General features: G+C 71.2%; 56 protein-coding genes and 2 pseudogenes (1 of these 58 cut by a window edge). 28 read left to right on the top strand and 30 right to left on the bottom strand.

What is annotated here, in order from left to right:
* Positions 1-93 precede the first annotated feature (93 nt).
* On the bottom strand, positions 94-276 hold the full coding sequence (locus tag KUM38_RS09770; RefSeq protein ID WP_217128905.1) for a DUF397 domain-containing protein: 183 nt from the start codon (positions 274-276) through the stop codon (positions 94-96).
* Positions 273-1,121, bottom strand: coding sequence for a helix-turn-helix transcriptional regulator (locus tag KUM38_RS09775; RefSeq protein ID WP_217128906.1), 849 nt, complete (start codon positions 1,119-1,121; stop codon positions 273-275). The genes KUM38_RS09770 and KUM38_RS09775 overlap by 4 nt, the downstream gene beginning before the upstream one ends.
* Before the next feature lie 130 nt (positions 1,122-1,251).
* On the opposite strand from KUM38_RS09775, the gene KUM38_RS09780 reads away from it, so the two are divergent.
* Entirely contained in the window at positions 1,252-1,713 is a 462-nt protein-coding gene (locus tag KUM38_RS09780) for an ATP-binding protein (protein WP_217128907.1), read from the top strand.
* A 51-nt stretch (positions 1,714-1,764) separates the two neighbouring features.
* Here KUM38_RS09780 and KUM38_RS09785 read toward each other — a convergent pair whose 3' ends face one another.
* The 4 genes from KUM38_RS09785 to KUM38_RS09800 form a co-directional block, all read right to left on the bottom strand.
* Entirely contained in the window at positions 1,765-2,976 is a 1,212-nt protein-coding gene (locus KUM38_RS09785) for a helix-turn-helix domain-containing protein (RefSeq protein ID WP_217128908.1), read from the bottom strand.
* 217 nt (positions 2,977-3,193) lie between these two features.
* A complete protein-coding gene (locus KUM38_RS09790; RefSeq protein WP_217128909.1) occupies positions 3,194-4,135 on the bottom strand; it encodes a hypothetical protein in 942 nt (313 codons plus the stop codon).
* Between the two features lie 40 nt (positions 4,136-4,175).
* On the bottom strand, positions 4,176-5,738 hold the full coding sequence (locus tag KUM38_RS09795) for a DUF6801 domain-containing protein (RefSeq protein ID WP_217128910.1): 1,563 nt from the start codon (positions 5,736-5,738) through the stop codon (positions 4,176-4,178).
* Positions 5,739-5,844: 106 nt separating this feature from the next.
* Positions 5,845-6,480 (bottom strand): hypothetical protein, encoded by a 636-nt coding sequence (locus tag KUM38_RS09800; protein ID WP_217128911.1) that lies wholly within the window; start codon positions 6,478-6,480, stop codon positions 5,845-5,847.
* Positions 6,481-7,198: 718 nt separating this feature from the next.
* Between KUM38_RS09800 and KUM38_RS09805 the strand changes: the two genes are divergently transcribed.
* The 17 genes and pseudogenes from KUM38_RS09805 to KUM38_RS09885 all read left to right on the top strand — a co-directional run bounded on the left by KUM38_RS09805 (position 7,199) and on the right by KUM38_RS09885 (position 23,873).
* Positions 7,199-8,209, top strand: coding sequence for an ABC transporter ATP-binding protein (locus KUM38_RS09805; protein ID WP_217128912.1), 1,011 nt, complete (start codon positions 7,199-7,201; stop codon positions 8,207-8,209).
* A gap of 11 nt (positions 8,210-8,220) precedes the next feature.
* Positions 8,221-8,970, top strand: a pseudogene (locus KUM38_RS09810) (MlaE family ABC transporter permease); the annotation flags it as partial.
* Between the two features lie 6 nt (positions 8,971-8,976).
* Positions 8,977-9,783, top strand: coding sequence for an ABC transporter permease (locus KUM38_RS09815; protein ID WP_217128914.1), 807 nt, complete (start codon positions 8,977-8,979; stop codon positions 9,781-9,783).
* Between the two features lies 1 nt (position 9,784).
* Positions 9,785-11,038, top strand: a complete 1,254-nt coding sequence (locus KUM38_RS09820) for an MCE family protein (RefSeq protein WP_217128915.1) — start codon at positions 9,785-9,787, stop codon at positions 11,036-11,038.
* Positions 11,035-12,093 (top strand): MCE family protein, encoded by a 1,059-nt coding sequence (locus KUM38_RS09825; RefSeq protein WP_217128916.1) that lies wholly within the window; start codon positions 11,035-11,037, stop codon positions 12,091-12,093. The genes KUM38_RS09820 and KUM38_RS09825 overlap by 4 nt, the downstream gene beginning before the upstream one ends.
* Entirely contained in the window at positions 12,090-13,166 is a 1,077-nt protein-coding gene (locus tag KUM38_RS09830) for an MCE family protein (RefSeq protein ID WP_217128917.1), read from the top strand. The genes KUM38_RS09825 and KUM38_RS09830 overlap by 4 nt, the downstream gene beginning before the upstream one ends.
* Positions 13,163-14,182 (top strand): MCE family protein, encoded by a 1,020-nt coding sequence (locus KUM38_RS09835; RefSeq protein ID WP_217128918.1) that lies wholly within the window; start codon positions 13,163-13,165, stop codon positions 14,180-14,182. The genes KUM38_RS09830 and KUM38_RS09835 overlap by 4 nt, the downstream gene beginning before the upstream one ends.
* A complete protein-coding gene (locus KUM38_RS09840) occupies positions 14,179-15,519 on the top strand; it encodes an MCE family protein (RefSeq protein ID WP_217128919.1) in 1,341 nt (446 codons plus the stop codon). The genes KUM38_RS09835 and KUM38_RS09840 overlap by 4 nt, the downstream gene beginning before the upstream one ends.
* Positions 15,516-16,793: an MCE family protein gene (locus KUM38_RS09845; RefSeq protein ID WP_217128920.1), complete on the top strand. Its 1,278-nt coding sequence runs from the start codon at positions 15,516-15,518 to the stop codon at positions 16,791-16,793. Before KUM38_RS09840 ends, KUM38_RS09845 begins: the two co-directional genes overlap by 4 nt.
* Positions 16,790-17,305 carry a hypothetical protein gene (locus KUM38_RS09850; protein WP_217128921.1) on the top strand — a complete coding sequence of 172 codons (516 nt, stop codon included), beginning with the start codon at positions 16,790-16,792 and terminating at the stop codon, positions 17,303-17,305. The genes KUM38_RS09845 and KUM38_RS09850 overlap by 4 nt, the downstream gene beginning before the upstream one ends.
* Complete coding sequence (locus KUM38_RS09855; protein WP_217128922.1) at positions 17,302-17,991, top strand: nuclear transport factor 2 family protein; 690 nt, start codon at positions 17,302-17,304, stop codon at positions 17,989-17,991. Before KUM38_RS09850 ends, KUM38_RS09855 begins: the two co-directional genes overlap by 4 nt.
* A 27-nt stretch (positions 17,992-18,018) precedes the next feature.
* The gene (locus tag KUM38_RS09860) at positions 18,019-18,567 is read left to right on the top strand and encodes a nuclear transport factor 2 family protein (protein WP_217128923.1); all 549 of its coding nucleotides are present in this window, start codon (positions 18,019-18,021) and stop codon (positions 18,565-18,567) included.
* 45 nt (positions 18,568-18,612) lie between these two features.
* On the top strand, positions 18,613-19,404 hold the full coding sequence (locus KUM38_RS09865) for a hypothetical protein (RefSeq protein WP_217128924.1): 792 nt from the start codon (positions 18,613-18,615) through the stop codon (positions 19,402-19,404).
* Positions 19,405-19,466: 62 nt separating this feature from the next.
* On the top strand, positions 19,467-20,708 hold the full coding sequence (locus tag KUM38_RS09870; protein ID WP_217128925.1) for a lytic transglycosylase domain-containing protein: 1,242 nt from the start codon (positions 19,467-19,469) through the stop codon (positions 20,706-20,708).
* Between the two features lie 78 nt (positions 20,709-20,786).
* The gene (locus tag KUM38_RS09875) at positions 20,787-21,248 is read left to right on the top strand and encodes an MmpS family transport accessory protein (RefSeq protein WP_217128926.1); all 462 of its coding nucleotides are present in this window, start codon (positions 20,787-20,789) and stop codon (positions 21,246-21,248) included.
* A 232-nt stretch (positions 21,249-21,480) separates the two neighbouring features.
* Positions 21,481-22,458, top strand: coding sequence for an arabinan endo-1,5-alpha-L-arabinosidase (locus tag KUM38_RS09880; protein WP_217128927.1), 978 nt, complete (start codon positions 21,481-21,483; stop codon positions 22,456-22,458).
* Positions 22,440-23,873: a family 43 glycosylhydrolase gene (locus KUM38_RS09885; RefSeq protein ID WP_217128928.1), complete on the top strand. Its 1,434-nt coding sequence runs from the start codon at positions 22,440-22,442 to the stop codon at positions 23,871-23,873. Before KUM38_RS09880 ends, KUM38_RS09885 begins: the two co-directional genes overlap by 19 nt.
* A gap of 12 nt (positions 23,874-23,885) precedes the next feature.
* Here the strand turns inward: KUM38_RS09885 and KUM38_RS09890 are convergent, their stop codons facing one another.
* The 8 genes from KUM38_RS09890 to KUM38_RS09925 all read right to left on the bottom strand — a co-directional run bounded on the left by KUM38_RS09890 (position 23,886) and on the right by KUM38_RS09925 (position 34,351).
* Complete coding sequence (locus KUM38_RS09890; protein WP_217128929.1) at positions 23,886-25,622, bottom strand: histidinol-phosphate transaminase; 1,737 nt, start codon at positions 25,620-25,622, stop codon at positions 23,886-23,888.
* A 158-nt stretch (positions 25,623-25,780) separates the two neighbouring features.
* On the bottom strand, positions 25,781-26,935 hold the full coding sequence (locus KUM38_RS09895; RefSeq protein WP_217128930.1) for an aldose epimerase family protein: 1,155 nt from the start codon (positions 26,933-26,935) through the stop codon (positions 25,781-25,783).
* A 55-nt stretch (positions 26,936-26,990) separates the two neighbouring features.
* On the bottom strand, positions 26,991-28,238 hold the full coding sequence (mmsB, locus tag KUM38_RS09900; protein WP_217128931.1) for a multiple monosaccharide ABC transporter permease: 1,248 nt from the start codon (positions 28,236-28,238) through the stop codon (positions 26,991-26,993).
* Positions 28,235-29,785 carry a multiple monosaccharide ABC transporter ATP-binding protein gene (gene mmsA / locus KUM38_RS09905; protein WP_217128932.1) on the bottom strand — a complete coding sequence of 517 codons (1,551 nt, stop codon included), beginning with the start codon at positions 29,783-29,785 and terminating at the stop codon, positions 28,235-28,237. Before mmsA ends, mmsB begins: the two co-directional genes overlap by 4 nt.
* A 32-nt stretch (positions 29,786-29,817) precedes the next feature.
* Entirely contained in the window at positions 29,818-30,927 is a 1,110-nt protein-coding gene (gene chvE, locus KUM38_RS09910) for a multiple monosaccharide ABC transporter substrate-binding protein (RefSeq protein WP_217128933.1), read from the bottom strand.
* Positions 30,928-31,066: 139 nt separating this feature from the next.
* Positions 31,067-32,035, bottom strand: coding sequence for a hypothetical protein (locus KUM38_RS09915; protein WP_217128934.1), 969 nt, complete (start codon positions 32,033-32,035; stop codon positions 31,067-31,069).
* A gap of 122 nt (positions 32,036-32,157) precedes the next feature.
* On the bottom strand, positions 32,158-33,162 hold the full coding sequence (locus KUM38_RS09920) for a zinc-binding dehydrogenase (RefSeq protein WP_217128935.1): 1,005 nt from the start codon (positions 33,160-33,162) through the stop codon (positions 32,158-32,160).
* A 25-nt stretch (positions 33,163-33,187) separates the two neighbouring features.
* Complete coding sequence (locus KUM38_RS09925; RefSeq protein WP_217128936.1) at positions 33,188-34,351, bottom strand: mandelate racemase/muconate lactonizing enzyme family protein; 1,164 nt, start codon at positions 34,349-34,351, stop codon at positions 33,188-33,190.
* A gap of 241 nt (positions 34,352-34,592) precedes the next feature.
* Here KUM38_RS09925 and KUM38_RS09930 point away from each other — a divergent pair, with 241 nt between their 5' ends.
* Positions 34,593-35,387, top strand: a complete 795-nt coding sequence (locus tag KUM38_RS09930) for a hypothetical protein (protein WP_217128937.1) — start codon at positions 34,593-34,595, stop codon at positions 35,385-35,387.
* A 95-nt stretch (positions 35,388-35,482) separates the two neighbouring features.
* Here the strand turns inward: KUM38_RS09930 and KUM38_RS09935 are convergent, their stop codons facing one another.
* Positions 35,483-35,926: a MarR family winged helix-turn-helix transcriptional regulator gene (locus KUM38_RS09935; protein WP_217128938.1), complete on the bottom strand. Its 444-nt coding sequence runs from the start codon at positions 35,924-35,926 to the stop codon at positions 35,483-35,485.
* Between the two features lie 93 nt (positions 35,927-36,019).
* Here KUM38_RS09935 and KUM38_RS09940 point away from each other — a divergent pair, with 93 nt between their 5' ends.
* On the top strand, positions 36,020-37,039 hold the full coding sequence (locus tag KUM38_RS09940; RefSeq protein ID WP_217128939.1) for an NADP-dependent oxidoreductase: 1,020 nt from the start codon (positions 36,020-36,022) through the stop codon (positions 37,037-37,039).
* Between the two features lie 95 nt (positions 37,040-37,134).
* Here the strand turns inward: KUM38_RS09940 and KUM38_RS09945 are convergent, their stop codons facing one another.
* Complete coding sequence (locus KUM38_RS09945) at positions 37,135-37,734, bottom strand: hypothetical protein (RefSeq protein WP_217128940.1); 600 nt, start codon at positions 37,732-37,734, stop codon at positions 37,135-37,137.
* A 62-nt stretch (positions 37,735-37,796) separates the two neighbouring features.
* Between KUM38_RS09945 and KUM38_RS09950 the strand changes: the two genes are divergently transcribed.
* Positions 37,797-38,591, top strand: a complete 795-nt coding sequence (locus tag KUM38_RS09950) for an EI24 domain-containing protein (protein ID WP_217128941.1) — start codon at positions 37,797-37,799, stop codon at positions 38,589-38,591.
* Positions 38,588-39,202 carry a LysE family translocator gene (locus KUM38_RS09955; RefSeq protein ID WP_217128942.1) on the top strand — a complete coding sequence of 205 codons (615 nt, stop codon included), beginning with the start codon at positions 38,588-38,590 and terminating at the stop codon, positions 39,200-39,202. Before KUM38_RS09950 ends, KUM38_RS09955 begins: the two co-directional genes overlap by 4 nt.
* On the opposite strand, the gene KUM38_RS09960 is transcribed toward KUM38_RS09955, so the two are convergent.
* The 3 genes from KUM38_RS09960 to KUM38_RS09970 form a co-directional block, all read right to left on the bottom strand.
* Entirely contained in the window at positions 39,174-40,424 is a 1,251-nt protein-coding gene (locus KUM38_RS09960) for a pyroglutamyl peptidase (protein WP_217128943.1), read from the bottom strand. The genes KUM38_RS09955 and KUM38_RS09960 overlap by 29 nt on opposite strands.
* Before the next feature lie 461 nt (positions 40,425-40,885).
* Positions 40,886-41,857 carry an aldose epimerase family protein gene (locus tag KUM38_RS09965; protein ID WP_217128944.1) on the bottom strand — a complete coding sequence of 324 codons (972 nt, stop codon included), beginning with the start codon at positions 41,855-41,857 and terminating at the stop codon, positions 40,886-40,888.
* 15 nt (positions 41,858-41,872) lie between these two features.
* On the bottom strand, positions 41,873-42,784 hold the full coding sequence (locus KUM38_RS09970; protein WP_217128945.1) for an SGNH/GDSL hydrolase family protein: 912 nt from the start codon (positions 42,782-42,784) through the stop codon (positions 41,873-41,875).
* A gap of 239 nt (positions 42,785-43,023) precedes the next feature.
* Here KUM38_RS09970 and KUM38_RS09975 point away from each other — a divergent pair, with 239 nt between their 5' ends.
* On the top strand, positions 43,024-43,518 hold the full coding sequence (locus KUM38_RS09975) for a DUF3145 domain-containing protein (protein ID WP_217128946.1): 495 nt from the start codon (positions 43,024-43,026) through the stop codon (positions 43,516-43,518).
* Between the two features lie 252 nt (positions 43,519-43,770).
* On the opposite strand, the gene fabF is transcribed toward KUM38_RS09975, so the two are convergent.
* The 5 genes from fabF to KUM38_RS10000 all read right to left on the bottom strand — a co-directional run bounded on the left by fabF (position 43,771) and on the right by KUM38_RS10000 (position 48,713).
* Positions 43,771-45,042 (bottom strand): beta-ketoacyl-ACP synthase II, encoded by a 1,272-nt coding sequence (gene fabF, locus KUM38_RS09980; RefSeq protein WP_217128947.1) that lies wholly within the window; start codon positions 45,040-45,042, stop codon positions 43,771-43,773.
* Between the two features lie 111 nt (positions 45,043-45,153).
* Positions 45,154-45,402 (bottom strand): acyl carrier protein, encoded by a 249-nt coding sequence (locus KUM38_RS09985; RefSeq protein ID WP_085571157.1) that lies wholly within the window; start codon positions 45,400-45,402, stop codon positions 45,154-45,156.
* Between the two features lie 80 nt (positions 45,403-45,482).
* The gene (locus KUM38_RS09990; RefSeq protein ID WP_217128948.1) at positions 45,483-46,484 is read right to left on the bottom strand and encodes a ketoacyl-ACP synthase III; all 1,002 of its coding nucleotides are present in this window, start codon (positions 46,482-46,484) and stop codon (positions 45,483-45,485) included.
* Between the two features lie 22 nt (positions 46,485-46,506).
* On the bottom strand, positions 46,507-47,418 hold the full coding sequence (locus KUM38_RS09995) for an ACP S-malonyltransferase (protein WP_217128949.1): 912 nt from the start codon (positions 47,416-47,418) through the stop codon (positions 46,507-46,509).
* 89 nt (positions 47,419-47,507) lie between these two features.
* Complete coding sequence (locus KUM38_RS10000) at positions 47,508-48,713, bottom strand: CdaR family transcriptional regulator (RefSeq protein WP_217128950.1); 1,206 nt, start codon at positions 48,711-48,713, stop codon at positions 47,508-47,510.
* A gap of 62 nt (positions 48,714-48,775) precedes the next feature.
* On the opposite strand from KUM38_RS10000, the gene KUM38_RS10005 reads away from it, so the two are divergent.
* Positions 48,776-49,435 (top strand): pirin family protein, encoded by a 660-nt coding sequence (locus KUM38_RS10005; protein ID WP_217128998.1) that lies wholly within the window; start codon positions 48,776-48,778, stop codon positions 49,433-49,435.
* A gap of 30 nt (positions 49,436-49,465) precedes the next feature.
* Here the strand turns inward: KUM38_RS10005 and KUM38_RS41700 are convergent, their stop codons facing one another.
* The 4 genes and pseudogenes from KUM38_RS41700 to KUM38_RS10025 form a co-directional block, all read right to left on the bottom strand.
* On the bottom strand, positions 49,466-49,765 hold the full coding sequence (locus tag KUM38_RS41700) for a hypothetical protein (RefSeq protein WP_254396956.1): 300 nt from the start codon (positions 49,763-49,765) through the stop codon (positions 49,466-49,468).
* Positions 49,766-49,809: 44 nt separating this feature from the next.
* A pseudogene (locus tag KUM38_RS43550) lies at positions 49,810-50,115 on the bottom strand (DUF262 domain-containing protein); the annotation flags it as partial.
* A gap of 91 nt (positions 50,116-50,206) precedes the next feature.
* A complete protein-coding gene (locus KUM38_RS10020) occupies positions 50,207-50,404 on the bottom strand; it encodes a DUF397 domain-containing protein (protein WP_217128953.1) in 198 nt (65 codons plus the stop codon).
* A complete protein-coding gene (locus tag KUM38_RS10025; protein ID WP_217128954.1) occupies positions 50,364-51,212 on the bottom strand; it encodes a helix-turn-helix transcriptional regulator in 849 nt (282 codons plus the stop codon). Before KUM38_RS10025 ends, KUM38_RS10020 begins: the two co-directional genes overlap by 41 nt.
* Positions 51,213-51,355: 143 nt before the next feature.
* On the opposite strand from KUM38_RS10025, the gene KUM38_RS10030 reads away from it, so the two are divergent.
* The gene (locus KUM38_RS10030; protein WP_217128999.1) at positions 51,356-51,712 is read left to right on the top strand and encodes an ATP-binding protein; all 357 of its coding nucleotides are present in this window, start codon (positions 51,356-51,358) and stop codon (positions 51,710-51,712) included.
* Positions 51,713-52,114: 402 nt separating this feature from the next.
* Positions 52,115-52,378, top strand: a complete 264-nt coding sequence (locus tag KUM38_RS10035; RefSeq protein WP_217128955.1) for a hypothetical protein — start codon at positions 52,115-52,117, stop codon at positions 52,376-52,378.
* A gap of 60 nt (positions 52,379-52,438) precedes the next feature.
* Here the strand turns inward: KUM38_RS10035 and KUM38_RS10040 are convergent, their stop codons facing one another.
* Both KUM38_RS10040 and KUM38_RS10045 read right to left on the bottom strand, forming a co-directional pair.
* Positions 52,439-53,260, bottom strand: coding sequence for a serine hydrolase (locus tag KUM38_RS10040; RefSeq protein ID WP_217128956.1), 822 nt, complete (start codon positions 53,258-53,260; stop codon positions 52,439-52,441).
* An 18-nt stretch (positions 53,261-53,278) separates the two neighbouring features.
* Positions 53,279-53,749, bottom strand: coding sequence for a GNAT family N-acetyltransferase (locus KUM38_RS10045; protein WP_217128957.1), 471 nt, complete (start codon positions 53,747-53,749; stop codon positions 53,279-53,281).
* A gap of 96 nt (positions 53,750-53,845) precedes the next feature.
* On the opposite strand from KUM38_RS10045, the gene KUM38_RS10050 reads away from it, so the two are divergent.
* The gene (locus tag KUM38_RS10050) at positions 53,846-54,313 is read left to right on the top strand and encodes a MerR family transcriptional regulator (protein WP_217128958.1); all 468 of its coding nucleotides are present in this window, start codon (positions 53,846-53,848) and stop codon (positions 54,311-54,313) included.
* Positions 54,313-55,279, top strand: the 5' portion of a protein-coding gene (locus tag KUM38_RS10055; RefSeq protein ID WP_217129000.1) for an aldo/keto reductase. It continues 53 nt past the right edge of the window; 967 of the gene's 1,020 nt are visible here — the first part of the coding sequence; it begins with the start codon at positions 54,313-54,315; its stop codon lies beyond the right edge, outside the window. Before KUM38_RS10050 ends, KUM38_RS10055 begins: the two co-directional genes overlap by 1 nt.

The raw sequence follows: 55,279 nt of genomic DNA on the forward strand, positions 1-55,279 counted from the left end.
CGAAGGCGACGCGGAGTGGAGCGCAGCGCAACGCAGCGCCCTTGACGCGGCTCGCGGAAGCACGACACTGACAAAGAAGCGAGTGGCCCCCGGTCACTTCGCGACGTGCGCGAGGAAGTCGGCCCAGGCGGTGGGGGAGAGGGCGAGCCGGGGGCCGGCCTTGTCCTTGGAGTCGCGTACGTGGACGGCGCCGGGGCGGTTGGCGACCTCGACGCAGTCGCCGTCGCCGCTGCTGCTGTAGGTCGATTTGAACCAGGTGAGTTCGACGGTGCTCATAGGTCTCCTCGCATCCGCTGCAACAGGCTCACGGAGTCCGGGAGGGTCAGAGCCTGCGCTCGCATACTGGCATACCGTCTCTGCAGCACGCTGGTTTCTTTCGGGTCGCTGACGAGCAGCCCGCCGCGCTGTCCCTCGTTGTAGGCGAACCAACGGTTCTCGGGCGTCTCCAGCAGTTGCATGGGGCCGGCCAATCCGGCATGCGCCCCACACGTCAGGGGCATGACCTGGAGCTCGACGTTCCTCAACCCGGCGATTTCCAGCAGGTGGTCGACAAGTTCCCCCGTCGCCTCCCGCCCGACCGTTCGTCGCATCAGCACGTGCTCTTCCACGATGAAGCTGAATGAGGTGTTCGGTCGTTCTCGAAGCAGCCTCTGCCGCTCCGCTCGCGCGGTCCACCGCTCCTCGATCTGAGTGTCGTCGAGTGGCGGTAACTGCTCGTTGAACAGGGCCCGCGCGTACGCCTCCGTCTGCAACAGCCCCGGCACCATCCGGCACTCGTACGTGTACAGCGTGATCGCCACCTGCTCCAGCCGCGCCCACCGCCGGAACCAGGCCGCCAGTCCCGGCTGCCGCGCCAGGCACCCCGCCGCCCTCCGCAGCGCGCCCGTGTTGCCGAGCGCCTCCTCCGCGCGCTCCACGAACGCGGCGTCCGGCATGCGCCTTCCCAACTCCACGGACGCCACCGTGTGCTTGGAGTACCGCACCAGTTCGCCGAACTGCTCCCTGCTCAGCCCCGCGTGCTCCCGGAGCCCTTGGACCACCGCCCCGAACGTCCGCAGGCTGTCCGACGACTCGGGCTCGCCGCCCGCACCCGTGCCCGCCCCCACCGCGCCATCGACCACTGTCGGTCACCTCCCGCCGCCATGGTCACGTTTGGTCACCGGTATTGTCCATTCCGTCACCGCGTACGCCGCCGCAGCGTACGCGGCCGCGACCTGGAGAACTGCTCCCTCGGGACGCCACATTGGGCGCATGACCGCACAACCCGCCCAGCAAGAACCGGTTACCGTACGTGTGTTCACCCGGCGCTTCGGCTCCACACCGCGAGGCGCCCGCCTCGCCCGGCACCTCGCCGTGGACCGACTGCACGCCTGGGGCGTCCCGTACGGCTCCGACCTCTCCGACGCCCTCGCGGTGATCGTCGCCGAGCTCGCCGCCAACGCCGTCACGCACGGCCGTGTGCCCGGCCGGGACTTCGAGTTGCGGCTCACGCATCTCGGCGCCGGCGTCCGCGTCGAGGTGACCGACACCCACAGCGGGCCGCCGTACCCCGGGGTGCGGTCCGCGCGGTCCCTCGACGAACACGGCAGGGGCCTGGTCCTCGTCGAGGCGCTCGCCGACCGATGGGAGGTGCTGGACGGAAGGCCGCCCGTCAAGACCGTCCGCGCCGAGGTCGACCTGCCCCGTGGGGGCGCGGGGTTCAGACCCCGCTGACAGGGACCTCTCGGCCGGCCCCCGGCTCCGTGCCACCAGGGAGGGGAGCAGTCATTCCCCGCCGTCATGACCGCGCAGGTGGAGCGAGCGCAGGGCCACCTCGAGGGCGAAGCGGTGGTCGGGGTCGGTGAGCCGGTCGCCCAGGTGGGCGTCCAGGTTCCGCAGGCGGTAGCGGACGGTCTGGGCGTGCACGCCCAGCATCTCGCCGACCTGCTCGGCGGGCGCCCGGGTGGAGACGTGGACCCGGAGCGTCTCGACGAGCCGATGGCGCCGGCCGGCGGGCAGCCCGTCGAGCGGGGCCAGTTCGCGGGCCGCGAGCTGGTCGACCAGGGCCGGGTCGGACAGCAGCCACAGCGTGACCAGGTGGTCCTCGCAGCGGACCAGCGGGGCGTCGGGCACCACGCCGTCGTCGACGAACTGGAGCACCCGGCGCGCCCAGCGGACGGAGTCGGCGGCCTGCGCGAGCGGCACGGTCAGGCCCGCCGCGGCGCGGGTGCCGGACAGGGCCGTGCCGAGCATCGCGAGGCGCTGCGGGGTGAGGTCCCCGGGGACGAGCAGGTGCGGCTGCGGGATGTCGAGGTCGGCGAGGACGTCACCGTCGAGAACCGCCTGGATGTGGTCCGGCACCGGAGGGCGGAGGGCGATGAGGGTGCAGGTGCGGGGGAGTTCCCAGGCGGCGGCCTCGCACAGTTCGGAGACGGTCGTCTGGGGCAGCGGCGACGAGGCCAGGATCAGGTGCAGTAACTGTCTTCGTAGCGCGGACACCTCGGACGCGGCCCGCTCCCGCACCTCCGCGTACCCCTCGCGGGTGACCGCCTCCAGCTCCTCGACGTACGCGAAGAGGGCGTCGGCGAAGGCGAGGATGAGGGCGGGGGAGAGGTTGTACTGCCGTCCCACCGACTTGGCCCGGCGCAGCGCGATGCGGGCGCCGAGCCGGTAGGCACCCTGCAGGGTCTCCAGGTCGCGGCCCTCGTAGGCCTCCACCCGGCCGAACCTGCGCAGCAGTTCGTCCCGCAGGTCCGGGCTCCTGTCCGGGTCGGCCACCCGGTCCACGAAGGCGACCAGCGCCTGTTCCACGCCCTGGCGGATCGCGTCTCCGTCCGGGCCGTTGAGCAGCCGCCCGTACACCGGGTAGGCGCGGGTGACCTCGGCCCGTATCTCGTTCAGCAGTCCCGGCAGTTCCGGCCGTATGAAGGCCGCGAACTGCCGGGGTAAGGGTTCGAGCGGTTCACCGACCTCCGGGGACCGTGTGGTCGCGGGCATCAGCCACCCCTTGCTCTCCGACGTGTCCGGCGGGGTGGCCGGGCGGGCGGCGTCCGGCCGGGTGGCGGACGGCGCCCGGACCGGTCCACCAGGTCATGCCGGTCCGAGAAGCTGAAAGTAAATCAACTTCCTTTTCATGTACACCATTTGGGCAGAACTGCTTCACTGTTGCGCGGGCCGGCCGCCGTGACGGCCGGGAACCGTCGCCGCGTGACCGTCACCTGACGGCGGAGTGCCAGTTCTCCGCGAGCACCCGGCCGGCCTCGGGGGCGGCGGTGCCGGGCGCGTTGAGGCCGGTGAGGTGGGTCTGCGTGTCGTTGAGGGTGAGGCTGTTGTTCCCGGAGGCGGAGGGCAGCCCGGTCTTCGCGTTGACCGCGGCGTTGATCAGGCCGACGTTCAGGCCGCAGCCGGTGGCTCCGGGGACCGCGAAGGTGCTGTCGTTCTGGGTGGCGCCGGTGAGGTCGATCCGGCTCATCTCGCCGGCCTCGTCGGGGGTGCCGTCGCCCTGGAAGAAGCTCATCCCGAACTCCGGGTAATTGCGGTTCTCCGGGCGCAGGAGGATGGGGTTGGCGGCCGTTCCGATGTAGCACTTGCTGCCCAGCAGCGGGTTCTCCAGGTGGATGCGGACCGGCAGGGCGACGATGGGCATGTCCGTGAGGACGCCCGCGGTCTGGTCGAAGGCGTAGGGGGCGCCGACGGACTCCATGGTGGCGGTGATCTTGTTGAGGCTGGAGTTCTCGAGCGTCTCGCAGATGCCCGTGATCACCGGGATGTTGCTCGGACACATCAGGCCGAGCAGGCCGCCGGGCACGGTGGCGGAGTCGGCGACGAGCGCGCCGGAGGGCGGGGCGACGACGCTGCTGGTGCCGTCCGCGTTCTGGACGACGCCGATCTGGAGGTTGGTCTTCCCCGTGACCACGGTGGTCTTGCCCAGCTTGATGGAGCCGCTGGCGGAGGTGGAGACCACGCACTGCGGGGTCTTGTCGAAGCCGTCGGCGGCCAGCATCGCCGGGGCGTCCACGGGGCAGCGGGTGAAGGGCGCCCACGCGCCGTTCAGCGTGGGCTCGGCGGCGGTCGCGGTGCCCAGGGACGCGAAGGCGCCGAGCGCGGTCAGGGCGGAGACGGTGGCGATCCTGGCACGGGTGGTGAGCAGAGGCATGGGTGGTGGCCTTCCGTGGAGGAGGGAGGGGAGGCGCGGCTCAGCGCTCGGGAACGGGGATCTTGAGGGGCTGGAGGTCCTCGGTGCACTCGGCGGGGTTGAAGACCTGCACCGCGCACGTCTGGCCCTGGATCTGCTTGATGTGGTTGCCCGGGCCGGAGACGGAGGCGGTGAGGAGGCGGTCGAGGTCCTCGCCGCCGGTCCCGCAGCCGGTGAAGGCGGGGACGGTCGCCTCTCCGGTCAGGGCACCGCCGGAACTGAGCAGGTAGCCGACGGGCATGGCGGGGGGCTGGTGCGTACTGCTCCCGGACAGCACCAGGTGGTCGCCCGGGTACTTCGAGGGCTCCGGTTCGGGGGAGCGCAGGGGACCTTCCGTCCTGCAGCCGGCCCCGACGTCCAGCGGGGTTCCGTTGACCTCGAGGGCGGTCACCCGGAGCACCAGGGGGATCCGTACGCGGGTTTCGAAGGAGGTCTGTCCGGTCGCGAACACGGTCTCGCCGGCGCCGTCCAGGGTGAGGGGGCCGGTCTGCTCCAGCACCATCGTGGCCTTCGTGGGAACGAATCCGAAGGTCAGGAAGGTGGCCTGGAACGGCGGGGTCTGCTCGCGCCCCTCGTACCAGAGCCTGCCCACCGAGTGCTGTGCCAGGTAGGCGCCGGAGAAGTCCGGGAAGAACTCGACGATGTCCGTGGGGCCCTGTTCGACGAGGACGCAGGACAGGGGGATGAGCGAGGCCCCCCGCAGCTTGCTCACGTTCGAGTAGCCGGTGATGTAGGCGTTCAGCGACGCCGAGGTGGACGGGTTCGCGTCGTCGTAGCGGCAGGGCGGCGCGTCGCGGTCCGCGGTTTTGGCGGACGGGTCCTCCGCCACCTTCGGCGCGCGGTTCCCCTGCTCGTCCTCCGGCGTCCCGGGGGACGGGTCAGGCGTTCCGGGGGAGGAACCGGGCGCGGACGGCGAACCGCTCGGCCCGGGCGTGTCCGTGCCGACCGGCACGGTGACCAGCGGTCCGTTCCCCGGCGCGTCCCCGGCAGGGGAGCAGTCGAGGGTCAGCGCGCCGGGGTCGGCGGCGGACCCGTCCGCCGTGCCGAGCTCCAGGTCGACGGCGAGGTTCCCGGCGGTGAACGTCAGGTCGCCGTCGCCCTGCCCGGTCACCGAGGGGACGTCGCCCGTCGTGGTCAGCGTCAGCGGTCCGGAACCGGGAACGGGGACCGGCTCCGCGGTGCCGCGCCAGGTCGCCTCGGCGGCGGCCTCGTCCTGGGTGACGCCGACGGTGAGGCGGGTGGCGGCCCGCGCGGTGGCGGCCTCGAGCGCGGTGAGGTCCGCGACCGCCTCCGCCGGGAGTTCCACCGTGGTGGTGACGTCGGTGGGCGAGAACGCCTCGCCCGGCTCCGCCCGGTCCGGGAACACCGCCGAGACCCGGACCGTCACGGGCTGTCGTCCGGACGGCAGCGCGCAGACGTAGGGGAGTGCGGTGTCCACCTCCTGGGTGCCCGCGGCGGACGCCGCGGCCGGGACCGTGGCGGCGAGCACGACGAACGCGCCGATCGCCGCGCTCCTGGCACGGACACGGGGCGGCCGCGACGTGGCGGCACGATGGCCTCTCATACAGCTCCACCAGGGTTCGTTCGAAAGCGGGTTCCGGGGGGTTCGGCAGGGCAGTCCGCGTCCGCCCGGCCGGGAACGCCGGCGGGCGGACGCGGGGGGTGGCGCCTTACGGGTTGGAGCCGACGATCTGCGGGATGGCGCCGTTCGACGCCTTGATGGCGTACTTGCCCTTGAAGATGGGCTTGGTGGCGGTCGTGACCACCGAACCGCAGTTGACGGGGGCGGGGTTGGAGCTGACGGCCAGGTCACCGGAGACGCTGTTGACGTCCAGGATGCCGGTGGAGTTGGTGTAGGTGGCCGAGGCCTTGCCCGTCACCGTGAACTTGCAGGCGCCGGCGGTCACGTTGGCCTTGACGTTGCCGACGTAGCCCTTGGTGACGCCGGTCGAGGCGGTGTAGTCCTGCGCGACGACGGTCCAGGGGGTGACCGCCACGGTGGTGACGTTGCCCAGGACGCTGGTGCACGGCGAGGCGGAGGTGCCGAAGTTGATGGCGTTGATGGTGGCGACCGTGGCCGGGTTGCCCGTGGCGCTCGACATGGTGCCCGAGGCGCCCGAGGTCGTGCACGTCATCGGGATGGTGGCGGTCAGCACGATGTTGCCGCTGTTCGTCGCCGTGTAGCTGCCCGTGGGGGTGACGGTCCACGTGGTGGAGGGCACCGCCGAGGCGGGACCGACGGTGAGACCGAAGGCGGCCGCGGCCGCACCCGCCACGACAGCGGTCCTTCTGAGGGTTTTCTTCATGGCTCGGGGAGTCTCCTTGTGGATTGACCGGCAGAGATGGGCCGTGGCCGAAGCGATCGAGGGGCGGCCGGGCGGCCCGCGGCTCGGTGTTCCCTGTCCGCGAACCATGACGTTACTTGCGGGAAACTTAGCCGAACAATGGCGCTGCTCATGATTCTTTGAAAATGCCAATCATCTGTTCCCGGGGTGAGTTGATCACGGACCGGATTAGTCACCGACTGTCAATGTGGAATTTTCGGCCAGTGGCGCGCGGGTTGCCTGCCGGCTGCTCGGCGCCGTTCCGTGATGCGCGTCCGGTGACAATTTCGCGGCCGTTTTTTGTCTCCGCCCTGACAGGTTCCGGATGGCCGAACAGGATGCCCTGGAAAACTCGGATTCCACTCTTGCCCGTCGAGGTTACTCGGCCGTAACGTGCCGGTGTGGTGCTCGGTTCCAGGTCGGTGGCCCCCGTCGGCCGGAACCATGACGGATGCTTTCCGGCCGCGCCCTTCCACCGGGTCGGACGTCCGTCGGCAGGGTCTCGCGGATCCACACCCCCCGGAGCCGCGGGACCCTGCCTGTCTCCCCGGAGACAAGTGCGGGCCGGCAGGTTGTCTGCACGGTGACAAAGTCCGGAAAGGCGGCGGGAAACCGGTGTCGCACCCGTTGTCAGTACGTTCCGCGTCGACTTAACGTGCGCCGGCGACGCGCGTGAGGACACACGTCCGCTGGAGGTGATATGGGAATCGAAGTCGTGGTCGAGGGCCTGACCAAGTCCTTCGGCAAGCAGAGCATCTGGCGGGACGTGACACTCACCCTTCCTGCCGGAGAGGTGAGCGTGATGCTGGGTCCGTCCGGCACCGGGAAGACCGTTTTCCTGAAGTCGCTCATAGGGTTGCTCAAACCCGAGAAGGGCCGTGTTCTCATCAACGGGGTGGACATGGTGAACAGTCCCGAAAGGGATATATACGAAACCCGGAAATTGTTCGGGCTCATGTTCCAGGACGGAGCCCTCTTCGGGTCCATGTCCCTCTTCGACAACATCGCCTTCCCGCTGCGCGAGCACACCCGCAAGAAGGAGTCCGAGATCCGCCGCATCGTCATGGAGCGGATCGAGGTCGTCGGGCTGCTGGGCGCGGAGGGCAAGCTCCCGGGGGAGATCAGCGGCGGTATGCGCAAGCGGGCCGGCCTGGCCCGCGCGCTCGTGCTGGACCCGCAGATCATCCTCTGCGACGAACCGGACTCCGGGCTCGACCCGGTCCGCACCGCCTACCTCTCCCAGCTGCTGATCGACCTGAACGCGCAGATCGACGCGACGATGCTGATCGTCACCCACAACCTCGACATCGCCGCGACCGTACCCGACAACATGGGAATGCTCTTCCGGCGCGAGCTCGTCACCTTCGGCCCGCGCGAGGTGCTGCTCACCAGCGAGGAGCCGGTCGTGGCCCAGTTCCTCGACGGCCGGCGCGAGGGCCCCATCGGGATGTCCGAGGAGAAGGACGCGGCCACCCTCGCCGCCGAGGCGGACGCCGCGGACGCCGCCGCGGCCCGGCCCCGGACCATCGTCCCGCAGCTCGAGCCGTCCCCCGGCCTCCCGCCGCGCCGGGCCGTCGCCCGGCGGCGCGACCGTGTCATGGGCATGATCGACCAGTTGCCGCCCGCCGCGCGCTCCGCCATCCGCAGGACCTACGCGGAGAGCGCCGGGGCGCCCACCCTGCCGATACCCGCCGCCGGGAGCGGCACATGATCACCGGCGCCCTGCGGCAGACCGGCCGGCTCTTCGCGCTCGCCGCCGAAGTGGGCCGCGCCGTCTTCCGAAGACCCTTCCAGTTCCGCGAGTTCGTCGAGCAGTTCTGGTTCATCGCGAGCGTCACCATCCTGCCCGCCGCCCTCGTCTCGATCCCCTTCGGCGCCGTCATCGCGCTCCAGGTCGGCTCCCTGACCCAGCAGCTGGGCGCCCAGTCGTTCACCGGAGGCGCCAGCGTCCTCGCCGTCGTCCAGCAGGCGAGCCCGCTCATCGTGGCCCTGCTGATCGCCGGCGCCGGCGGCTCCGCCATCTGCGCCGACCTCGGCTCCCGCAAGATCCGCGAGGAACTCGACGCCATGGAGGTCATGGGCGTCTCACCCGTGCAACGCCTCGTCGTGCCCCGGGTCCTGGCCACCATGGGCGTGGCGGTCCTGCTCAACGGACTGGTCTCCGTCGTCGGCACCCTCGGCGGCTACTTCTTCAACGTCATCCTGCAGGACGGCACCCCCGGCGCCTACCTGTCCAGCTTCTCCGCCCTCGCCCAGCCGGCCGACCTGTACATCAGCGAACTCAAGGCGCTGGTCTTCGGGTTCATCGCGGGCATCGTCGCCGCCCACCGGGGACTCAACCCGCGCGGCGGCCCCAAGGGCGTCGGCGACGCCGTCAACCAGTCCGTCGTCATCACCTTCCTCCTGCTCTTCTTCGTGAACATGGTGATGACGGGCGTCTACCTCCAGATCGTCCCGCCGAAGGGAGGCTGAGGCCCGATGGCCTCCCCGCTCGCCCTGCTCGACCGCTCCGGCGACCACCTGCTCTTCTACGCCCGGGCGCTGCTGTGGATCCCGCGGACCCTGCGCCGCTACCTCAAGGAGGTGCAGCGCCTCCTCGCCGAGGTCGCCTTCGGCTCCGGCGGCCTCGGCGTCATCGGCGGCACCATCGGCGTGATGATCGCGATGACGCTCTTCACCGGAACCGTCGTCGGACTCCAGGGCTACGCGGCCCTCGACCAGATCGGCACGGCCGCGTTCACCGGATTCGTCTCCGCCTACTTCAACACCCGCGAGATCGCCCCCCTCGTCGCCGGACTCGCCCTCTCGGCGACCGTCGGCGCCGGCTTCACCGCCCAGCTCGGCGCCATGCGCATCAACGAGGAGGTCGACGCCCTCGAGGGGATGGGCATCCGCTCCATGCCCTACCTGGTCACCACGCGCATCATCGCCGGGGTCGTCGCCATCGTCCCGCTCTACGCGATCGGGCTGCTCTCCTCCTACCTGGCGTCCCGCTACGTGACCGTCCTGTTCAACGGCCAGTCCCGGGGCACGTACGACCACTACTTCAACCTCTTCCTCTCCCCGACGGACGTTCTGCTCTCGGTGCTGAAGGTGCTGGTCTTCAGCGTGATGGTGATCCTCGCCCACTGCTACTACGGCTACCGCGCCACGGGCGGCCCCGCCGGCGTCGGCGTCGCCGTCGGCCGGTCGGTGCGCAACGCCATCGTGCTGATCAGCGTCACCGACTTCTTCCTGTCGCTCGCCCTGTGGGGCGCGACCACGACCGTGAAGGTGGCGGGGTGAGATGAGCGCGACCCGAGGCGAGACGCTGCGCCGCCGGTCCGCCGGGGTGGTGTTCCTGCTGGTGCCCGCCCTGCTGGTCTGGCTGGCCGTCGCCGTCTACGACAAGAGGTTCACCGACTCCGACCCGGTGGTCGTCGAGACCGACAGCGTCGGCAACGAGATGCACCTGGGCGCCGAGGTCAAACTGCGCGGCGTCGTCGTCGGCGAGGTACGCGCCGTCGACGCCACCGACGACGGGGCCCGGCTCACCCTCGCCATGAAGCCCGGCGCCCTCGACGACGTACCCTCCGACGTCCGCGCGCAGATGCTGCCGACCACCCTGTTCGGCGAGCGGTTCGTGGCCCTCGTACCGCCGGAGCGGCCGTCGGCCGAACCGCTGGCCGCCGGAGCCGTCATCCCCCAGGACCGCTCCGAGAACGCCGTCGAACTCCAGCAGGTCCTCGACGACGTCCTGCCGATGCTCACCGCGGTCCAGCCGCAGAAGCTGTCCGCGACCCTGTCGGCCGTCTCGCGGGCCCTGGAGGGACGCGGCGACCGGCTCGGCGACACGCTCGTCCGACTGGACGCCCACCTCGAGGAGTTCAACCCCCACCTGCCCACCCTCAACCGGGACCTCAAGCACCTCGTGAAGGTCGGCCACATCTACGCGGACGCCGCGCCCGACATCGTCACGGCGCTCACCGACTTCACCACCACCAGCGGCACCCTCGCCGAGCAGGAGGCCGCCTACGCCCGCACCCTCGGCGCCACCACCCGGACGGCCGAGGACATGACGGCCTTCCTGCGGAAGAACGAGGACAACATCATCCGGCTCAGCGCCACCGGCAGGCCCACCCTGGAACTGCTCGCCGAGTACTCCCCCTCCTTCCCCTGCACCCTGCGCACCCTCGCCGAGTTCGTGCCCGCCATGGACCGGGCGCTCGGCAAGGGCACCGACCGGCCCGGCATCCACGTCGACGTCACCACCGTCCCCTCGCGCGGCGCCTACCGCCCCGGCCGCGACACCCCGGTGTACGACTCCGGCGGCGGCCCCCGCTGTCCCACCGTGCCCTACCTCGGCACGCTCGCCCGGCCCGCCGCGCAGGCGTCCGCGGCGGCCGGCCAGGACCTCGGGCCCGCCAACTCCCCGCAGGAGAACGACCTGGTCAACGAACTGCTCGCACCCGCCGCCGGCCGGCACCCCGGTGATCTGCCCGACTGGAGCAGCCTGCTCGTCGGCCCGGCCTACCGCGGCACGGAGGTGACCCTCGGATGACCGCCCCCGACAACGCGCACACCCGGCGCCGCCCGCTGACCGGGCCGCTGCTCAAGTCCCTGGTCTTCGTGGTCGTCACCGGCCTCGCCACGACCGTCCTCGGCCTCAGCGTCGCCAACACCGGTGTCAGCACCGGCACCAGCACCTACCGGGCCCTGTTCACCGACGTCACCGGACTCGTCGACGGCGACAGCGTACGGATCTCCGGGGTGGAGGTCGGCGAGGTGACCGACGTCCGCGTCGTGCAACGGCGCACCGCCCAGGTCACCTTCACCGTCCGCGACGACCGCCGGCTGCCCCGGTCGGCCACCGCCGCCGTGAAGTACCTCAACATGGTCGGCCAGCGCTACGTCGCCCTCGACCGCGGCAGCGGCGACCTCACCGGCACGCTCGAAGCGGGCGACACCATCCCGCTCGACCGCACCACACCCGCCCTCGACCTGACCCTGCTCTTCAACGGGTTCAAGCCGCTGTTCGAAGGGCTGTCCCCGAAGGACGTCAACGAACTCGCCGGATCGATCGTGCAGGTGCTCCAGGGCGAGGGCGCCACCGTCGACAGCCTGATCCGCCACATCGGCTCGCTCAGCACGACCGTCGCCGCCAAGGACAAGGTGATCGGCCAGGTCGTCGACAACCTCACCACCGTCCTGGAGACGCTCAACGACCGCGAGGACAGCTTCGACGACCTCGTCGTCACCCTGCGGGACATCGTCACCGGCTTCAACGACGACCGTGAACCCCTCGGCGAGGCCGTCGAGGCCATGGGCGACCTGACCACCGTCACCGCCGATCTCCTCGAGGACGGACGCGCCCCCCTCAAGCAGGACATCCGCGAACTGGGCCGGCTCTCGGCGAACCTGGGCGCACACACGCCGCAGATCGAGGACTTCCTCGAGCGCACCCCCGCCAAGATGACCGCCCTGGCCCGCCTGTCCTCCTACGGATCGTGGTTCAACCTCTACCTCTGCGAGGCACGTGTGAGCGGAGTGACCACCTCCGACGGTTCGAAGCCGCCGACCGGCATCGCGATCACCGAATCGAGGTGCCGCGGATGAGGCCCTTCGCACGGCGCGAGCGGACCACCGGGGCCCGGCGCCCGTGGTTCAAGCCGGTCAAGGAACGCGACCCCGTCGCCGTCGCCGTCGTCGGACTGCTCGCCCTCACCCTGCTCGCCGTCCTCGTCTACCACGTGGACCGGCTGCCGTTCGGCGGCGGTACGCGCTACAGCGCCGACTTCTCCGAGGCCGCCGGCCTCGACGAGGGCGACGAGGTGCGCATCGCCGGCGTCAAGGCGGGCGAGGTCACCGGCGTCGCCCTCGACGGCGCCAAGGTGAAGGTCACCTTCGAGGTCGAGGACGCCTGGATCGGCGACCGGACGACCGCCGCCATCGCCATCAAGACCCTCCTCGGCGACAAGTACCTGGCGCTCGACCCGCTCGGTTCCGCCCGGCAGGACCCCGGCAGCCGCATCCCGCTGTCCCGCACCACCTCCCCCTACGACGTGACCCAGGCGTTCCAGGACCTCGGCTCCACCGTCGAGGACATCGACACCCGGCGGCTCGCGGAGAGCTTCGAGACCCTCTCCGACACCTTCGAGAACTCCCCGCCCCATGTACGCACCGCCGCCGACGGCCTGTCCGCGCTGTCGAAGTCCGTCTCGAAACGCGACGCGAAGCTCTCCGAACTCCTCAAGGGCAGCGCCCGGTTCACCAAGACGCTGGAGAACAAGAAGTCCAGCTTCGAGACCCTCATCGAGGACGGCGGCTCCCTGCTCGGCGAACTGAGGGACCGCCGCGGCGCCATCCGGGCTCTGCTCAAGGGCAGCAGGGAACTCGGTACCGAGATCAGCGGCCTCGTCGACGACAACGAGAAGCAGCTCGGCCCCACCCTCAAGGCCCTCGGCCGGGTCACCGGCGTCCTGGAGAAGAACAACGCCCAGCTCGGCAAGACCCTCGCGCTGGTCGGCCCGTACTACCGCCTCGTCGGCAACACCCTGGGCAACGGCCGCTGGTTCGACAGCTACCTGTGCGGCGTCGTCCCCCGCGACTACCTGCCCGAGACGTCCCTGCCCGATACCGGCTGCCTGCCGCCGAAACAGACGGCGGCACAGGGGAACGGTGAGCGATGAGCAGACGCAGAAAAGTCCTCACCGGCCTGCTCGCCCTCGCGGTGCTGGTCGCCGGAGGCCTCACCGCCGTCCGGGTCCTCGACCCCGACGGCACCCGCGTCACCGCCTACTTCGACCGCGCCGTCGGCATCTACGCCGGGTCCGACCTGCGCGTCCTCGGTGTGCGGGTCGGCGAGGTGGAGTCGGTGCGGCCCCAGGGCACCACGGTGCGCGTCGGCCTCCTCCTGGACGAGGGCGTGAAGGTCCCCGAGGGCGCGCGGGCCGTCGTCGTCGCGCCGAGCGTCGTCGCCGACCGCTATGTGCAGCTCACCCCCGCCTACAGCGCGGGCCCCGCCCTCGCCGAGGGCGCCGTCCTGCCCGCCGCGCGCAACCGCACCCCCGTCGAGATCGACCAGCTCTACGACTCGGTCACCGAACTCGGCGAGGCACTCGGCCCGGACGGCGCCAACTCCAGCGGCGCCCTGTCCGAACTGCTGAGCACCGGCGCCGCCAACCTCGACGGCAACGGCGAGGCCATCGGCGAGAGCGTCGAGGAGTTCGGCAAGGCGGCCAAGACCCTCGACGGCAGCAGCGGCGACCTGTTCGGCACACTGCGCAGCCTCCAGACCTTCACCACGATGCTGAAGGAGAAGGACACCGACGTGCGCACCGCGCAGGAACGCCTGGACGAGGTCGTCGGCTTCTTCGCCGACAACAAGGACGACCTGGCCGGCGCGCTCGAGGAACTCGGCACCGCCCTCGGTCAGATCAAGACCTTCATCGAGGACAACCGGGGCGAGCTGAAGGAGAACGTCGACCGGCTCGTCCCCCTCACCCGGACCCTCGTCGAGCAGCGGACCTCGCTCGCCGAGGCGCTGGACGTGGCGCCGCTGGCCGCGGGCAACGTCGTGAACGCCTACAACCCCGACACCCGCACCCTCGACGGCCGCGCCAACCTCAACGAGATCAGCATGGGCGGACCGTTGCTGCCGCTGCCCGCGACCGGCGGCTCCTCCATCGGGGAGGGGGAGCGATGAGACGCGGCACCCGGAACTCCGGCCCGCGGGCCGCGGCGGTGCGGCGCGGCGTGCTCACCACGGGCGGCGCCGCCGGCCTCACCCTGGGCGGACTCCTCGCCCTCGGCCTCGGCTTCGCCCTGGCCCTCGGCGTGGTCACCGTCGAACCGCCGCGCTTCGACGGCATCGAGGACCTGCCGCTGCCCGGCGGCGCCGACCTCGGCGACCACCCCTACACCGTCACCGCGGAACTCCGGGACGTGCTCAGCCTGGTCCCGCAGTCCGCGGTGAAGGTCAACGACGTCGCCGTCGGCCGGGTCACCGCCGTCGAACTCGGCCGCGACGACTGGTCGGCCCGCGTCACCATGAAGATCAACGGCGATGTACGGCTGCCCGCCGACGCCACCGCCCGCCTCGAACAGTCCAGCCTGCTGGGCGAGAAGTACGTCCAGCTCGTCGCGCCCGACCGGGAGACCGGAGCCGCGAGGCTGGCGGACGGGGCCGTCATCCCGGTCTCCCGCACCAGCCGCAACACCGAGGTGGAGGAGGTGTTCGGCGCACTGTCCCTGCTCCTCAACGGCGGCGGGGTCAACCAGCTCAAGACCATCACCCGGGAACTCAACGCGGCGCTCGGCGGCCGCGAGCCCGAGGTCCGCTCCGTGCTGAAACGGGTCGACACCCTGGTGACCGACCTCGACGACCACCGGGGCGACATCACCGATGCCCTCGACGCCGTCAACCGGCTCTCCACGACCCTCGCCACCCGCAAGGACGACGTCGGCACCGTCCTCACCGGCCTCTCGCCCGGCCTGAAGACGCTCGAGAAGCAGCGCGGCTCACTGCTGACCATGCTGCGCTCCCTCGACACGCTCTCCGGCGTCGCCGTCACCACCATCGACGCGAGCAAGGACGACATGATCGCCGACCTCAAGGCCATCGCGCCGACCCTGAAGGCGCTCGCGGACGCGGGCACGGACCTGCCCGACTCCCTGGAGGTGCTGCTGACGTACCCGTTCACCGACGAGGTGCTGCGGGGCGTGAAGGGCGACTACCTCAACGTGTACCTGGACATGGCCGCCGTGCCCGGGACCCAGGTGATCCCGCCGCTGGTGCCGCGGGGCACGGCCTCGCCCTCCGCCCCGGCGGACGGCGGGCCGGGAGCGGCCGGGGAGGAGCGGTCCGAGGGGAGGACGGACGGGGAACGGAAGTCCGCCGCGCCGTCGGCGGCCCCGTCCCGGCGGCCCTCACCGACGCCCTCCTCCCCGCTGCCCCTGCCCTCCGTCCCCGTCACCGCCCCCGCCCCTGTCACCGGAACGCCGGCGGATCCGACGGCCGCCCGGGGAGGTGAGCCGGGTTGATCACCCTCGCCGTACGGCTGAAGAACCTCGCCTTCCTCGTCGTCGCCGTCCTCGCCCTCTCCTTCCTCGGCATCCGCTACGCCGACCTCGGGCGGTACGTCGGCGTCGCCGACTACTACACCGTCGACGTGCGACTCCCGCGCACCGGCGGTCTGTTCACCCACTCCGACGTCACCTACCGGGGCGTCTCCGTGGGCCGCGTCGGACCGATCGGCCTGACCGCGGACGGTGTCGTCGCCGAACTCCGCATCAAGAAGTCCGCCCCGCGCATCCCCGCCGACACCCGCGCCGTGGTCGCCGGGCTCTCCGCGGTGGGCGAGCAGTACATCGACCTGCGGCCCGAGAGCGACGGCGGCCCCTACCTCGCCGAGGGCGCCCGCATCGAACAGGCCGACACCCAGGTGCCCAGACCCGTCACCGACGTGCTCAGCAGCATCGACGACCTCACCCGCTCCGTCCCGCTCGACGACCTGCGCACGGTCGTGGACGAGTTCGGCAAGGCCTTCGAAGGCCACGGCGACGACCTCCAGGCCCTGCTCGACAGCGGCAGCGACTTCGTGGAGGCCGCCGACCGCGCCCTGCCGTCCACCACCAGGCTCATCACCGACGGCGAGACCGTCCTGCGCACCCAGGCCGAGGAGGAGCAGGCCATCCGTGACTTCGCCGTCGGGGCGGAGGAACTGGCCCGCACCCTCAAGGGCTCCGACGCCGACCTGCGCCGCCTCCTCACCGTCGCCCCCGAGGCCGCCACCCAGGTCAGCGGCGTCCTGCGGGACCTGGACCCGAGCCTGGGCGTCGTCCTCGCCAATCTGCTCACCACCTCCGAGATCGCCGTCACCCGGCAGCGCGGCACGGAGGAACTCCTCGTGAAGTTCCCGGCGGCCGTCGCCGCCGGCGCCACCGCCGTCGACGGAGGGAAGCTGAACCTCGGCATGGCCGTCACCTTCTTCAAGCCCCTGCCCTGCACCGCCGGATACGGCGCCACGCGCTACCGCAACGGGCTCGACCTCGGCACCACGCCCGCCCTCAACACCGGCGCGGCCTGCACCGCCCCCGCCGCGGACGGGGTCAACGTGCGCGGCTCGGCGAACGCTCCGAAGGGCGGCCCGGTGCCCGACCCGGCCAGGCCCGGATCCCTGCCCTCCGGCAGCGGCGGGGCACGGACGGGCGGACCGGCCGCACTCCCCGGCGCCCTCGCCCTGCCCGGCCAGGACGGCGAGGCACCGGGGGACCTGGCGGGCCTCCTCGCCCCGGCCGGCGGGAGCACGCGATGAACAGGGCCCGGATCCTCACCGGCGTGGGCCTCGTCCTGGCGCTCGGTCTCTTCGGCATCGGCGCGTGGACGTACGCGCAGGCACGCACCGACGACGCGCTCGCGTACGGCCGGGAGCGCGACCGGGCGCTCTCCGACGGACGGGCGGGCATCGCCGTGCTCACCACGCTCGACGCCACCACCCGGCAGCGGGCCGAGCAGGGCATCCGGGCCTGGCGCGACGCCTCCACCGGGCCGCTGCGCGAGGAACTGGGCCGCACCGAGGCGAAGGCGGGCGCCTCGGCGCGCGGCACGGTCACCGAGGCGGCCGTCACCGCACTCGACACGCGGACCGGCACGGCCAAGCTGATCACCACCGTCCGCGTCGAGGTCACCCCCGCCGGGACGAAGAAGCCGGCCACCGACCGCAAACGCCTGGAGGCGGTCCTGGCCCGCACGGGCGAGGGGGAGTGGAAGGTGAGGGCGCTGAGCGCGGTACCGCTCTCGGGGGAGCAGGAGGACGGGGACCGATGACACTGGTACGGCTGCTGCGCGGGGGCAGGGCACAGGATTCCCCGGGGGACGCGGACCCGGGAGCGGGCCTCGAACCGGACCAGGCTTCCGGGACGGGACCCGGGGACGGGCGTTCCGGGGACGGGCACTCCGGTGCGGAGGGCCTCGCGGACGAGTCCTCCGCGGACCCGGCGGACGGTGTCCGCGCCCGTCGGACACGACGGGCCGCCCTCGCCGCCCTCACCGCGGTGCTCGCCCTCGGCGGCTGCGGCTTCCTCTACGGCGCCCACCGGCTCACGTCGGCCGAGTCCGCCCGGAACCGCGCGCTCACCGACACCGAGGCCACCCACCGTGTCGCCGGCGAGGTCGCCAACGCCCTCGCCCGTGTCTTCTCCTACACACCGGACGGCACCGCGGCCGCCGAGCGCTCCGCACGCTCCGTCCTCGACGGCCGCGCCGCCCGCCAGTACCAGGACCTCTTCGACCAGGTCCGCGACGACCTCACCGAGCAGCGCGTCACCCTGAGCACCCGGGCCGTCCGCACCGGGGTGATCGAACTCGACGGCGACAGGGCGCGCCTGCTGGTCTTCCTCGACCAGACCTCCCGCCGCGGCAAGGACGAGGCCACCACCGCGGCGGCCCAGCTCACCGTCACGGCCCGGCTCGAGAACGACCGGTGGCGGATCGTCGACCTCAAGGCCCGCTGACCCGTGCGCGGGAGACTGGAGCACCCCATGAAACGAGCGGTCCGCGTCCTCACCGCACACCGCCCCCGGCCCCTGCCGTCCCTGCTCCTCGCCCTCACCCTCCTCGCGGGCGGCTTCGCGGCCTGGACGGGGCAGGACTGGTACCGCGCGGCCCACGACGACCGGGCCGCGTACGCCGCGCAACGGGACGAGGCGCTCGCCGCCGGGGAGCAGGCCGTGCAGAACCTCAACACGCTCGACCACCGGGACCTGAACCAGGGCCTCGACCTGTGGGAGTCGTCGACCACCGGTGAACTGCACGAACAACTGGCGTCGGGGCGCGACGAGTTCGCCGAGCAGGTGAAGGCGGCGAAGACGGTCACCACGGCCCGGGTGCTGTCGGGCGCCGTCACCGAGCTCGACGACCGCGCGGGCCGCGCCCGGGTGCTGGTCGCCCTGCGCGTCACCGTCAGGGCGTCCGACGGCGCGAAGACGGACAAGGACAGCCGCATGCTCGGCGAACTCACCCGCACCGGGGGCCGGTGGAAGCTGAGCGCCCTGGGCCAGGCCCCCGTGGGCGGCGCACCGACCGGCTGACCCGGTTCCGCACCGCGCAAGCCGCCGCACCGAGAGGACAGCACGATGTCGACGACCCGCCACCACATCAACCGCCAGCGGCGCCGCCAGGCCCGCGAGACCCGGCCCGCCGCTTCCACCGGGGCCCCGGAGAGCACCGGAAGCCGGACCCGCACGGGCGGTACGGCCGTCCTGTCCCCTCCCGGCCCCTCGCCCTCGTCCTCCGCGCGGACGACAGGGACGACAGGGACGACCGGGACGGCCGGGACGACCGAGGAGGGGAAGGCGGACCGGACCCGGTCGCGCCGCCCGGTGGGCCTCGTGGTGCTCTGCGCGCTGACCGTGCTCCTCGGCGGCTTCGCCGGCTGGGCGCACGCGAAGGCCGAAGCGCTCCGGGACGACCCCGCGCGGCGCAACACCGCCCTGACCGATCTCGCCCGCACCGGCGAGATCAAGGGACAGACGTCCAAGGCCGTCGACCGGCTCTTCTCCTACGACCACACCGACCCCGGCGCCCTCGAGGAGGCCGCGCGGGACCTCCTCACCGGGAAGGCCGTCGACCAGCACCGCACCCTGCTCGCCGACGTCCGGAAGCGGGCCGACGGGCAGAAGGCGGTGATCACCACGACGGTCACCGAGAGCGCGGTCGAACGGATCGACGGCCACCGGGCCCGGGTCCTCGTCTACGCCGACCAGAGCAGCGTCGCCACCGCCGGAAGCGCGAAGGACGCCAAGGACGCGAAGGACGCGAAGGACACGCAGGACGAGGGCGTGTACGCGGGCGCCATGCTCGCCGTCGACGTCGTGCACCGCGACGGACGGTGGCTCGTCTCCGGCATCGACACCTTCGGCCGCTGAGGGCCGCACGACCGACGGAACCCACGGGCGCGACCGCCCCGCATCCGACAGGAGTGACAGCCATGCCCGTACGCCGCACACGACGTCCGCGCACCGGCCGGACCCGCAGGGGACTGCGGACGACCGCCGTCACCGTGGCGGCGATGGCGGCCCTCACGGCCTCCCAGGCCCCCGGGGTCCTCGGGGACGCGCGGGACGCCCACGCCGCCCCGCCCGCCGACGACGACGCCCGCGGGACGGCGGCAGGCGGCCCGTACGCCGAACTCGTTCCGCCGGGCGACGGTTCCTACCACACCGAACTCCCGCCCCTGAGGACCCCGGACGCCGCGCCGGCCTCCCCGGCGCTCGCACGGGACCTCCGCTCCCAGTCCGGTATCCCGGCCACCGTGCTGCGCGCCTACCGCGCCGCCGAGACCTCCGTCGGCAGGACGGACCCCGGCTGCCGGCTGCCCTGGGAGCTGCTCGCGGCGATCGGCAAGGTCGAGTCCGGCCAGGCGCGCGGCGGCGCGGTCGACCGGAACGGCACCACACGGGGCCGGATCACCGGGCCACCGCTCGACGGCCGGGGGTTCGCCCTGATCCGGGACACGGACGGGGGTGCCCACGACGGCGACACGGTCTACGACCGCGCGGTGGGACCGATGCAGTTCCTGCCGTCCACCTGGGCCCGCTGGGGCACGGACGGCAACGGCGACGGCCGCGCCGACCCGAACAACATCTTCGACGCGGCCCTGGCGGCCGGCCACTACCTGTGCGCGGGCGACCGGGACCTGGGCCGGGCCGCCGACCTGGACCGGGCGATCCTCAGCTACAACCACTCGCGCCCCTACCTGAGACTGGTCAGGTACTGGCTGGACTTCTACAGCCGGGGGGTCCACACCGTCCCCGACGGCGAGGGCGTCGTCCCGAGGAGTCCCGGCGCGGGAGGCGACACCCCGGCGACCGAGCCCGTGGACAAGGGCAGCGGCGGAAAGGGGAACGACGGCGGCGGCATCGTCATCGGCCCGGACCCGAGCACCCCCGGCAGCCCCGAGCCGTCCCCGGGCCCCTCCTCACCCACTCCGGGGCCGTCCTCCTCCCCGTCTCCCGGCCCCAGCACCTCCCCGACGAGCCAGGAGCCCTCGGAGTCACCCGGCGGATCCCCCACGCAGAGCCCGTCGCCGTCGCCGGACCCGACCGGCCCGAGCCCTTCGCCCACCGACCCGGACGACTGCTCCGCCGGGTCAGGGTCCCCGTCCCCCGACCCCACCGCCTCCCCGACCGTCCCGTCCTGCCCGACTCCGTCGGCCACCTCGTCCGGGTGAGGGAGCCCGGTTCTCCTTCGCTCACCCTTCAACTACCTTCTTTTCAAAGGCAGTTCATTCGAACGGGGGTCCTTCCGCATGAACCGCGTGAGCTGCGTGAACCGCATCCACCGCTCCCTCACGCCCGCGCTCGTCGCGGGCTGCCTGGCCCTCGGCCTCGGCGCCTGCTCCGAGGAGGCCGCCGACCGGGCCGAGGACGAAGTGGTCGAGGAAGTCGACGAGCGCGTCGACGAGGAGTACCAGGTCACCTACGAGGTGACCGGGGAGAAGGTCGACTCCATCGACTTCAACGCGGGCGGCGGGAGCGCGGCCGACCCGAAGTTCGAGACGGTGGACAACCCCACCCTGCCGTGGAAGAAGACGGTGACGCTGCGCGGCATCGAGGCTCCCGCCGTCATACCGGTGACCCTGGACACCGGGGGCGGTTCCGGTGAGCTGTCCTGCCGGATCGTCCATGAGGGCGAGGTGCTGGCCGAGAAGTCCGGTGCGGGCGCCGTCTCCGCGGCCGGCTGTGTCGCCGTCTCACCGGTCACCGGCTGACCCCTCCGGCCGCCGCGGTCACCGCGTACGCCTCCGTCCGCGGCGGGTCCGGCACGGTCCGTTCGCCGTGCGTACGTCCACCCGGCGTTCCGGCTTCACTCCGCGGTGCCCGCAAGAGGGGCTGCGCGGACCATTGACGCGCAAGTGGTTCGATTCTACGGTCCGTTCGAACTTGCGATCGCTGTTCGGGATTCCGAACGCACGCTGACCCCCACCGCAAGGAGAACCCCGTATGAGCCGCATCCTCCGCAAGCGCACCGCCCTGCTCGCGCTCCCCACCGCCGCGCTGCTCGCCCTGATGCCGACCACCGCCTCGGCGTACCCCAACCCCGGCCACGTCACCGGGTCCGTCATCACGCACGACCCGTCGATGATCCGGACCTCCTCCGGGCAGTACCTCCTCTACGCGACCGGCGGAGGCATCTCCAACAAGACCTCCACCGACCGCACCGCCTTCTCCGCCGGCGCCGACGCGTTCTCGTCCCGGCCGAGCTGGTGGCGGAACTACTCCTCCGTGCCGGAGGCCTGGGCGCCGGACATCTCGTACCACGGCGGCAAGTACCTGATGTACTACTCCGTCTCGAAGTTCGGGTCGAACACCTCCGCCATCGGGCTGGCCGGCTCCACCACCGGACAGCCGGGCAGCTGGACCGACTACGGCACCGTCTACACCTCGAACTCCTCCAGCGACTTCAACGCCATCGACCCCAACCTCTTCGTCGACGACGACGGCAAGTGGTGGCTGTCCTTCGGCAGTTGGTGGACCGGGATCAAGATGATCCAGATCAACCCGTCCACCGGGAAGCAGCTCTCCTCCCACACCACCCGCTACTCCCTCGCCTCCCGCCCCTCCGGGACGAAGGCCGTCGAGGCGCCGTTCATCGTCAAGCGGAACGGCTACTACTACCTCTTCGCCTCGTACGACACCTGCTGCGCCGGCACCAGCTCCACCTACAAGGTCAAGGTGGGCCGCGCCACCAGCATCACCGGGCCGTACCGCGACAAGAACGGCGTCTCGATGATGAACAACGGCGGCACGCCCGTCCTCGAGTCGCACGGCAGCGTCATCGGCCCCGGCGGCCAGTCGATCATGAACGACGTCGACGGGGACCTGATCGTCTACCACTACTACGACGGCAACGACAACGGCACCCCCAAGCTCGGCATCAACCTCCTGAACTGGAGCAGCGGATGGCCCGTCGCCTACTGACCCTGCTGGCCGCGCTGCTGCTCGCCCTCTCGCTCGGGCAGTCGTCCGCGCAGGCGGCCTCCTTCGCCAACCCCGTCAAGGCGCAGAAGGGCGCCGACCCCTGGATCGTCCGCCACGACGGCAACTACTACCTGATCAGCACGTCCTGGACCGACGTCATCACCATCCGCAAGTCGCCCACCCTCGGCGGCCTCGCCACCGCCCCCAGCGTGCAGGTGTGGCAGGGCGACGCGGCCTCCCGGTGCTGCAACATCTGGGCGCCGGAGCTGCACTACCTCAACGGCCGCTGGTACCTGTACTACGTCGCCGGGCAGAACGTCGCCGACTACAACCCCACCCAGCGCAGCCACGTCCTGGAGAGCGCCGGATCCGACCCCATGGGGCCGTACAGCTACAAGGGGCAGCTCAACTCCTCCTGGATGCTGGACCCGACGGTCGCCACCGTCAACGGGCAGCTGTACCTCTTCGGCAGCACGCACGACGGGACGCAGAACATCGTCGCCGCGCGCATGTCGAATCCCTACACGGTGAGTTCGTCCTTCTCGACGATCTCCACGCCCACGTACGACTGGGAGCGGCAGGGCGGCACCGTCAACGAGGGACCGGAGATCCTCCAGCGGGGCGGCCGCACCTTCCTGATCTACTCCGCGAGCGGCTGCTGGACCCCCGACTACAAGCTCGGCCAGCTCACCCTCACCGGGTCGAACCCGGCCTCCGCCTCCTCGTGGACCAAGAAGTCCACGCCCGTCTTCCAGCGCAGCGACGGCAACGGCGTCTACGGGCCCGGCCACAACGGGTTCTTCACCTCGCCGGACGGAACGGAGAGCTGGATCGTCTACCACGCCAACGACTCCGCGTCCGAGGGGTGCGACAACGGGCGTACGGCACGGGCGCAGAAGTTCACCTGGAACGCGGACGGGTCACCGAACCTCGGTACGCCCGTCCGCCTCGGGGCGAGCCAGACCGGGCCCTCCGGTGAACCGTCCACCGTCTCCACCACCTACGCCCTCACCAACCGCAACAGCGGCAAGTGCCTCGACCTGGCCGGGAGTTCGTCCGCCGACGGCGCCGATGTGCGCCAGTACGCCTGCAACGGCGGCGCCAACCAGCGGTGGCGGCTCGAGGACCTCGGCGACGACACCCACCGGCTCGTCAACGTCGCCACCGGCAAGGTGCTGGACACGGAGAACTGCTCCGCCGCCGACGGCGCGAACCTGCGCCAGTGGTCGTGGCTGAACAACACCTGCCAGCGCTTCCGCTTCGTGGCGACGGACAGCGGTCACGTCCGTATCGTCAACCAGGCCACCGGCAAGGTCGCCGACGTCGCCGACTGCTCCACCGCCGACGGCGCCGACGTACGGCAGTGGACCTGGCTGAACAACACTTGCCAGCAGTGGCGGCTCGATCCCGCGTAGGACCGCGGAGGCTCAGCCCGCCTGGCCCATCCCCGCCGCGTCGGGCCAGGCGGTCTGCGGTCCCGGCCAGCCCGTCGCCGGGGCCGCGGAGAGGCCGTCGGTGCCCCTGACCTGGGCGGCCGTCAGGCCACCGCGGGCGGGGACACCGGGCGGGGTGAGACCGGCGGGCGGCGGCACCTGCGCCGGTGCCGGGTACGCCGCCGCGGCGGGCATCGGCGCCTGAGCCGTCTGCGCCACGGGCGCGAGCGGCTGCGCGGGCTGCGGGACCGGCTCCGGAACCTGCTGGGGCACGGGCTGGGGCATGGGCTGGGGCACGAACTGCGGCACGGGCTGAGCAACCGGCTGAGCAACCGGCTGAGCAACCGGCTGAGGCACCCCCACCACCACCGAAGCCGCGGCCGGCACCGGCATCCCGCCGCCCGCGCCCGCCGCGGGGGCGGGCGCGGCGGCGGGGAGCGGCATGCCGGTGCCGGTGGTCGGAGCGGCGGCGAGCCCCGGAGCGCCGGCACCGACGGCCTGGGCGGCGAGCCCCCGCGTGCCCGACCCGTTGGTCTGGCTCACCAGGCGGTCCACGGCCGCCGTGCCCGAGCTGTAGCCGGTCCCCGTGGCCTGCCCGGGCGCGGCGGCTCCCTTCCTGGACGTCCCGTAGAGCACCTGTTCCAGGCCGGACACCAGGCGGCGCACATCCACCTGGGGGCGTACCACGAGACGCAGGAAGCGGCTGGACGAGCCGATCTTGTTGCCGCACTCGCGGACCAGGATCCGGTGCTCGGTGAGCATCCGGTCCCGGACCACGGTGCCTTCGGCGCCCACGGGGAGGCGCACGAAGAGGAAGTTGCCCTGGGACGGGTAGACCGTCAGTCCGGGCAGCGAGGAGAGCTGGCCGGACATGTCCATCCGGTCGCGGCGGACCTGGTGCAGGCTCTGGGCGTACTCGGCGCCGTGCTCCTTCAGCATGAACACCACGTGCTCGGCGAAGGAGTTGAGGTTCCACTTGGGGAGCATGGAACGGACCCGCCCCGCGAGCGCCGGGTTGGCGACCAGGTAACCGAAGCGGATGCCGTGCAGGCCGAAGTTCTTGCCGAGGCTGCGCAGCACGATGACGTTGGGGCGCAGCATCGCCTCCTGCACCACGCTCGGTTCGTTCTCCGCGTCGGCGAACTCCAGGAAGGACTCGTCGATCACCACCAGGTCCAGGTCGGCCATGGCGTCCATGAACTGCACGATCGCGTGTTTGTGCAGGAAGCCGCCGTCGGGGTTGTTCGGGTTGCAGATCACCGCCACCCGGGTGCCCCTGGCCCGTATGAACTCCGCGTACTGCGCGAGGTCGAGGGCGAAGCCGCCGGCCTCCTGGAGCGGGAACATGTCGACCCGTTTGCCGGTCTCCATGGGCTGGTCGGTCCAGCGGCCGAAGGTGGGGACGGGGACGGCGAGGGACTCACGGACCAGGAGGTGGTCGATCCAGGTGATCAGCTCCGTGGAGCCGTTGCCCATCGCCACGCACTGCGGCGGCAGTCGGAGCAGGCTGCACAGCTCGGCCGTGATGGTGTCGGCGCTGCTCGGGTAGTACGTGATGATGTCGCGCAACCGGCCCGCCATGTCCTCGAACATGGCGGGGGTGGGGAAGTACGGGTTGCAGGGGATGCAGAAGTCCACCGGGCCGGCCCCGTCGCTCTCCCGTGTCAGCGCCGCCATCGACGGGCTGTGCGCCGCGGTGCTGCGGAACAACGAGGTGACGTTGTCGGCCATGGAACCTCCGTGTGCGGCGGGCCCGTCGGGGAGGGGGCCGGGCCCGTCATGCCTGGGTGGCCCGCGCGGGGGAGCACGGGCCACCCAGGAGTACGGAGCGGGGCGCGCCGCCGTTCAGCTCATGTGAGGAAAATGTGACGGCGGCGATTCCCCGGGGCTCATGCCCCGAACGAGTGGACCGTCGTCGTCCGGTACGTCTGCCCCGGCCGCAGCACGGTCGACGGGAACGACGGCTGGTTCGGCGAGTCCGGGAAGTGCTGGGTCTCCAGGCACAGTCCGTCGCCCTGCCGGTAGACCCGGCCGCCGGTGCCCACGAGGGTGCCGTCGAGGAAGTTGCCGGAGTAGAACTGCAGGCCCGGCTCGTTCGTCGCGATCCTCAGCGTGCGGCCGGAGGACGGATCACGCAGCAGCGCGACCTGCTCGGGACGGCTGGTGATGCCCTTGTCGAGCACCCAGTTGTGGTCGAAGCCCTGCCCGTACAGCACCTGCTGGTGGGCGGTGCGGATGTCCCGGCCGATCGGCTTGGCCCGGCGGAAGTCGAAGGGGGTGGCCGCGACCCGCGCCAGTTCGCCCGTGGGGATCAGCCCCGAGTCGACCGGCGTGTAGCGGGAGGCGGCGATGGACAGCTCGTGGTCGTAGATGGAGCCGCTGCCCTCGCCGGCGAGGTTCCAGTAGACGTGGCTGGTGAGGTTGACGACGGTGGCCTTGTCGGTGGTGGCCTCGTAGTCGACGCGCCAGTCGCCGTTCCGGGTGAGGGTGTACGTGACCTTCGTACGCAGCGTGCCCGGGTAGCCCATCTCGCCGTCGACGCTCGTGTGGTACAGGTACAGGCCGACGTCGGAGCCCCGGGTGAACGGCTCGACGTCCCAGACCCGCTTGTCGAAGCCCTGGGAGCCGCCGTGCAGGCTGTTCTCGCCGTCGTTGACGGAGAGCTGGTACGCGGTGCCGTCGAGGGTGAAGCGGCCCTTGTCGATGCGGTTGCCGTAGCGGCCGATCAGGGCGCCGAAGTAGGGGCTGGAGGCGACGTACTCCTCGAGGGTGTCGAAGCCGAGGGAGACGTTGGTGTAGCGACCGCGGCGGTCGGGGATCTCCAGGGACTGGACGATGCCGCCGTAGGAGAGGACCTTCATCCGGGTGCCGCCGTTCTCCAGCGACCAGCTGTGCACCTTGGTGCCGTCGGCGAGCCTGCCGAAGAGCGACTTCACCGGTTTGCCCCTGCCCGACGAGGCGTGCGCCGTCCCGCCGAGGGCGGTGGTGGCGGCGACACCGGCCGCCGCGGCTCCTGCGATGACCGTGCGTCTGTTCAGTTCCATCCGTGCGGCTCCCGAGAGGGAAGGGGCCCCGCCTTCCGGCGGGGCCCGAGCTGACTTACGAACCGGACTTGCGCTTGTTCCACACGTCGAAGCCGACCGCGGCCAGCAGCACCAGGCCCTTGATGACCTGCTGCCAGTCGGTGCCGATGCCGACGAGGTTCATACCGTTGTTCAGCACGCCCAGGACCAGGCCGCCGATGATCGCGCCGAGGACCGTTCCGACACCGCCGCTCATCGACGCGCCGCCGATGAACGAGGCGGCGATGGCCTCCAGCTCGAAGTTGAGGCCGGCCTTGGGAGAGGCCGCGTTGAAGCGGGCGGCGAAGACCAGACCCGCCAGGGCCGCGAGCATGCCCATGTTCAGGAAGACCAGGAAGGTGACCTTCTTGTCCCGCACACCCGACAGCTTGGCCGCGGGCAGGTTGCCGCCGATGGCGTAGATGTGGCGGCCGATGACGGCGTTGCGCATCACATAGCCGAAGCCGACGAGCAGCGCGCCGAGGATCAGCAGCACGATCGGGGCGCCCTTGTAGCTGGCCAGCAGCATCGTCACGACGAGGATGGCGGCACCGAGCGCGACGAGCTTCAGCAGGAACAGCTTGGCGGGGAGGACCTCGAGGTCGAACTCCTTCTGGCGGCGGCGGTCGCGGACCTCCTGGAGGACCACGAGGGCGATCAGTCCGATGCCGAGGAGCAGGGTGAGATTGTGGTAGTTGGTCTCCGGGCCGACCTCGGGCATGAAGCCGTTGGCGACCGTCTGCAGACCCTTGGGGAACGGGCCGAGGGTCTGGCCCTCCAGGAAGATCTCGGTGAGACCGCGGAAGGTCAGCATGCCCGCGAGGGTCACGATGAAGGACGGTATGCCGCCGTAGGCGATGAACCAGCCCTGTATCGCGCCCGCGAGGGCGCCCACGGCCAGACAGAGGATCACCGCGACGGGCCAGGGCATGTCGTTCTTGACCATGAACACGGCGGCCATCGAGCCGACGAACGCCGTCAGTGAGCCGACCGACAGGTCGATGTGGCCCGCGATGATGACCAGCATCATGCCGATCGCGAGGATCAGGATGTAGCTGTTCTGCAGCACCAGGTTGGAGACGTTGCGCGGCAGCAGCAGGTCGCCGTCGGTCCACACCGCGAACAGCGCCACGATCAGGCCGAGCGCGATCAGCATGCCGTACTGCCGCATGTTGCGGCGCATACCGTCCAGCATCAGCTGGAGCAGGCCGTCACCGCTGCCCGCCCCGTCCTTGCCCGGCGGCGCGGCCGCCGGCGTCTTGTCGGTGACTTCCGTGCTGCTCATCGGGATACCTCTTTGTCCTTCGTCATCTGACGCATCAGCGATTCCTGGGAGGCCTCGGCCCGCGAGAACTCACCGGTCAGCCGCCCCGCGGCCATCGTGTAGATGCGGTCGCACATGCCGAGCAGTTCGGGCAGCTCGGAGGAGATGAAGACGACCGCCTTGCCCTGGGCGGCCAACTGGTCGATGACCGTGTAGATCTCGTACTTGGCGCCGACGTCGATGCCGCGCGTCGGCTCGTCGAGGATCAGCACATCGGGACCGGCGAAGATCCACTTGCTGAGCACGACCTTCTGCTGGTTGCCGCCGGACAGCTTGCCCACCGGCTCGAACACCGTCGGGGCCTTGATGTTCATGGACGTGCGGAAGCCCTCGGCGACCTGCCGCTCCTCGTGCTCGTCCACCACACCGCGCCGGGCGACCTTCTTCAGGGCGCTGAGCGAGATGTTGCGGTTGATGGTGTCGATGAGGTTCAGGCCGTAGTGCTTGCGGTCCTCGGTGACGTACGCGATGCCGTGTCCGACCGCCTCGGGGACGGTCTTCGTGTGGATCTCCTTGCCGTCCTTGAGGACCGTGCCGCCGGCGTGCCGGCCGTACGTGCGGCCGAAGATGCTCATCGCGAGCTCGGTGCGGCCGGCGCCCATCAGCCCGGCGATCCCGACGATCTCGCCGCGCCGGACCTCGAGGGACACGTCGTCGACGACCTTGCGCTGCTGGTCGATCGGGTGGTGCACGGTCCAGTTGCGGACCTCCAGGGCCGGGGCGGCGCCCTCCTCCGGCTGGTGCGGGGTGCGCTCCGGGAAGCGGTGCTCCAGGTCGCGGCCGACCATGCCGGAGATGATCCGGTCCTCGCTGGTCTCCTCGGCCTTCACGTCGAGCGTCTCGATGGTCCGCCCGTCCCGCAGGATCGTCACCGAGTCGGCGACCTTGCGGATCTCGTTGAGCTTGTGGGAGATGATGATCGAGGTGATGCCCTGTTCCTTCAACTCCAGGATCAGGTCGAGGAGTTTGTCGCTGTCCTCGTCGTTGAGGGCCGCGGTCGGCTCATCCAGGATGAGCAGCTTCACCTTCTTGGAAAGCGCCTTCGCGATCTCCACCAGCTGCTGCTTGCCCACGCCGATGTCGGCGACGCGGGTGTCCGGGTGGTCGGACAGGCCGACCCGGCGCAGCAGTTCGGTGGCGTGCTTGAGGGTGGCGTTCCAGTTGATGAACCCGCGCGTGGCGTGCTCATTGCCGAGGAAGATGTTCTCCGCGAGGGAGAGGAACGGCGACAGCGCCAGTTCCTGGTGGATGATGACGATGCCGCGCTGCTCGCTGGCCCTGATGTCCTTGAACTCGCAGGGCTGCCCCTCGAAGAGGATGTCCCCCTCGTAACTGCCGTGCGGGTGGACGCCGGAGAGGACCTTCATGAGAGTCGACTTGCCGGCGCCGTTCTCGCCGCAGATGGCGTGGACCTCGCCCTTCCGGACGGTCAGGGTGACGTCCGACAGCGCCTTGACGCCGGGAAAGGTCTTGACAATCGAGCGCATTTCCAGGACGGGTCCCGCCATGGTCGTGCCTTCCAATCCTTGAAGGGGCCCGGTTACTTGAGCTGGTCCTCGGTGTAGTAGCCGCCGTCGACCAGGACCTGCTTGTAGTTGGACTTGTCGACGCTGACCGGCTGCAGCAGGTAGGCGGGGACGACCTTGGAACCGTTGTCGTACGACTTGGTGTCGTTGACCTCGGGCTTCTTGTCGTTGAGGACCGCGTCGACCATGTTCGCGGCGACCTTGGCGAGCTCGCGCAGGTCCTTGAAGACGGTCTGGGTCTGCTGGCCCGAGATGATCGACTTCAGCGAGGCGACCTCGGCGTCCTGGCCGGTGACGACGGGCATGGCCTTGCTGCCGGAGCCGTAGCCGTCCGACTTCAGGGCGGACAGGATGCCGATGGAGATGCCGTCGTAGGGCGAGAGCACCGCGTCGACCCGGGCGCTGCGGTAGCTGGAGGTGAGCAGGTCGTCCATGCGCTTCTGCGCGGTGCCGCCGTCCCAGCGCAGGGTGGTGACCTGGTTGAGGTCGGTCTGCTTGGAGCGGACGACCAGCTGGCCCTTGTCCATGTACGGCTTCAGGACGTTCATCGCGCCCTGGAAGAAGTACCTGGTGTTGTTGTCGTCGTTGGAGCCGGCGAACAGCTCGATGTTGAAGGGGCCCTTCTTGCCGGCCTTCAGCCCCAGCTTGTCGACGATGTAGCCGCCCTGCAGCTCGCCGACCTTCTCGTTGTCGAAGGAGGCGTAGTAGTCGACGTTCTCGGTGCCGAGGATCAGCCGGTCGTAGGAGACGACCGGGATGTCGGCGTCCTTGGCCTGCTGCAGGACGTTGCCGAGGGACTTGTTGTCGATCGCCGCCACGATCAGGGCGTCCACACCCTGCGTGATCATGTTCTCGATCTGGGAGACCTGCTGGTCCGGGTCGTCCTCGCCGAAGACCAGCTTGGTCTTGAACCCCTTGGCCTTCAGCTCCTTCTCGACGTTGGCGCCATCGGCGATCCAGCGCTCGGAGGACTTCGTCGGCATCGCGATGCCGACGGTGGCTCCCTCGGAGCCGCCCTTGTCCTCCTCGCTGCCGCCCTCGCTGTTCTGGCCGCAGGCGGTCAGGGTGAGGGCGAGGGAGGCGGCCGAGGCGACGGCGGCGAGTGCGGCTCTGCGATTACGCATGATCATCATCCTTGATGTGGGTGCGGGGTCGGTCCGGACGAGCGAGGCGCTTCCAGGGGTGGAACCAGGAGACCGAGAAAGAGGTGTGTGCGATTGTGCGCGGCTGTGTCCGCTTGTGTGAAGCTGAGTTTCCGGAACGTTATGACGAAATTTCGAACCGGCTCAGGTCGCCCGGAAGCCGCGAACCGAGCGGCGCCATGTCACCGTCCGCGCCGTGCCGGGCCAGCAGGTCCAGGGCCAGCCGGCCGCGCCGTACGCGCTCCTTCGCGGTCGCCAGGGTCAGCTCCCGCAGGTGGTGCCCGTACGGGTAGATCCCGGGCGCCTTGGACAGACCGAACTTCAGGTACAGCGGGGCGCCGCGCCGGATGAGTTCGGCGACCTCGTACATCCGCACATAGCCGCCGAGGTCGTCGGGGGCCTCGATGTACATGTCCATCGGCGTGGCCGAAACCCGCCGTATCTCGGTGAGATGATCGAGCGTCAGATCGCTGGGGACGTTGATCGAGTCGGCGCCGAGCCGCTCGTAGACCGCGAACGAGGCCGGGTTGACCGGCCCGACGAGCGCCGAGAGCTTCAGCGTGGTGTCGGCGGGCAGCAGCCCGGCCGCCCGCGCCCGGTGCAGCGTCCACAGCACGCCCTCGTCGGCGACGAGCAGGCACTTGACGCCCAGCTCCGTGGCGCGCACGGCGTCCTCGACACAGCCGGCGACCGCGTCGTGGCCCCGGGCGCGCAGTCCGGCGCCGCCCGAGTCGGTACGGGTGGAGCCGCCGATGTCCCAGGTGCCGCGCGGGCCGGTGAACAGGCAGAGCTCGATGTCGCGCTCCGCGGTGGCCTCGACCATCTCGGTGATCTCGGCGTCGGTCAGCATCCAGACGCCGCTGCCCTGGCTGATCCGGTGGATCGGCACATCGAGGCGCGAGGCCTCCTTCAGGACCACGGCCAGCGCCTCGGGGCCCTCGCACGAGGGGATCTCGGTGCGCCAGCGGCCGCCGCCGGGGAAGGTGTGCGGCGAGGCGTCGGCGGGGTCGAGGGCGGGCGCGCTCAGGCCGAGCGCGGTGAGGGTCTCCTCACCGGGCCTGCGGGGAGCCGTGGCGGAAGCGTCGGTCACAGGGTGTCCTTTGGTTCGGTATATCGGACGAAGTTCGCGGCTCGGGGTACGAGTCGGGCGGGAAAGGGCTGGGTGTACGCCGGTACGGGGGCCGTCAGGTCGCCCTCGTACCGGCGTACGGACTAGGGACGCAGCAGGACCTTGCCCACCTTCGGATCGCCGGACCCCACCAGCTCGATGGCCTGCGGGAACTCGGCGAGCGGCAGCTCATGGCTCACCAGCGGCAGCGGATCGAGCAGCCCGGCGGCGAACACCCGCACGGTGTGCGCCCAGGCGTCCGGCGGCGCGCCGAAGACGGTGTGCACCTCCAGCTGCCGTACGACCAGGTCCGTGGGGTCGAGCCCGTCGGCGCCCGGCGCCGGGATGCCGGTGAGGACCAGCCGCCCGCCGCGCCGCAGCAGCGAGGCCGCCGTACGGGCCGCGTCCGCGGACCCGGCGGTCTCGATCACCACGTCGAAGTCGTCCGGGAGCGTCCGGTCCTTGGTGCGGAAGTCGGTGGCCCCGTACTGCCGGGACAGCGCCTCACGGTCGCCCCGGGAGCCCACCACCAGCAGCTCGGAAGGGGAGCCCGCGCGCAGGAACTGCACGGCGAACATCCCGAGCGTGCCGGTGCCGACCACCGCCACCCGCTCACCGGGCACGGCGTTCGCCTTCAGCGCGGCGGCGGCGATGCAGGCGGCCGGCTCGAGCAGCGCGGCGGCGCTCAGGTCGGCGTCGTCGGGGAGGACGTGCAGCAGCCGGGCCGGGAGGGTCAGCGTGGCGGCCATGGCGCCCGGCCGGGTGAAGCCGGTCTCCTCGTAGCCCGCCGAGCACAGCGTCGTCTCACCGGCGTGGCAGCGGTCGCAGACCTGGCAGTTGCGGAAGCCCTCGCCGACCACCTTGCGGCCGACCAGCGCTTCCGGCACCCCCGCGCCCACCCGCTCCACCGTCCCGGACCACTCGTGGCCCGGCGTGAGCGGGTAACGCACGTACCCCTCGGGCCGGTTGCCCTGGTACACCTCGCGGTCACTGCCGCAGATGCCCGAGGCGTGGACCCGGACCAGGGCCTCGCCGGCCCCGGGCTCGCGCGGCTCGTGCGGGACCAGACGGTGCTCGCCGGGGCCCTCGATGACGACCTGGGTGCTCATCGCGCCCCTCCCGAGTGGCCGGCGGTCACTTGGTGCCCTTGGGCTTGCGCTGCTCCCAGCCCTCGGCCCACAGGTCGAACCGGGCCTGCTGCTGCGGGAACTCGGCCGCCGCGTCGACGTCCAGCTCCACACCGAGGCCGGGGGCGTCGGAGAGGTGGAAGCAGCCGTCCTCCGGGTTCACCTGGGGCGCGCCCTTGACGACCTTCTTGATCTCCGAGTCCGCGAAGTCGTTGAAGTGCTCCAGGATCTTGAAGTTCGGGGAGGTGAAGCCGACCTGGAGGGACGCGGCGGTCAGCACGGGGCCGCCGACGTTGTGCGGGGCGACCAGCATGTAGTGGGTCTCGGCGGTCGCGGCGAGCTTGCGCGTCTCCCAGATGCCGCCGATGTGACCGACGTCCGGCTGCAGGATGTCCACGGCCTGGCTCTCGAACAGCTCGCGGAACTCGATGCGGTCGTGGATGCGCTCACCGGTGGCGAGGGGCATGTCGACCTTCGCGGCGACCTTCTCCAGCGCCTTGAGGTTCTCCGGCGGAACCGGCTCCTCCAGCCAGGCCGGCTTGAACGGCGCGAGCTCCTTGGCGAGGCGGACGGCGGTGGCGGGGGAGAAGCGGCCGTGCATCTCCAGCATCAGCTCGGCGTCGGGGCCGATGGCGTCACGGACCGCCTCGATCAGGGAGACCGCGTACAGGCTCTGCTCGTGGTCGAGTTCGAAGTGCCCGGTGCCGAACGGGTCGATCTTCAGCGCCCGGTAGCCGCGCTCCATCACGGCCTGCGCGGCCTTGTGGTACGCCTCGGGGGTGCGCTCGGTGGTGTACCAGCCGTTGGCGTACGCCTTGACCTTGTCGGTGACCTTGCCGCCCAGCAGCTGCCAGACGGGCACGCCGAGGGCCTTGCCCTTGATGTCCCAGCAGGCCATCTCGACGACGGCGATACCGGACATCACGATCTCGCCGGCGCGGCCGTAGTCGCCGTACTTCATCCGGCGGACCAGGTCCTCGACAGCGAACGGATCGGAGCCGAGAATGTGGTTGACCTCGGCTTCCTTCAGGTAACCCAGGAGGGCGTCGGTGTGGCCCAGCATCCGGGTCTCGCCGACTCCGGTGATTCCCTCGTCGGTGTGCACCTGGACGTACGTCAGGTTGCGCCACGGCGTCCCGACCACGTGTGTGCTGATTCCGGTGATGCGCACGGCAGTTAGCCCCTCGCTGTGGTGGTGGACCTTGTCGTCGGTGTCCGCAGTTCGACGTGTTCGATATTTCGGCACACGTTCGAAATGCTGGCGTGACAGTAAGGACGAGGCGGCGGGGGTGTCAATGGGTCGCGCGCATAACGGTTTCGGCAGTTTCGAAACCATTGAGCAAAGGTCCGCACCAAACCTTCACAGCAGGGCCTATGAAGCGGACCCGAACGGAACCTAACCTTCCCGCGTCATGGACTTTTGTCACCCGTGCCGACGGCACCTCAACGGCGCCCTGGCCTGCCCCGGCTGCGGCATGCCCGCCGAGACGCTCCGCGCCCAGCGGCAGGAGCCCGCCGCGCCCGCGGGGCACGAGGGCGAGGCGTACGGGGCGGCCCGAGCCGGGGAGACCTCCGGGGAGTACGACGACGAGGACGCGCGGGACGACGAGCCGCGCGGGCGCCGGGCGACCCGGCGCCGAGGGCCGGAACCGGAACCGGAGCCGGAACCGGACGAGGGTCCTGCGGCGGGGCAAAGCCGCCGGGACCGCAAGGCCGCGGCGCACCGGCGCCGGCGCAACCGCACGCTGCTGATCGCGGCGGGCTTCGTCCTCGCGGCGGGCGGGCTGAGCCTCGCGGAACTCGGACTGGACGCGCCCGGGTCGTCGCCGAAGCCTGCGGCGGCCGGGGAGGAGACCACCGACGGCGGTGGGACGGAGCTCGGGCCGACGAAGTCCCCGAGCGGTGCCCCGGCCGCGGGCACGTCCGCGGAGTCCCCCGGTCCGGGGGCGTCCGGCTCTCCGTCGGCCTCCGAGTCCCCGAAGGACGAGGAGTCGGAGAAGGCGGACGACGAGACCGGGCAGGACGCCTCGTCGGCCCCCGTGGAGACGCCCACGACCGACGACTCCGCGGTGGCGACGCCGCAGCCGGAGGCCCCGGAGGCCCCGGCGGAACCGGAGACCCCCGAGTCGGACCCGCCCACGAAGGAGCCCGAACCGGAACCGGAGCCCACGGAGACGTGCGACCGGTTCCTGTGGTGGTGCACCTGAGCCGACCGGGCGTCCGCGCCCCCTCTGCGCCGGGTGTCCGCACGCTCCCGGTGCCGGGCTTCCGCGCCCCCTCTGTGCCGGGCGTCCGCGCCCCCTCAGTCCGCGTCCAGCATCCTTCGTAGGGCGTCCCGCAGCGCCACCCGCTCCGTCTCCGAGAGCCCCGCCAGCGGCTCGCGCGCGAACCGCAGCGACTCCCGCAGGCTCCGCGCCACCCGCCGCCCCTCGGCCGTCGCCGCCGCCAGCTTCACGCGCCGGTCCGCCGGATCCGGCCGGCGCTCCACCAGACCCCGGGACTCCAGCCGGTCGACGATGCCCGTGACGTTCGACGGCTCGCACTTCAGCCGCTGCGCCAGCTTCCGCATCGGCAGCGGCTCCAGGGACAGCAGACTCAACAGCTTCGCCTGGGCACCCGTGAGGGCGTGACCGGCGGCGGCTTCCTCGTACTCCTCGTGGTAGCGGGCCACCACCGAACCGATGAGCTCGACGACCTCCAGGGTGAGGGCGTCGGGGCGGCGCGAGGCGGCGTGGGGTGTGGCCATGCCCTCCAGGGTACCCGGTTGCTTGACAACCTGAAATATTCAGTCGCATGGTTGTTTCAGGTAGTGAACTATTCCGAGGAAAGGTGCCAGGCCATGACCGCCTCCACACCCCCCACCACCGGCCGCGAGTGGCATCTGCTGAGCCGGCCCGTCGGCTGGCCGAAGCCCGAGGACTTCGCCCTCGTCGAGACGGAGGTCCCCGCCCCCGCCGAGGGACAGGTGCTCGTACGGAACAAGTACCTCTCCGTCGACCCGTACATGCGCGGCAGGATGTCGGCGGCCAAGTCCTACGTCGCCCCGTACGAGCTGGGCAAGGCCATGCAGGGCGGCGCCGTCGGCGAGGTCGTCGCGTCGGACGCCGAGGGGATCGCCGTCGGCGACCACGTCCTGCACTTCTTCGGCTGGCGCGAGTACGCCGTCGTGGACGCGAAGAACGCCGTCAAGGTGGACCCGGAGGCGGCACCCCTCTCGGCGTACCTGGGCGTGCTGGGCATGACCGGCCTCACCGCCTACGCCGGCCTGCTGCGCACCGCCGCCTTCAAGGAAGGCGACTCCGTCTTCGTGTCCGGCGCGGCGGGCGCCGTCGGCAGCCAGGTCGGGCAGCTCGCGAAGCTCAAGGGCGCCTCACGGGTGATCGGCTCGGCCGGTTCCGACGAGAAGGTGAAGCTGCTCGTCGAGGAGTACGGCTTCGACGCCGCCTTCAACTACAAGAGCGGCCCCGTGGGCGAGCAGCTGCGCGACGCCGCCCCGGACGGGATCGACGTCTACTTCGACAACGTCGGCGGCGACCACCTGGAGGCGGCCATCGGCAGGCTCAACCGGGACGGCCGGATCGCCGTCTGCGGGATGATCTCCGTCTACAACAACACCGAGCCCGCCCCCGGTCCCCGCAACCTCGCCCGGCTGATCCAGACCCGCGGCCGCATCGAGGGATTCCTCGTCGGCGACCACTACGACCTCCAGCCGCAGTTCGTCCAGGAGGTCGGCCCCTGGGTCCGCTCGGGCGAGCTGAAGTACCGCGAGACGGTCGTCGAGGGCATCGAGAACAACCTGGAGGCGTTCCTCGGCGTCCTGCGCGGCGACAACACCGGAAAGATGATCGTCAAGCTCTGATCCGACCGTGACGCCGTGCCGCCCACGGTCGTTGCGCACGACGAGGGCCGCACCCTTGGACGTGGGGTGCGGCCCTTGCCCGTACCGGGCGGGAGTCAGTCGCCCATGAAGTACCCGAGGAAACTCATCCGGCGCAGAAAACGCCCGGGCCACGAGAGGAGCGCGCCGCTGAAGGAGAGGTTGCGCGTGTAGACGCCCTCCAGCAGGATCGCGAGCCCGAGGTCCAGCGCGTCGGCCTCCCCCTGTGTGACACCGGAGAGGCTCTGCGGATGCCGCCACTCCGAGCGCGTCATCGTGACGACGGCCCCCTCGCGCCGCAGCTCGTGCCGGAGCCTGCCGCCCAGCACCCGGTAACAGTAGGAGCGTCCGGAGAGCTCGATGTGCAGGGCGCGGCCCTGCTCGGTGACGGCCAGATGGCGTCGGCGCAGCCTGGCCTTGTGGCCGTCTGCTTCGAGCTTCATCAATGCCATACGTGGGGCGCCACGGAAGCCCATGCCGTGGAAGGCCAACGCCGGTGTCGATTCGCCCGCTACCCGGGCGGTCAGCTTGTGCACCAAGGAATTCGCGTCCTGGGGGTACGCCAACTCGACCCCTCCGCAACCGGGCAGTGTCCCGGTCCAGACGTGCGTCTTCCGCAGGTGCGGCGCTCTGTACTCGGGGCCCGTGCGTACGAGCCGGAACTCCATGGTGGTCATGTACCGCCCCCTCGACCGATGCGGGGCAAGACGGTCCGCCCGCCCCCGATACAGTCTCCCCCATGCGCGATCTTGGGGCGGGTTTCCGGTATCTCCTGAAGGGCCAGCGGTGGGTGGCCCGGCACGGCAAGCAGTTCGGGTTCGGGCTGCTGCCGGGGCTGATCACCCTCGTGCTGTACGTGGCGGCGCTCGTCGCCCTGGCGCTGTGGGGGGAGGACTTCGTCACCTGGGCGACGCCGTTCGCCGACGACTGGTCCAGCCCCTGGGCCGGGCTGTTCCGCGGCTTCCTCACCGTCGTGCTGTTCGCGCTCGGCCTGCTGCTGTCCGTGCTCACCTTCACCGCGGTGACCCTGCTCATCGGGCAGCCGTTCTACGAGAACCTCTCCGAGCAGGTCGACCGCGACGTCTCACCCGACGGCACCGCACCCGAGTCCGGACTGTCCCTGCTGCGGGAGCTGTGGATCTCCGCATGCGACAGCCTCCGCATCGTCGTACGCGCCCTGGTCTGGGCCGTACTGCTGTTCGCGCTCGGGTTCGTCCCGGTGCTCGGACAGACCGTCGTACCGGTGATCGGGTTCTTCGTCACCGGCTTCTTCCTCACCGAGGAACTCACCGCCGTCGCGCTCCAGCGGCGCGGGGTCGAAGTGCGCGAGCGGCTCGGCCTGCTGCGGTCCCGCAAGACCCTGGTGTGGGGCTTCGGCACACCCCTGGCGGTGGCCTTCCTCGTCCCGTTCGTCGCCGTGTTCCTGATGCCCGGCGCGGTCGCCGGCGCCACCCTCATGGCGCGCGACCTGCTCGGTGAGGAGACCGCCGGGGACGGAGCCGAGGAGTCCGAGGAGGAGGGCGCCCGGTCATGACCGAGGTGCTCGCCGTCGCCGTCATCACCGTCCTGGCCGTGATCGCCCCGGGCGCCGACTTCGCCATGGTGGTGCGCAACAGCTACCTCCACGGCCGCCGCACCGGACTGCTCGGCGCGCTCGGGGTCGCCGCCGGCGTCCTGGTGCACGTCACCTACACGATGCTCGGCGTCGGACTGCTGATCGCCTCCTCGACCTTCCTGTTCACGGTCATCAAGCTGGTCGGCGCGGCCTACCTCGTGTACATCGGCGTCCGCACCTTCCGCACCCGCGGCGAGGTCACCGTCGACCTGGAGAACAAGACGGAGCTGACCCCGTTCGCGGCGCTGCGCACCGGTTTCCTGACCAACGTCCTCAACCCGAAGACGACCCTCTTCGTCGTCTCGACCTTCGCGCAGGTCGTCAGCCCCGGCACGCCGGTCCTCCAGCAGGTGGGCTACGGCCTGTTCATGTCGCTGGCCCACCTGCTGTGGTTCGGCGTCGTCGCGGTGTTCTTCTCCCACGACCGGATGCGCACCCTGATGCTGCGCGGCCAGAAGGTCCTCAACAAGGTGATCGGGTCCGTCCTGGCCGGTCTCGGCGTCAGCCTCGCGTTCGCTCCGTCGCACTGACCGCCACGGTCACGATCGACCGCACCTGCTCGATGATGTCCAGCCGGTTCCGTACGAACTCGGGATCGGTGACCTCGGTGGTGTTCCCGGCGCCGAACTGCAGCACGGGCGTGTGCACATGCCCGCCCGGCAGCTCCTCGTGCAGCCCGAGCCGGTCCCGCAGCAGCGTCGCCCGGTAGGCGATCTCGTTGGAGAGGTAGTCGCCGCCGCCCCCGGCCCGCGCCGTCGAGCCGGGCGTCGGCCCCTGCGGCCGTACGACGGGCTCGGTGCCTCCCGCCGGGATCTCCGTCACGCTCGTGTTGTCGTACACCGGGAACCGCCCCGTGTCCGCGGCGACGATCTCCGCGTACGGCAGTGTCGTGGACGTCCACTGCGGCTGCGAGGCCGGGTCGGTGACCGGGATCGTCTCCGTGCGGCCGATGTTCTCGTTGTCCCCGAAGCCGCCCCGCCACGCCCCGTTGGTCCGCTCGACGTCGAAGCGGCCCACCCGGCCCTGGCTGACGGTCGTGAACAGGTCGACCCTCGGCAGCTGCGGCCGCAGCGCCCGCTCCACCGTCCCCTCCGCGAAGTCCCGCCAGCGGACCGGGAACACGGCCGTCTCGACGCGCGCCGGACCGTCCGCGGTCTCGATCACCGTGCCGTCGAGGGCGAGCGCGACGGCACCGGACGGGTTGGAGATGCGGATGTCCCGGTCCAGGGTGAACGGGTCGAAACCGGTCACCAGGATGCGCTTCATGCCCTTGCCGCGCGGATAGCCGATCGCGGTCTGTCCGCGCGAGGTCCGCTCCAGCTCGTCGAGCAGCCGCGCCCGTTGCCCCTCGCCCAGCCGGAACCCGGGTTCCCAGGCGCGCAGTTCCCGGGTCATCCCGAGCCGTGCCCAGTACAGCGGCCGGTCGTCGTCCCGGCTGAGGTCACCGCCCGCCGGTCCGCGCCCCTGCGCCCGGTCGACGGCCCTGCGCCACAGCTCCGTCCCCTCGCGTACGACGGCGCGGCGGGCCTGGGCGTAGGAGTGCGCGCGGTCGAGCGCGCGGGCGAAGTCCGGCGCCGCGTCGGCGAATCCGGAGCGGCGGAGTATCTCCTGCGGGACGGCCCCGTCGAGGCGGCGTTCCTCGACGGTGGGGGCCGCGGTCGTGTCGGCGGCGGTCGCGGTGGTCATGGGGGCGGCGAGACCGGTCAGCAGGGCCAGACCGAGGACACCGATGCGAACACGTACGGATCTCAAGAGGGTTGGGCCTTCCGTCGTCGTGGGGTACGGGGATGCCGGAGGCCGCAGTATCGCGCGCCCGACGCGCTCCACGCCACGGGCAGTCGCCTGCCGCCCCCGCTCCCGCTCCCGCCCCCGCTCCCGCGGGCAGTCGTGCCGCTGGGGCGGCACGGGTGGGCGCGACGGCACCCTGCAAGCGCCGGGCTGCGCAACCCCACCCCCGGTCCACATCAACGCGGGGCACCCCGTACGCGGCCGGGCCGTACGCCCCCCGGCCCGCACCAGCGGCGCCCCGGCCCACCGCATCGCGGTCATATGTGAAGGCTTCGTACGGAATTCAAGCGGGCATGCTGATCGAGGACCGTTATGTCACCGCAGCGATTAACGTCTGATCCGGGAAGCACCCACATGAGCAGCCCCGGCCCGGGACCCTGACCCCGGACCGGGGCTCATGTGCGCAGCGGCCCGCGCCGCTCCGGCTACCGCACGCCGAAGCCGTACACCGTCTCGGACCGGAACACCTCGCCCGGCTTCAGCACCGTGCTCGGGAACTCCGGACGGTTCGGGGAGTCGGGGAAGTGCTGGGTCTCCAGCGCGATGCCGTCACCGGGGGTGAAGGGCTCCCCGATGTGGTCCGCGGTGTACAGCTGCATCCCGGGCTCGGTGGTCGCCACCGTCAGCACCCGTCCCGACGCCGGGTCGTACAGCTCGGCGACCTCCTCGGCAGTCGCCGTCACCCCCTTGTCGAGCGCGAAGTTGTCGTCGTACCCGGTGCCCGCCTTCCGCGCCTCACGGAAGTCGAAGCGGGTGCCGGAGACGTCGGCGAGCTCACCGCTCGGGATCAGGTCCGCGTCCGACGGGGTGTAGCGGGAGGCCGCGAGCCGCAGCTCGTGCCCGGCCGCGCTGCCCGAGCCGGCCAGGTTCCAGTACGAGTGGTTCGTCAGGTTCACATGCGTCGGCGCGTCCGTCACCGCCTCGTACGCGATCCCCAGCGCGCCCCGCTCGTCCAGCGTGTACGTCACCGAGACCTCCAGACGGCCCGGGAAGCCCTCCTCGCCGTCCGCACTGACCAGGGAGAGACGCAGCCCGTGCTCGACCGGGCTGACGTCCCACACCCGCTTGTCGAAGCCCCGCTCACCGCCGTGCAGCGAGTTCGGCCCGTTGTTCGCGGCGAGGGTGTGCTCCCGCCCCTCCAGGGAGAAGCGGGCGCCGGCGATCCGGTTGGCGTACCGGCCGATCAGGGCGCCCAGGAACGGTTCCGGGTGCCGGAGGTAGCCGTCCAGGTCGGAGAACCCCAGCACCACGTTCCCGGTCCGCCCGTCCCGGTCCGGCACCTCGACGTCCTGCACGATCCCGCCGTAGGACAGGATCCGTACCCGTACGCCCGCCCGCTCCAGGGTCCAACGGTGCACCGGCGTGCCGTCGGAAAGTGTGCCGAAGAGTTCGTTCATGTGCGAAACAATAAGTCACGGCTGCTTCGCCGTGACCGTCCGGTACGCGATCTCGGCCAGCTCGGCCTGCCCGTCGACACTGGGGTGGAACCAGTCCCAGTGGCTCAACTGGTCGGTGCCGAAACGGTACTCGTACACCGCGCCGCCGTCGAAGCGGCAGCGGCGGTCCTCCGCACAGACCTCCTCCAGCACCTCGTTGTAGTCCTCCACCCGGTTCTGCACCGTCTCGCGCCGCAGTGTCGCCGCCGCGTCCAGGGCGTCCGCGTCGCCCAGCATCGACGGGCAGATGCCCAGTTTCCACACCTGCTTGCCCAGCGGATTGGTCCGCCCCTGCGACCAGAGCCGCTTCAGGTTCGGCACACTCGCCACATACACCTGCGCCTTGGGCAGCGCCTCGCGCAGCGTGCGCATGGCTTCCCGGAAGTCGGCGCGGAAGTCCGCCACCGGCGTCATCGCCGACGTCGTCTCCCGGCAGGCGTCGTTCGCCCCGGCCATCACCGCCACCAGCTCCGGGCTCCGCCGCACCGCCCGCGCCATCTGCCCCGGCAGATCCGCCATCCGGGCCCCGGTCACCGAGTAGTTCCAGCTCCGCCCGGCCGCCCCCGCCCGCCCCAGCAGCCGTACGGCGAGGCTGTCGACCTCCTCGCTGTCGCCCGTCGCCCACGACACCTCGGGGCAGTCCGCCAGCACCCCGCACGCGTCGAAGCCGCGCGTGATGGAGTCCCCCACGGCGGCGACCGACTCCGGGCTGGTGTCCCACACGGGCGTGGGCTTCGGGGACGGCCGCCCCTTCTGCGCCCCCGTGCCCGACGGGGCGGGGGAGTCACCGCCGACGGCATCGCAGCCGGCCACGCCCAGCGCGGCGGCCGTCACCACGGCGAGCACGGCCCGTGAAGGGCGCCCGCGCCTCCGTGTCGACTGCTCCATCCGTCGCCTCCCCGCGGGTCGTGGTCCGTCCGTCCCCCACCCATGACAACGCACGGGGGTTCCCGCCCCCACCCGTACAGGCGTCCTGCCGGGTGAATGACGCACGTTTCCCGGCACCGGGACCGACGGTACGTCACACTCCTTGCGCCGTCGCACGGTAGCCTCGCCATCAACGTGGTCCGCCCGGGCCGCGCCCGTTCCGTCCGTTCCAAGACGACCCGCTCAGCCCGGAGGTTCCGGTGACGACTCGTGGAGTTCTGTACGTGCACTCCGCGCCGCGCGCGCTGTGCCCGCACGTCGAGTGGGCCGTCGCCGGGGTGCTCGGCACGCGCGTCAGCCTGGACTGGATCCGCCAGCCCGCCGCCCCCGGCACCTGGCGCTCGGAGTTCTCCTGGCAGGGCCAGGCCGGCACCGCCTCCAAACTCGCCTCCGCGCTGCGCGGCTGGCAGATGCTGCGCTTCGAGGTCACCTCCGAGCCCTGCCCCACCGCCGAGGGCGAGCGCTACAGCTGCACCCCCGACCTGGGTATCTTCCACGCCGTCACCGGCATCCACGGCGACATCCTCATCCCCGAGGACCGCCTCCGCGCCGCCCTGGTCCGCTCCCGGACCGGCGAGACCGACCTGGAGTCGGACATCGCCAAACTCCTCGGCAAGCCCTGGGACGACGAACTGGAACCCTTCAGATACGCGGGAGAAGGCGCCCCGGTCCGCTGGCTCCACCAGGTGGTCTAGAAGCGCCCCTGAAAGGGGCGCGGGGCCGTATCGACATGCGGCTCCGCCGCGCGGGCGCGCTCAGCCCCAACGGACCCGCACCCGACCGCGCGTCCCCTTGGGGTCAAAGGGGCGAAGCCCCTTGAGGACGGGACGGGACGGGTAGGGGCGGCGGGGGCGAGAAGAACTCCCGTCACGCCCCCACCGCGCCGCACGGCAAAGGGCCCCCACCCCGACAAGGGTGAAGGCCCTTCAAACAGCCGCCGACGCCCGTCACACGGACCGGAACGCCAGCACCACGTTGTGCCCACCGAACCCGAACGAGTCGTTCAACGCGGCGATCCGCCCGTCCACGGGCAGCTTCCGCGCCTCACCACGGACGACGTCCGCAGCCGCCTCGGCCTCGGGGTCGAGGTTCTCGACGTTGATGGTCGGCGGAGCCACCCGGTGGTACAGCGCGAGCACGGTGGCCACCGACTCCACCCCACCCGCCCCGCCCAGCAGATGACCCGTCATCGACTTCGTCGCGGAGACCGCGAAGTGGTCCGCGTCGTCCCCGAACACCTTCCGCAGCGCCTTCAGCTCCGCGATGTCACCGGCCGGCGTGGACGTCGCGTGCGCGTTGACGTGCACGATCTCCGCCGGATCGAGATCCGTCCGCTCCAGCAGGTTCTGCAGGGCCTGCGAGATGCCCCGCCCCTCCGGCTCCGGCTGCACGATGTCGTGCGCGTCGGCCGAGATACCCTGACCGACCGCCTCCGCGTACACGCGGGCGCCGCGCGCGGCGGCGTGCTCGGCGGACTCCAGGACGATCACACCCGCGCCCTCACCCATGACGAAGCCGTCCCGGGCGAGGTCGTAGGGACGCGAGGCGCCCTCGGGGTCGTCGTTGTTCTTGGACATCGCCATCATGTTGCCGAACGCGGCGATCGGCAGCGGGTGGATCGCCGCCTCCGTGCCGCCCGCGACGACGACGTCGGCACGGCCGGTGCGGATCATCTCGATGGCGTAACCGATGGCCTCGGCACCCGACGCGCACGCGGAGACCGGGGTGTGCACACCGGCGCGGGCGCCCACCGCGAGACCCACGTTCGCGGACGGGCCGTTCGGCATCAGCATGGGGACGGTGTGCGGGGAGACGCGGCGTACGCCCTTCTCCTTCAGCACGTCGTACTGGTCCAGCAGGGTCGTCACACCGCCGATGCCGGAGGCGATGACCGCGCCGAGCCGGTCCGGGTCGACGTTCGGGTCCTCACCAGCCTTGGCTTCGAAACCGGCGTCGGCCCATGCCTCCTTCGCCGCGACCAGCGCGAACTGCGCCGAGCGGTCCAGACGGCGGGCCTGCGGCCGGGGGATGACCTCGGTGGGCTCCACGGCCACCCGGGCCGCGATACGGACCGCCTGCTCGGCGGCCCACTCCTCCGTGAGGGGCTTGACGCCGGAACGTCCGGCGACCAGGCCCTCCCAGGTCGAGGCTGCGTCGCCACCCAGCGGTGTGGTTGCGCCGATACCGGTGACGACCACGGTGCGATTGGTCGGGCTCATCGGAATTCTTTCTCCAACGTGTTACGAGGATGCGTACGGCGCCACCGCCGGGTGGCGGGGCCGGGGTCCCGGCCCCCGGGCCTCCCGTACGGACGGAAGGCCCGGCAGGGCTCAGGCCTGGTGCTCGAGGATGTACTTGGTCGCGTCACCGACGGTCTTGAGGTTCTTGACGTCGTCGTCCGGGATCTTGACGTCGAAGCGCTCTTCGGCGGCGACGACGACCTCGACCATGGACAGCGAGTCGACGTCCAGGTCGTCGGTGAAGGACTTGTCCAGCTCGACGTCCTCGACCGGAATGCCGGCGATCTCGTTCACGATCTCCGCGAGACCGTCGACGATCTCTTTCTCCGTGGCGGCCATGGTGGCGCTCCTTCTTTGTGATTCCAGAGGGTGTGGCGGTACTTCCTCGCGTACCGGACACATGATCCGGCACGGAGTGCCTAGGGGAGGGTAACGACCGTAGCGGCGTAGACGAGACCCGCCCCGAAGCCGATGACGAGCGCGGTGTCGCCGCTCTTCGCCTCGCCGGTCGCCAGGAGCCGCTCCATCGCGAGCGGGATCGAGGCGGCCGAGGTGTTGCCGGTGGTGCGGATGTCACGGGCGACCGTGACGTGCTCCGGCAGTTTCAAGGTCTTCACCATCGAGTCGATGATCCGCACATTGGCCTGGTGCGGGATGAAGACGTCCAGTTCGTCCGCGGTGATCCCGGCCGCGTCCAGCGCCTGCTGGGCGACCTTCGCCATCTCGAACACGGCCCAGCGGAACACCGCCTGGCCTTCCTGCGTGATCGCGGGGAACTTCTCGACGGTCCCGTCGCGGTAGTCCGTCCACGGCACGGTCTGCTTGATGGTCTCGGACTTGTCGCCCTCCGAGCCCCACACGGTCGGGCCGATCGCGGGCTCCCGGGAGGGGCCGACGACCACCGCGCCCGCGCCGTCACCGAACAGGAAGGCCGTGGCCCGGTCCTCCAGGTCGGTCAGGTCGCTCAGCCGCTCCACGCCGATGACGAGGACGTATTCGGCGGAACCTTCCACCACCATGCCCTTGGCGAGGGTCAGCCCGTAGCCGAAGCCCGCGCAGCCCGCGGAGATGTCGAAGGCGGCGGCCTTGTCCGTGCCCAGCTTGTCGGCGATCTCGGTCGCGACGGCCGGGGTCTGGCTGAAGTGCGAGACGGTCGAGACGACGACGGCGCCGATCTGCGAGGCGTCGATCCCGGCGTCCGCGATCGCCTTGCCCGACGCCTCGATCGACATCGCGGCGACGGTCTCCTCGTCGGACGCCCAGTGCCGGGTCTCGATGCCGGAGCGCGAGCGGATCCACTCGTCGGACGAGTCGATCGTCTCCAGGATCACCTCGTTCGGCACGACCCGGGTGGGCCGGTAGCCGCCCACGCCGAGGATGCGCGCGTACGGGGCGCCCTTGCTGGGCTTGATCTTCGCCATGCGGGTCGGCTCCTTCAGGGCGTCAGGCGTGCTCGGCGACGAGCTCGCGGGCCGCGTCGAGGTCGGCGGGGGTCTTCAGGGCCAGCGTCTTGACGCCGGGCAGCGCACGCTTGGCGAGGCCGGTCAGCGTGCCGCCGGGGCAGACCTCGAGGAGGGCGGTGACGCCGAGCTCCTTGAACGTCTCCATGCACAGGTCCCAGCGGACCGGGTTGGCGACCTGGCCGACCAGGCGCTCCAGCACCTCGGCACCGGTCGCGACCGTCTCGCCGTCCTTGTTCGACACGTAGGTGACCCGCGGATCGCCCGGCGTCAGAGCCTCGGCGGCCTTCGCCAGCGTGTCGACCGCGGGGCCCATGTGGTGGGTGTGGAAGGCACCGGCCACCTTGAGCGCGACGACCTTGCGCACGCCCTCGGGCTTGTCCGCCTCCAGCGCGGCGAGCTGCTCCTTGGTGCCGGCCGCGACGACCTGGCCCGCACCGTTGATGTTCGCCGGGGTCAGGCCCAGCTTCTCCAGGTGCGCCACGGTCACCTCGGGGTCGCCGCCGAGCAGCGCCGCCATGCCGGTCTCGGTGATCGCGGCGGCGTCGGCCATGGCCAGACCCCGCTTGCGGACCAGCGAGAGCGCGGCGGTGTCGTCGAGGACGCCCGCGAAGGCGGCGGCGGTGATCTCACCGACGCTGTGACCGGCGACGGCACCGGGTGCCACGTCCCCGAGCGCGGAGGCGGACAGCAGCCCGGCCGCGACCAGCAGCGGCTGGGCGACGGCCGTGTCGCGGATCTCGTCCGCGTCGGCCTTCGTGCCGTAGTGGACGAGGTCGAGTCCGATGGCGTCGGACCACGCGGCGACGCGGTCCCCGGCACCGGGGAGGTCGAGCCATTCAGTCAGAAAGCCGGGAGTCTGGGCACCCTGGCCGGGAGCGACGAGTACGAGCACTCTCACACTCTCTCTTGGGGACGGCCGCAGCCGCCCGTGGGGACAAGGACGAAGAACAGCAGGCGCTTTTGTGGGGCCCCGACAAAAGGTCAGGGATGAAGAGCGCCATCAGCCAGACGCCCCAGGATCAGCGCGATCCGCAGCGTGAACGCAGAGCGTACATCGGAGGGTGACCATCCGGTGACGTCAGTCACACGTCGGAGCCGGTAACGCACGGTGTTGGGGTGAACGAACAGCATCCGCGCCGCGCCTTCGAGACTGCTCGCCTGCTCGAGATAGACACTGAGCGTCTCCAGCAGCGCGGCCCCGGCCTCCTCCAGCGGTCTGTAGATCTCCTCCACCAACTGCTCACGCGCGGAGGGGTCTCCGGCGATCGCGCGCTCCGGCAGCAGATCGTCCGCCAGCACCGGGCGCGGGGCGTCCTGCCAGGCGGAGCACGCCTTCAGCCCCGCCGCGGCGGCCTGCGCGGACCGGGTCGCGGCCAGCAGATCGGGCACCACCGGGCCGGCGACGACCGGTCCCGCCGCGTACGGCCCGATCAGCGACTTGGCGACCCCGAGCGGGTTGTCGCTGCCGCCCGCGATCACCACCAGCCGGTCGCCGAGCACCCCGGTCAGCACCTGGAGCTTGGCGTGCCGGGCGGCCCGTCGGATGGCCTCCACGGTCAGTTCGGAGTCCCCGTCGGGCGCGGTGCCCAGCACCACGCACACATGATCGGGTGAGTTCCATCCCAGGGCGGCGGCCCGCGACACGGCCCCCTCGTCGGCCTCACCGCTGAGCACCGCGTTCACCACCAGCGACTCCAGGCGGGCGTCCCAGGCACCCCGTGCCTCCGCGGCCTGGGCGTACACCTGGGCCGTGGCGAAGGCGATCTCCCGCGCGTACACCAGCAGTGCCTCACGCAGCATGTTCTCGTCGCCGGGCGCCGCCACCTCGTCGATGGCGGACTCCATGACCTCGATGGTGGTGCGCACCATCTCCACGGTCTGCCGCAGCGTGATCGCCCGGGTCAGCTCGCGCGGCGCGGTACCGAAGACATCGGTGGAGATGGCCTGCGGGGCGTCGGGGTGCCGGAACCACTCGGTGAAGGCGGCGATGCCCGCCTGGGCGACCAGGCCGATCCAGGAACGGTTCTCCGGAGGCATGGCCCGGTACCAGGACAGCGTCTCGTCCATCCGCGCGATCGCCTGCGCGGCGAGGCTGCCGGACGACTTCTGCAGCCGCCTCAACGTCGCGGCGTGCGGATGGGCGGGGCGCGCTGCGGTTTCGTTGGCGCTGGTTTCGGGTTCGGGCACGGGGACAAGACTGCCTTATCGGTACGGCCGCGCGTGTCGCCGGGTCTACGGTGGACGGCGTGATGGACGTACGGCGCGCGCACGAGCGCTACCAGGGCGGCGATCCGGCGGCCGGGATCGAGACCCGCCACGCCTTCTCCTTCGGCCCCCACTACGACCCGGACAACCTTCGCTTCGGCGCGGTGATCGCCTGCAACGAGGAGCGGCTGGCCCCCGGCGCGGGATTCGGCGAGCATCCGCACAGCCACACCGAGATCGTGACCTGGGTGGTGGAGGGCGAGCTGACCCACCAGGACTCCACGGGCCGGGAGACGGTGATCCGCCCCGGCGACGTACAGCGTCTGAGCGCCGCGTCGGGCGTCCGCCACGTGGAACGCAACGCCGGTGACCGCCCTCTCACCTTCCTCCAGATGTGGCTGGCCCCGCTGGAGCCCGGCGGCGACCCGTCCTACGAGGTCGTCCCCGGCATAGCGGACTCCACCCCGTACGCCCTCCCGGAGGCGGGCGCGATGCTCCACGTACGCCGCCTGACGGCGGGGGAGCGGACCGCCGTGCCGGACGCCGCGTACGCGTACGTCCATGTGGTGCGCGGCGAGGTGGAACTGGACGGTGAACCGCTGGGCGCGGGCGACGCGGCCCGCATCACGGACGCCAAGGACGTGGAGGCGGTCGCCGTGAGTCCGACGGCGGAGCTGCTGCTGTGGGAGATGCGGGCCGTTTAGGCGGGGTCCGTCCGGTGGGTCGCCGGGACCTCAACGGGTGGAGGTCTGCAGGGAGCTCCGCTTGAGGACCTTGGGATGCGGCTGGTAGACGCCGGGCGGGGCGAAGGCACGGAGCGCCTGGTGGACTTCGGAGCAGGAGGCGTTGCGTTCGGCCCGGTTCAGGGCCAGGAGGGTGAAGGTCGCCAGCGGCGGACGCACGGAGACCGTTCTGGCCGGAAGACCGGTGACGTCGATCTCGCCGGGGTCACGGAAGCGGCAGAAGAGGGTGACGGAGTACGGAGCCGAGCCGACCGAGACCAGGACGCGTCCAAGTCGTACGCGATCTCCCATATCGCCCCGGAACCGTGCAGCGCGCCGACCAGGCTGGCCAGCCGCTGCTGCCCGTCCAGGACGTAGTGCACCGGGGCTCCCTCGTGCTGGGGCACGGTGTCCAGGCCTGCGATCTCATGGCCGCTGGCCAGCTTGGCCGTCGTACGCCACATGAGAAGGCTGCCGATGGGGTGGTTCCGGCGCACCGAGTCGAGGAGGTACAGGATCTGCTGCGGGGTCCAGACGAACGCCCGCTGGAACTTGGGTAAAACGATGTCGCCCGACAGGACCCGCGAAGCGAGTGAGGTGATGGGGGCGATCGTGGGCTCGGGTGTGCGTACCCGAGCCGCAGACGTCGATGGCGTTCCCAACGTGTGTCCCCCTACCTGACGACCTCCGCCGCACGAGCGGCCACGCAGTCGAGAGCAGGGGGTGCCACTGACAGTCGTGCAGGTCTGTGGATTACCGCAGGCCGTCGACGAACGCCTGCCAGGCGTCGGCGCCGACGGTGACGACCGGGCCGGACGGGTTCTTGCTGTCGCGGACGGGGACGGTTCCGGCGGGGTGGATGGGGGCGACCTCGACACATTCGCCGCCGTTGCTTCCGCTGTAGCTGGACTTACGCCACCGTGCGTTCCTCAGGTCGGAGCCGGTCTCCATAGCGTTCCTCCATCACGCGGGCGATCAGTGCCGCCGAGTCCTCGGGGGAGAGGGCTGAGGCTTGCAGCCGAGCGTAACCGACCGAGCGCTCCTTGATCACGTGTGGACTGGCCGTCATGTGCCCTTGGTCGTAGCCGTCCATGTAGAACAGGTCGGGATCGTCATCGAACCTCAGCAGGGTGAACGTTCCCATCATGCCGGTGTGTTGGCCGGTGACAAACGGGAGGACCTGAACGTTCACCCAAGGGTTCTCCTGGAAGCTCAACAGATGAGCGAGTTGCCGACGCATGATGTCGCGCCCGCCGATCTCAAGCAGTAGCGCGGCCTCGCTCAGAATGGCCCAGAGAGCAGGCGGTTGGTCGCGACGGAGGATGCGCTGCCGCTCCATCCGGGCTGCCACCATCTCGTCAGGCTTACTGTGGCGCTCCACGCTGAGGACAGCTCGCGCGTACTCCTCCGTCTGTAGCAACCCGTACACCAACTGGGCTTGAAACGTGGAGATGTATGTGGCCTTCGCCTCCATCTCCGCGTACGGCTGAAACCAGTTCGGGAGTTGGCTGCGCAGTACCAGGCCGATCAGGCGGGAGAACAGGCCGTCCGTGCCGAGGGCGGCGTCCACGCGTTCGGAGAAGTCGCGGGTGGGAACCTTCTTCGTGGTCTCGATCTGGCCGATCAGCGAACCCGTGCAGAAGATGATCTCGCCGAGCTGGCCCTGCTTGAGGCCGTGCGCCTCACGCTGGCGGCGCAGTTCCCAGCCGTAGTAGTCGAGCGGGGAAGCGGTGGGGTCGAGCGACTGGATGTTGACCACGGCGGCACCTCACTTCAACGCCTGGCAGCGTTCGTTTCTTTCCGTAGTCGAGCGCATGCGCAGCGTCGCAATATCGTGGTGTGAATCACCTAACCGGTCCGCAGGCGGCGGACATTCCCAGCGAGTACCACGCCGAGTTCGCCATGGGGGAGCACTCGGCCCGGCATCTGCGCCGCATCCTGCGGCTGTACCTCGCCGGCTCGGGGCTGGCCGACGTGACCGACGCCGCCGAGCTGGCGCTCACCGAGCTGGTCGCCAACGTCGTACGGCACGTGCCCGATCGCCGCTGTCGTATCTGCTTCCTGCTCCAGCCCGGCGGAGTGCGGGTGGAGGTCGCGGACGACTGCCCCAAGCTGCCCGCGCCGGCCGTCGGCGGAGGGCTCGGCGAGAGCGGGCGCGGGCTGGTGATCGTGGACGCTGTCACCGACCGGTGGGGTGTCGCCGTCCGCCCCGGCGGGCGGGGCAAGACGGTGTGGTTCGAGTGCCTGGCCGGGGCATGAGGGCAGCCGCCGCCGGCGGCCCGGAGCACGGTCCCCTCGGTGGCCTCGTGGGTCGGCGTTCCGGTGCGTGACCAAGGGGTTGCCCTGCGGTCATCCGGTGCGGATGCTCGACCGGTCGGATCGAGGATGCGGCAGGGAGGTCGCCGGGGCTCCCGCCCGTGCGCCATCGTGACGGCATACGGGCAGGGACGGCACGCTTCCGTGAGCCCTGCCAGCCGGCCCGGCCGCGCCCGCGTCGATCCGCGTTCCGGTGCCGACGCACGTTCACCGAATTTTTCGCGTGCGTTTCGAACGCCCCGTCGTGGATCTACGTCTTACCCCCCGCGGACCGCACAGGGGCCGGCGGTCGGCACGGCAAGGCAGGACAAGGCCCGCTCAGGTTCCGTTCGTTGGGAGAGATGCATGAAGTCGTGGCGTTCTCGTGTCGCCGTCGCGGTGGGCACCGCGGTGCTCGCCGTTCCGCTGGTCGCGGGCTCGGCGTCCGCCGCCGGAACCAACCCCTGGGGCTACCAGGAGGTCGGTGGGTGGAGGGACAAACTCACGTGCGTGGCGGACGGGCAGGAGCTCCTCGCCCAGGGTTGGGTGAACTTCTACTGCGACTGGGATGACCCGTACTGGGTCCTGTGGGCCCTTCCCGCGAAGGACCAGCCGCCGACGGGCGGGTGACCGGCACAGGAAGCCGGGGCCGGCCGGTGGCCGTGGGGGCCACCGGCCGGCGCGCGGTGTTCAGCCGCGCAGCTCCGCCAGCACCGCGTCGGTGAACGGCGGCCACGCCTCGATCGCCCAGGGGCCGAAGGCGCGGTCGGCGAGGGCCACGCAGGCCGCGCCCGCGTCGGGGTCGATCCACAGGAACGTGCCCGACTGGCCGAAGTGGCCGAAGGTGCGCGAGGAGGACGACGCGCCCGTCCAGTGCGGCGACTTGGAGTTCCGGATCTCGAAGCCGAGGCCCCAGTCGTTGGGGTTCTGGTGGCCGTAGCCCGGCAGGACGCCCTTGGTGCCGGGGTACTGGACCGTCATCGCCGCGGCGACCGTACGGGGGTCGAGGAGGCGCGGGGCCTGCACCTCGGCCGCGAACCGCAGCAGGTCGTCCACCGTGGAGACGGCGTCCTTGGCGGGGGAGCCGTCGAGGGACGTCCGCGTCATCCCCAACGGCTCCAGCACCGCCTGCCGCAGGTACTCCGCGAACGGGATCTCCGTCGCCTTCGCGACATGGTCGCCGAGCTGCTCGAACCCGGCGTTGGAGTACAGCCGCCGCTCGCCCGGCGCCGACGTCACCCGGTGCTCGTCGAAGGCGAGCCCCGAGGTGTGCGCGAGCAGGTGCCGGACCGTCGAGCCCTCCGGGCCCGCCGGCTCGTCCAGCTCGATCGCGCCCTCCTCGTACGCCACGAGCACCGCGTACGCGGCGAGCGGCTTGGTGACCGAGGCGAGCGGGAAGCGGTGGGTGACCGGCCCGTGGGTGCCGAGCACCGTGCCGTCCGCCCGTACGACACCCGCCGCGGCGGTGGGGACCGGCCAGTTCTCGATCAGCGCGAGGCTCTTCAGCGACATGCCGTCGAGCCTAAGCGCTCAGAAAGTCAGCTCCAGCAACGGGTCCGGCTTGGGCCTGAAGCCCAGCGCGACGTACAGCGGCTCGGCCTGCGGGGACGCGGTGAGGCGGACCCGCCGGGCGCCGTGCTCGCGGAACCACTCCAGCAGTGCCTCCATGCACGCGCGTGCGTAGCCGCGGCGGCGGGTGTCCGGGTCGGTGGCGACACTGAAGACGTAACCGTCGGTGCCGTGCGGATCGCGCGCGCCGCCGATGCGGTACTCCAGCGAGCCGGCCACCAGTGCCGCCAGCGCGCCCGGCCGCTCCGGGTGGTCCACGACGAACGCCACGAAGGTGCCGTCCGGCTCGGACAGCCTGTCGCGCAGCACGGGCAGCGACTCGGCGTGCCAGGCCGTGGACGGGTCGGACAGGGGCATCGAGTCGATCATCACCTGGCGCAGACGCAGCACTTCCTCCGCGTCCTTCGGTGTCGCACGGCGTACAGAGGTCATGACCGCACGCTAATCAGTCACCCGCCTCCGAGTCCCGCCCGTTTCTTGCCTTCACCGCTTGCTTGGAGTGCACTCCAGCGTTCTAGCGTGGGGGTCATGACGGTGACGGAGACGGAGACCACGGAGGCCAGCGCCGACACCTGCGCCGGGCCCCCGCAGGGGAATCGACGGCCGGACGGCGCGGACAAGTACACGATCAGCGAGGTCGTCGCCCTCACCGGGCTGACGGCGCACACCCTGCGCTGGTACGAGCGCATCGGGCTGATGCCGCACATCGACCGGTCCCACACCGGCCAGCGCCGCTACAGCAACCGCGACCTCGACTGGCTCGCCCTCGTCGGCAAGCTCCGCCTGACCGGGATGCCGGTCGCGGACATGGTGCGGTACGCGGAACTGGTCCGCGCGGGCGATCACACGTACACCGAGCGTTTCGAGCTGCTCCAGCAGACTCGCGAGGACGTACTGTCCCGGATCGCCGAACTCCAGGGCACGCTCGCCGTGCTCGACCGGAAGATCGGGTTCTACGCGGACGCCGGGCGGGCCCTGGCGTCGGAGAGGGCATGATGACCGACGTCGGCAGGATCGGAACGGCCGCACTGGGCGAGGGCGGCCCCGAGGTGGGCGTGCAGGGCCTCGGCTGCATGGGCATGAGCTTCGCCTACGGCCCCACGGACGCGGACGCCTCCCGGGCGACCCTGGAGCGGGCCCTGGAACTCGGGGTCACGCTCTACGACACGGCGGACGCGTACGGCGCGGGCGACAACGAGCGGTTCCTCGCCCCCTTCTTCAAGGCGCACCGGGACGAGGTGGTCATCGCCACCAAGTTCGCCCTGTCGATCCCGCCGGAGGACCCGACCCGGCGGATCATCCGCAACGACGCGCCGTACATCCGCGAGGCCGTCGAGGCGAGCCTGAAGCGCCTGGACGTCGACGTGATCGACCTCTACTACATGCACCGGCGCGATGTGAACGTGCCGATCGAGGAGACCGTCGGCGTCATGGCCGAGCTGGTGCGCGAGGGCAAGGTCAAGCAGCTGGGCCTGAGCGAGGTCACGGCCGACGAACTGCGCGCCGCGCACGGGGTGCACCCGATCGCCGCCGTGCAGTCGGAGTGGTCGCTGTTCAGCCGGGACATCGAGGCGAGGGTCGTACCGGCCGCGCGCGAACTGGGCGTGACCCTCGTCCCGTACTCCCCGCTGGGGCGAGGCTTCCTCACGGGTTCCTTCGTCGACGCCGACCAGGACCTCACGGCCGACGACTTCCGCCGCCGGCAGCCCCGCTTCACGGGCGACAACGCGGCGGCCAACGCGGCCCTCCTGGAACCGGTTCGCTCCGTGGCCGAGGCCCACGGCGTCACCCCCGGCCAGATCGCCCTGGCCTGGGTCCACCAGCGGTCGGAGGTCCACGATCTCCCGGTCGTCCCCATCCCGGGCACCCGCAAGCCGACCCGGGTGGAGGAGAACACGGCGGCGACGCACATCACCCTGACCGATGAGGAACTGGCCCTGCTGGACCCCATCGCGGCCAAGG

Source organism: Streptomyces sp. AC558_RSS880, assembly GCF_019049255.1.
Lineage (GTDB): Bacteria > Actinomycetota > Actinomycetes > Streptomycetales > Streptomycetaceae > Streptomyces.

Bases quoted from the DNA above. Each gene is read 5' to 3' on its own strand.
- KUM38_RS09770 (WP_217128905.1), bottom strand. From the start codon at position 276: ATGAGCACCGTCGAACTCACCTGGTTCAAATCGACCTACAGCAGCAGC.
- KUM38_RS09780 (WP_217128907.1), top strand. From the start codon at position 1,252: ATGACCGCACAACCCGCCCAGCAAGAACCGGTTACCGTACGTGTGTTC.
- KUM38_RS09785 (WP_217128908.1), bottom strand. From the start codon at position 2,976: ATGCCCGCGACCACACGGTCCCCGGAGGTCGGTGAACCGCTCGAACCC.
- KUM38_RS09790 (WP_217128909.1), bottom strand. From the start codon at position 4,135: ATGCCTCTGCTCACCACCCGTGCCAGGATCGCCACCGTCTCCGCCCTG.
- KUM38_RS09795 (WP_217128910.1), bottom strand. From the start codon at position 5,738: ATGAGAGGCCATCGTGCCGCCACGTCGCGGCCGCCCCGTGTCCGTGCC.
- KUM38_RS09800 (WP_217128911.1), bottom strand. From the start codon at position 6,480: ATGAAGAAAACCCTCAGAAGGACCGCTGTCGTGGCGGGTGCGGCCGCG.
- KUM38_RS09805 (WP_217128912.1), top strand. From the start codon at position 7,199: ATGGGAATCGAAGTCGTGGTCGAGGGCCTGACCAAGTCCTTCGGCAAG.
- KUM38_RS09815 (WP_217128914.1), top strand. From the start codon at position 8,977: ATGGCCTCCCCGCTCGCCCTGCTCGACCGCTCCGGCGACCACCTGCTC.
- KUM38_RS09820 (WP_217128915.1), top strand. From the start codon at position 9,785: ATGAGCGCGACCCGAGGCGAGACGCTGCGCCGCCGGTCCGCCGGGGTG.
- KUM38_RS09825 (WP_217128916.1), top strand. From the start codon at position 11,035: ATGACCGCCCCCGACAACGCGCACACCCGGCGCCGCCCGCTGACCGGG.
- KUM38_RS09830 (WP_217128917.1), top strand. From the start codon at position 12,090: ATGAGGCCCTTCGCACGGCGCGAGCGGACCACCGGGGCCCGGCGCCCG.
- KUM38_RS09835 (WP_217128918.1), top strand. From the start codon at position 13,163: ATGAGCAGACGCAGAAAAGTCCTCACCGGCCTGCTCGCCCTCGCGGTG.
- KUM38_RS09840 (WP_217128919.1), top strand. From the start codon at position 14,179: ATGAGACGCGGCACCCGGAACTCCGGCCCGCGGGCCGCGGCGGTGCGG.
- KUM38_RS09850 (WP_217128921.1), top strand. From the start codon at position 16,790: ATGAACAGGGCCCGGATCCTCACCGGCGTGGGCCTCGTCCTGGCGCTC.
- KUM38_RS09855 (WP_217128922.1), top strand. From the start codon at position 17,302: ATGACACTGGTACGGCTGCTGCGCGGGGGCAGGGCACAGGATTCCCCG.
- KUM38_RS09860 (WP_217128923.1), top strand. From the start codon at position 18,019: ATGAAACGAGCGGTCCGCGTCCTCACCGCACACCGCCCCCGGCCCCTG.
- KUM38_RS09865 (WP_217128924.1), top strand. From the start codon at position 18,613: ATGTCGACGACCCGCCACCACATCAACCGCCAGCGGCGCCGCCAGGCC.
- KUM38_RS09870 (WP_217128925.1), top strand. From the start codon at position 19,467: ATGCCCGTACGCCGCACACGACGTCCGCGCACCGGCCGGACCCGCAGG.
- KUM38_RS09875 (WP_217128926.1), top strand. From the start codon at position 20,787: ATGAACCGCGTGAGCTGCGTGAACCGCATCCACCGCTCCCTCACGCCC.
- KUM38_RS09880 (WP_217128927.1), top strand. From the start codon at position 21,481: ATGAGCCGCATCCTCCGCAAGCGCACCGCCCTGCTCGCGCTCCCCACC.
- KUM38_RS09885 (WP_217128928.1), top strand. From the start codon at position 22,440: ATGGCCCGTCGCCTACTGACCCTGCTGGCCGCGCTGCTGCTCGCCCTC.
- KUM38_RS09890 (WP_217128929.1), bottom strand. From the start codon at position 25,622: ATGGCCGACAACGTCACCTCGTTGTTCCGCAGCACCGCGGCGCACAGC.
- KUM38_RS09895 (WP_217128930.1), bottom strand. From the start codon at position 26,935: ATGGAACTGAACAGACGCACGGTCATCGCAGGAGCCGCGGCGGCCGGT.
- mmsB (WP_217128931.1), bottom strand. From the start codon at position 28,238: ATGAGCAGCACGGAAGTCACCGACAAGACGCCGGCGGCCGCGCCGCCG.
- mmsA (WP_217128932.1), bottom strand. From the start codon at position 29,785: ATGGCGGGACCCGTCCTGGAAATGCGCTCGATTGTCAAGACCTTTCCC.
- chvE (WP_217128933.1), bottom strand. From the start codon at position 30,927: ATGCGTAATCGCAGAGCCGCACTCGCCGCCGTCGCCTCGGCCGCCTCC.
- KUM38_RS09920 (WP_217128935.1), bottom strand. From the start codon at position 33,162: ATGAGCACCCAGGTCGTCATCGAGGGCCCCGGCGAGCACCGTCTGGTC.
- KUM38_RS09930 (WP_217128937.1), top strand. From the start codon at position 34,593: ATGGACTTTTGTCACCCGTGCCGACGGCACCTCAACGGCGCCCTGGCC.
- KUM38_RS09935 (WP_217128938.1), bottom strand. From the start codon at position 35,926: ATGGCCACACCCCACGCCGCCTCGCGCCGCCCCGACGCCCTCACCCTG.
- KUM38_RS09940 (WP_217128939.1), top strand. From the start codon at position 36,020: ATGACCGCCTCCACACCCCCCACCACCGGCCGCGAGTGGCATCTGCTG.
- KUM38_RS09945 (WP_217128940.1), bottom strand. From the start codon at position 37,734: ATGACCACCATGGAGTTCCGGCTCGTACGCACGGGCCCCGAGTACAGA.
- KUM38_RS09950 (WP_217128941.1), top strand. From the start codon at position 37,797: ATGCGCGATCTTGGGGCGGGTTTCCGGTATCTCCTGAAGGGCCAGCGG.
- KUM38_RS09955 (WP_217128942.1), top strand. From the start codon at position 38,588: ATGACCGAGGTGCTCGCCGTCGCCGTCATCACCGTCCTGGCCGTGATC.
- KUM38_RS09965 (WP_217128944.1), bottom strand. From the start codon at position 41,857: ATGAACGAACTCTTCGGCACACTTTCCGACGGCACGCCGGTGCACCGT.
- KUM38_RS09970 (WP_217128945.1), bottom strand. From the start codon at position 42,784: ATGGAGCAGTCGACACGGAGGCGCGGGCGCCCTTCACGGGCCGTGCTC.
- fabF (WP_217128947.1), bottom strand. From the start codon at position 45,042: ATGAGCCCGACCAATCGCACCGTGGTCGTCACCGGTATCGGCGCAACC.
- KUM38_RS09985 (WP_085571157.1), bottom strand. From the start codon at position 45,402: ATGGCCGCCACGGAGAAAGAGATCGTCGACGGTCTCGCGGAGATCGTG.
- KUM38_RS09990 (WP_217128948.1), bottom strand. From the start codon at position 46,484: ATGGCGAAGATCAAGCCCAGCAAGGGCGCCCCGTACGCGCGCATCCTC.
- KUM38_RS10005 (WP_217128998.1), top strand. From the start codon at position 48,776: ATGGACGTACGGCGCGCGCACGAGCGCTACCAGGGCGGCGATCCGGCG.
- KUM38_RS41700 (WP_254396956.1), bottom strand. From the start codon at position 49,765: ATGGGAGATCGCGTACGACTTGGACGCGTCCTGGTCTCGGTCGGCTCG.
- KUM38_RS10020 (WP_217128953.1), bottom strand. From the start codon at position 50,404: ATGGAGACCGGCTCCGACCTGAGGAACGCACGGTGGCGTAAGTCCAGC.
- KUM38_RS10030 (WP_217128999.1), top strand. From the start codon at position 51,356: ATGGGGGAGCACTCGGCCCGGCATCTGCGCCGCATCCTGCGGCTGTAC.
- KUM38_RS10035 (WP_217128955.1), top strand. From the start codon at position 52,115: ATGAAGTCGTGGCGTTCTCGTGTCGCCGTCGCGGTGGGCACCGCGGTG.
- KUM38_RS10040 (WP_217128956.1), bottom strand. From the start codon at position 53,260: ATGTCGCTGAAGAGCCTCGCGCTGATCGAGAACTGGCCGGTCCCCACC.
- KUM38_RS10045 (WP_217128957.1), bottom strand. From the start codon at position 53,749: ATGACCTCTGTACGCCGTGCGACACCGAAGGACGCGGAGGAAGTGCTG.
- KUM38_RS10050 (WP_217128958.1), top strand. From the start codon at position 53,846: ATGACGGTGACGGAGACGGAGACCACGGAGGCCAGCGCCGACACCTGC.